We start from the raw sequence: 42,387 nt of genomic DNA, 5'->3' as shown, positions 1-42,387 counted from the left end.
AAACCGGAGAAGGCCAGACCCATGATCCACATGTCGGCGCCGATGCCCGGCGAGCGGACCGCGTCCGACAGCGGGGAGTAGGCGAACCAGCCGAAGTCGGCCGCGCCCTGCGGGGTGAGGAAGCCGCCGACCGCGATGAGCGAGCCGAACAGGTACAGCCAGTAGGCGAACATGTTCAGCCGCGGGAACGCCACGTCGGGCGCGCCGATCTGCAACGGCATGATCCAGTTCGCGAAACCGGCGAACAGCGGCGTCGCGAACATCAGCAGCATGATCGTGCCGTGCATCGTGAACGCCTGGTTGAACTGCTCGTTCGACATGAACTGGAGCCCGGGACGGGCCAGCTCGGCGCGCATGATCAGCGCCATCACGCCGCCGATCAGGAAGAACGCGAACGACGTCGCCAGATAGAGCGTGCCGATCGTCTTGTGGTCGGTGGTCGTCAGCCACTTCACCACGACATTGCCGGGCTGCTTGCGCCGGACCGGCAGCTCGTCGGCGTGCGAGCCTTCAGCTGCCGCGGCACCCTGGGGTTCGTTGAGGATGCTCACAGGTTGTTCGTCCTCTGGTTCTTCTCGTGGCTCGTCTGCGCGATGCCGGCCGGAATGTAACCGGTCTGCCCCTTCTGCGCGAGCTCCTTGAGGTGCTGCGCGTAGCGCTCCGGGGAGACGACCTTCACGTTGAACAGCATCCGGGAGTGGTCCACGCCGCAGAGCTCGGCGCACTTGCCGAGGAAGGTGCCCTCCTTGTTGGGGGTCACCTGGAAGGCGTTGGTGTGGCCGGGGATGACGTCCTGCTTCATCAGGAACGGCACCACCCAGAAGGAGTGGATGACATCACGCGAGGTCAGGACGAAGCGGACCGTCTTGCCCTTGGGCAGCCACAGCGTCGGGCCGGGGTTGTTCGTCTGCGGGTTCCGCGTGCCGGGCGTGCCGACGTCGTAGACACCGCCGGCGTTGGCCGGGAACTGGTTCCGCAGCTGGTCCGGAATGGCGTCCAGGTTCTTGTCGGTCTTGGCGTCGCCGGAGGAACCAGGGACGTTCTCGATGTAGTTGAAGCCCCAGCTCCACTGGAAGCCGACCACGTTGACCGTGACGTCGGGCTTCTTCGAGGTGTCCAGGAGCTTCGACTCGTCCCGGGCCGTGAAGTAGAAGAGCACCGAGATGATGATGATCGGGACCACCGTGTACAGGGCCTCGATCGGCATGTTGTACCGAGTCTGCGGAGGAACCTCGACCTTGGTGCGGCTGCGCCGGTGGAACATGGCGCTCCACAGGATCAGGCCCCACACCAGCACGCCGACGGCGAGCGCGGCAGCCCAGGAGCCCTGCCACAGGGAGAGGATCCGCGGAGCCTCTTCCGTGGTCGGGGTGGGCATGCCAAGGCGGGGGAAGTCCTTGTATGTGCAACCGGTTGCGGTCGCCAGGACCAGGCCCGCGGTCAGTGCCTGCAGCAGCTTCCGCCGCATCGGGCGCCGCGGCGAGCGGTCGGAGCCGTTGGGACTCACGTAGCGCCTTCCCGAGAGTCTCGCCCGCGCGGTCGGCTGCGGCCTTCTCGCTGGTCGGTCGCCGCCCTGCGTCGGGCAGGGGTTTGGATGTTTATGCGGACCAAACCCTAGCCCACCCTCTCCGAGGGTTCGCGGGGAGGGGTGCCTACTAACCCGGGTGGTTCGCTTGATTGGCGGCTGCGGGTGCGTTGTGGCTGGTCGCGCCCCGCGGCGGAGCCGCTGAGGTCACGGCCTCGCGCCCCGGGCCGGCCGCCTCCACCAGGGTCTTAACGTTGCCGTATGGCCTACTTCGATGCTTCCTCCGCCGTTCCTCTCCACCCCGTCGCGCGTCAGGCCCTGTTGGCCTCTTTGGATGAGGGGTGGGCCGATCCCGCCCGGCTCTACCGGGAGGGACGCAAGGCCAGGATGCTGCTGGACGCCTCGCGGGAGGCGGCTGCCGAGGCCGTCGGCTGCCGTGCGGACGAGGTGGTGTTCACGTCGTCCGGCACCCGGGCCCTGCACACGGGGGTCGCGGGGGCGTTGGCCGGGCGGCGGCGGGTGGGACGCCACCTGATCGTGTCGTCCGTCGAACACTCCTCCGTCCTCCATTCGGCGGAGGTGTTCGAGGCGGACGGCGGGACCGTCACCCGGGTGGCCGTCGACCGGGCGGGAGCCGTCGACCCGGCGGGGTACGCGTCCGCGCTCCGGGCGGACACCGCGCTGGCGTGCCTCCAGTCGGCCAACCACGAGGTGGGGACCGTGCAGCCGGTGGCCGAGGTGGCGGAGGTGTGCCGGGCGGCCGGGGTGCCCTTGCTGGTGGACGCGGCGCAGTCGCTGGGCTGGGGGCCGGTCGAGGGCGACTGGTCGCTGCTCGCGGCCAGCGCGCACAAGTGGGGCGGGCCGTCGGGGGTCGGGCTGCTCGTCGTACGCAAGGGCGTGCGGTTCGCCGCCCAAGGGCCGGTGGACGAGCGGGAGTCGGGGCGGGCGCCCGGGTTCGAGAACATCCCGGCGATCGTGGCGGCCGTGGCCTCGCTGCGCGCGGTCCGGGCCGAGGCGGCCCAGGAGGCGGTACGGCTGCGGGGGCTGACGGAGCGGATCCGGGCGCGGGTGCCGGAGCTGGTACCGGACGTGGAGGTGGTCGGCGACGCGGTGCGCCGGCTGCCCGGGATCGTCACGTTCTCCTGCCTCTACGTCGACGGCGAGGCGCTGCTGCACGAGCTGGACCGGGCCGGCTTCTCGGTGTCCTCCGGCTCCTCCTGCACGAGCAGCACGCTGACTCCCAGCCATGTGCTGAAGGCGATGGGGGTGCTGAGCGAGGGGAACGTGCGGGTGTCCCTGCCGCCCGGCACGGCGGAGGCGGACGTGGAGCGGTTCCTGGAGGTGCTGCCGGAGGCGGTGGCGGGCGTCCGGGAGAAGCTGGGGGCGCCCGCCCCGGTCACCGGGGGCAGTGCCGAGGAACTGCTCGTCGACTCCCTCGGCAAGCGCTGCCCGATCCCGGTCATCGAACTGGCGAAGGTGTTCGGCCGGGTGCCGGTGGGCGGGACCGTCCGGGTCCTCTCCGACGACGAGGCGGCCCGCCTGGACATCCCGGCGTGGTGCGAGATGCGGGGGCAGGAGTACGTCGGGGAGGAGCCGGCGGCCAGGGGAACGGCGTACCTGGTACGCCGGGTGAGCTGAGCGGTCCCGGAGGGGTCCGGGGCCGTGTCAGCTGAGGTGGGCCCGCACTTCCTGCCCGGCCTCGTCGCCGTACGCCTTCACGAACCGCTCCATGAAGTGGCCCCGGCGCAGCTGGTACTCCTGCGTCCCCACGGTCTCGATGACCAGCGTGGCCAGCATGCACCCCACCTGGGCGGCGCGCTCCAGGGAGACGCCCCAGGCCAGTCCCGACAGGAACCCCGCGCGGAAGGCGTCGCCGACGCCCGTGGGGTCGGCCTTGCGCTCCTCCTCCGGGCAGCCGACCTCGATCGGGTCCTCGCCGGCCCGCTCGATGCGCACGCCCCGGGAGCCGAGCGTGGTGACCCGGTGGCCTACCTTGCCCAGGATCTCCGCGTCGCTCCAGCCGGTCTTGGACTCGATGAGCCCCTTCTCGTACTCGTTGGAGAAGAGGTAGGTCGCCCCGTCCAGCAGGATCCGGATCTCCTCGCCCTCCATCCGGGCGATCTGCTGGGAGAAGTCGGCGGCGAACGGGATGTTCCGGGAGCGGCACTCCTCGGTGTGGCGGAGCATCGCCTCGGGGTCGTCGGCGCCGATGAGGACCAGGTCGAGACCGCCGACGCGGTCGGCGACCGTCTTCAGCTCGATCAGCCGGGCCTCGCTCATCGCGCCGGTGTAGAAGGAGCCGATCTGGTTGTGGTCGGAGTCGGTGGTGCACACGAAGCGGGCGGTGTGCAGGGTCTCGGAGATGCGGACCGATTCGGTGTCGACGCCGTGCCGGTCGAGCCAGTCCCGGTACTCCTCGAAGTCGAAGCCGGCGGCGCCGACCAGGAGGGGCGCGGTGCCGAGCTGGCCCATGCCGAAGGCGATGTTGGCGCCGACGCCGCCGCGGCGCACGTCGAGGTTGTCGACCAGGAAGGAGAGCGAAACCGTGTGCAGCTGGTCCGCGACGAACTGGTCGGCGAAGCGGCCGGGGAAGGTCATGAGATGGTCGGTGGCGATGGAGCCGGTGACTGCGATACGCACGACGGTGTTCTCCTGCGGGAGGCTGCGTTGACAGTTCACGCTACCCGGTCCGGAGCTGCCACTGAAGCTGACGAAACTACCCGATAGTAGCCCTTTTGCCGCAGGCCGGGCCGTGCCTACGGTGCGGGCATGACGAACCTCAAGGTCACCCCTTCCGCCCCGGCCGATCCCGACGGCGACCTCGCCGCGCTGCGCGGCGACTGCGCCCGGATGGCGCCGCACTGGGCGGTCCCGGAGCACCCCGAGTCCCGGCCGGTGCCGCCGTCCCTCATCCACGGGGTGCGCGTGCCGGCGCGGTCCGCACGGCTGCTGGACGCGATGTCGGACTACGGCGACTGAGCGCGGGGCGCGAGCGGCGGGAACCGCGCGCTCCCCTCCCGCGTCCCATCGCCGTCCCCCGCGCAGGGGACGCGGGACACGACGCAGCGAGGAGCGATGCGGTGAACACCGAGCGGTCTGAGAACTCCGGCGCCCCCGAGGGACGCGACCGGTCCCCCGCGGCCCCGCAGAAGACGACGGAACCGGGGCGGACGGGTGGCCGGCGCCCCACCGCCGTCATCGTCGCCGTCGCCACCGCGGCCGTCCTGCTGGTCGGCGGCGGTGGCGCCTACCTCGCCGCGGGCAACGGCACGGACGGCCGTACGGGTGGTCCGGCCGCCCCCGGCGCAGCCCACGGCACTCCCCCGCCGCTCGCCCTGGACGGCTGGGCGCACTCCGGCACCGGCGGAATCGCGCCCGGGGAGCCGGACCCGTACGGCGCCCGGTACGTGGCGCGGGGCGAGCTGCCCGACGGGCCCGGCTCGGCGCCGGTGTACGAGCCGGGGGCCGAGGTCGGCCGGGAGCGGGTGGTCCGGCTGGCGAAGGCGCTCGGGGTCGACGGGGCGCCGGTGGCCGAGGGGCGGATCTGGCGGGTGGGCGGTCAGGACGGCTCCGGGCCGAGGCTGACGGTGAACCGGGACGCGCCGGGCGGCTGGACCTTCGACCGGTACGCGCCCGGGACCGACAACTGCCGGAAGGTGACCGTCTGCGCGCAGGACCCGGGCGCTCCGGCCGGCGACCCGGTGAGCGCGGCCGAGGCGGAGAAGGCGGCGGCACCGGTGCTGAGGGCGGCGGGGCTGGACGGCGCGAGGACCGACGCGAGCCGGGTCATGGGCGCCAGGCGGGTGGTCGACGCGGAGCCGGTGGTCGGCGGGCTGCCCACGTACGGCTGGACGACCGGCCTGACCGTCGACCGCGACGGCGAACTGGTCGGCGGGCACGGGCTGCTGGCGACGCCGGTGAAGGGTGACACGTACCCCGTGGTGGGCGCGGCGAAGACGCTGGAGCTGATGAACGGGGCGGCGCGGGACGGCCACCGGATGGGGATCGGGGGGTGCGCGAGCCCGGAGCCGCTGAAGGACCGGCTGGAGCAGCCGTGCGGCGCGTCCACGGGGGCGCCGAAGGCGGCCGGGGACACGGTGACGGTCGAGAAGGCGGTGTTCGGGCTGGCCGCGCACTCCGTCGGCGGGCGGCAGACGCTGGTGCCGTCCTGGCTGTTCCGGGTGCGGGGGTCCACGGCGGGCGGCGCGTTCACGGTGACGTATCCGGCGGTCGACCCGGCGTACCTGACCTCGGCGTCCGCGTCCCCGGCGCCGAAGCCGTCCCAGGCGCCCGGCAAGAGCCGGAGCGTGAGGGTGAACGCCTATACGGCCGACGGGCGGAGGCTGAACCTGAGCTTCTACGGCGGGGTGTGCGCCGACTACCGGACGTCGGCGCGCGAGAGCGGCGGCCGGGTGACGGTGACGGTCACCGAGCGGCCCTGGCAGGGCCGGGTGTGCGTCCTGATCGCCAAGGAGTACGTGAAGACGGTGACCCTGGACGCGCCGCTGGACGGGCGGACGGTGGTCGGCGCGGACGGCAAGGCGGTCCCGGAGGCGAAGCCGGGCTCGCTGCGGCCGGACGCGTCGGCGCAGCCGCGCTGACCGGGCGGGAAAGGCGAAGGCGGCGGCCCCCGGAAGGGGACCGCCGCCTTTCCCAGCCGTCAGACCGTGCGGCTCTGCCGGCCGTCGGCTCAGCTGAAGGAGTCGCCGCAGGCGCAGGAGCCGGTCGCGTTCGGGTTGTCGATCGTGAAGCCCTGCTTCTCGATCGTGTCGACGAAGTCGATGGTGGCACCGCCGAGGTACGGAGCGCTCATCCGGTCCGTGACGACCTTGACCCCGCCGAAGTCCTTCACGACGTCGCCGTCGAGCGAGCGCTCGTCGAAGAAGAGCTGGTAGCGCAGGCCGGAGCAGCCGCCGGGCTGGACGGCGACGCGCAGCGCGAGGTCGTCGCGGCCTTCCTGGTCGAGCAGGGCCTTGACCTTGGCCGCGGCGGCGTCGGTCAGGATGATGCCGTCGGTGACGGTGGTGGTCTCGTCCGATACGGACATCTACATCTCTCCCGGGTTGTACGGAGACTGCTTGCCGACGAGTGCAACCGGCGCTTCCGCGGATTCATTCCGGGCCGGGCATTCGCGTTGTCGCTTCCGACTTCATGCTCGCACATGGTCCCGGGCGCGGACAGCGGCCCGCACGGCCCGCGGAGGGACCGGAGCGGGATTCACGTCACATGGACGCTATGGGCATCGTCAAAGTGACGTGAACCGGTTATGATAGATAGCGTCAGTTAGACGAAAAGTAGAAAGGGTGCGTGTCGTGACCACCGCCCAGACCCCGGAGCTCGACGTGCAGCCGACTCCGCTCGCCCTGCTGCTGCTCGGCCGCGAGGCCGACCCGAAGAGCGAACGGGGCGTCGAGTGTCCCGGAGACCTGCCGTCGCCCTCGGACCCCGACCTGGTCGAGCGCGCCCGCGCCGCCAAGGCCCGGCTCGGCGACAAGGTCTTCGTCCTCGGCCACCACTACCAGCGCGACGAGGTCATCCAGTTCGCGGACGTCACGGGCGACTCCTTCAAGCTGGCCCGGGACGCGGCCGCGCGCCCGGAGGCCGAGTACATCGTCTTCTGCGGTGTGCACTTCATGGCCGAGTCGGCGGACATCCTGACCTCCGACGACCAGAAGGTCGTGCTGCCCGACCTCGCCGCCGGCTGCTCCATGGCCGACATGGCGACGGCCGAGCAGGTCGCGGAGTGCTGGGACGTGCTGACCGAGGCGGGCATCGCCGAGCAGGTGGTCCCGGTGTCGTACATGAACTCCTCCGCCGACATCAAGGCGTTCACCGGCAAGCACGGCGGCACGATCTGCACCTCCTCCAACGCCAAGCGGGCCCTGGACTGGGCCTTCGAGCAGGGGGAGAAGGTCCTCTTCCTGCCGGACCAGCACCTGGGCCGCAACACCGCCGTCCGCGACATGGGGATGTCCCTGGACGACTGCGTGGTCTACAACCCGCACAAGCCGAACGGCGGGCTGACGGCCGAGGAGCTGCGGGCCGCGAAGATGATCCTGTGGCGGGGGCACTGCTCGGTCCACGGCCGCTTCAGCCTGGACTCGGTCAACGACGTGCGCGCGCGCATCCCCGACGTGAACGTGCTGGTCCACCCCGAGTGCAAGCACGAGGTCGTGGCGGCGGCGGACTACGTCGGCTCGACCGAGTACATCATCAAGGCCCTGGAGGCGGCCCCGGCCGGTTCCAAGTGGGCGATCGGTACGGAGCTGAACCTGGTGCGCCGGCTGGCGAACCGTTTCGCCCCGGAGGGCAAGGAGATCGTCTTCCTCGACAAGACGGTCTGCTTCTGCTCGACGATGAACCGCATCGACCTCCCCCACCTGGTCTGGGCGCTGGAGTCCCTGGCCGACGGCAACCTGGTCAACCGCATCGAGGTCGACAAGGAGACGGAGGCGTTCGCCAAGCTGGCGCTGGAGCGGATGCTCGCGCTTCCCTAGTAGGGCTCGCGCTTGCCCAGTACGGCAGGAAGGGCCGGGTCTCCGCCGGGACCCGGCCCTTCGTCATGCCGTCACACTCCGGCCGGCTCCGGCGCGTTCTCCGGTGCCGGCTGCTTCTTCGCCGCCCGCTTCCTCGCCCGGCGCTCCTTGCGGAGCTCCAGCATCGCGTAGAGCGTCGGGACCAGCAGGAGCGTCAGCAGGGTCGACGTGATCAGGCCGCCGATGACGACCACGGCGAGGGGCTGGGCGATGAAGCCGCCCTCGCCGGTGACGCCCAGCGCCATGGGGAGCAGGGCGAAGATCGTCGCCAGCGCCGTCATGAGGATGGGGCGGAGCCGGTGCCGGCCGCCCTCGATCACGGCTTCCACCACGCCGTGACCCTGCGCCCGGTACTGGTTGATCAGGTCGATCAGCACGATCGCGTTGGTCACCACGATGCCGATGAGCATCAGCATGCCGATCATCGCGGGCACGCCCATCGGGGTGCCGGTGACGAGCAGCAGACCGATCGCGCCCGTCGCCGCGAACGGGATGGAGACCAGCAGGATCAGCGGCTGGGCGAGCGAGCGGAACGTCGCGACCAGGACCATGAAGACGATCGCGATGGCGGCCAGCATGGCCAGCCCCAGGTTCTTGAACGCGTCGTCCTGGTCGGAGGAGACCCCGCCGATCTCGGCCGTGGCACCCGCCGGCAGCTTCAGGTCCTTGATCTTCGACTGGAGCTTGGTGCTGATCGCACCCGTGTTGTCACCCGTCGGCCTGGCCGTGATCGTGGCGGCGCGCTGCCCGTCGATGCGGGTCATGGACACCGGCCCGTCCACCAGCTTCACCGTGGCGATGTCACCGAGCTTCACCGGGCCGAGGCGCAGCGCCTTGAGCTGGGCGAGCGTGGTCGCGGGCTTCGCCGACCTCACCACGACGTCCCGCTCGGTGTCGTCGAGGACCGCCTTGGCCACCGTCGTACCGCGCACGGCCTGCGCCACCGCGGCGCCCAGCTTCTGGTCGTCGAACCCGGCCGCCGCCGCCCCGGCCTTCGCCTTGACCGAGATCCGCGGCACGCTCTGCGCGAGGTCGCTGGTGACGTCCGTGACGTGGTCGAGGCCGGCGACCGTGGAGCGGACCTGCTCCGCCGCCGTCCGCAGCGCCCCGGCGTCGGACGCCTTGACGACCACGCTGAGGTCCTGGGCGCCGAAGCCGTCGCCGGCCGACACGGTGGTCGTACCGATGCCCTTGAGCTTCTTCAGGCCGTCCTCAAGGTGCTTCTGCACGTCGTCGTAGGACGCGGAGTCCTTCAGCATCACCTGGTACGACGCCTGGTTGGTGTCGGTGCCGCCGCCGAAGGCCGCCATGAAGCCGGACGAGCCGACGGTGACCTGGTAGTCCTTCACGCCCTCGGTGGCGGCGAGCAGCTTCTCCACCCGCTTGGCCTGCGCGTTCGTGGCGGCGAGGCTGGTGCCGGGCTTCAGCTCCTGCTTGACGGTGAGGACTTCCTGGTCGCCCTGGTCGAAGAAGTTCGTCTTCAGCAGGCCGGACATGCCGAACGTGACGACCAGGACGACGAGCGCGATGAGCACGCTGGTGAGCCGGCGGCGCGTCGCGAACCGCAGGACGGGCACGTACGCCCGCTGGAGGCGGCTGCCGGCCTCCTTCTCCTCGGCCACGCGGCGGGCCTGCGCCGCGTCCTCGGGGGTGCCCTTGGGGGCGCGCAGGAACCAGTACGACAGGACCGGCACGACCGTCAGCGACACGAGCAGGGAGGCCAGCAGGGCCGCCGTCACCGTGAGGCTGAACGAGCCGAACAGGGCGCCCACCATGCCGCCGACCAGGCCGATCGGCAGGAACACGGCGACCGTGGTGAGGGTGGAGGAGGTGACCGCGCCGGCCACCTCGCGCACCGCCGCGAGGATCGCCTCCTTGCGCTCCTCGCCGTAGCCGAGGTGCCGCTTGATGTTCTCCAGGACCACGATCGAGTCGTCGACGACCCGGCCGATGGCGATGGTCAGCGCGCCGAGCGTGAGCATGTTCAGGGACAGCCCGCGCGTCCACAGCACGATCAGGGCCAGCACCACCGACAGCGGGATGGAGACCGCCGTCACCAGCGTCGAGCGGACCGACGCGAGGAAGACCAGGATCACCAGGACCGCGAAGAGCAGGCCGAGCGCGCCCTCCGTGGTCAGGCCCTTGATGGACTTGGACACGGCCGGGCCCTGGTCGCTGACGACCGTGAGCCGCGCGCCCGCGCCGAGGTCCGCGCGCAGGCCGGGCAGCTTGTCCTCGACCGCGTTCGAGATGGAGACCGCGCTGCCGTCGTGGTCCATCGTGACGTTGACGGCAAGGCTGGGCCGGCCGTCGGTGCGGGTGAGGGAGTCGGCCGGGGCGGGCCGCTCCTCGACGGTGGCCACGGCGCCGAGGCGCACCGGCCGCTTCACGCCCTCGCCGGTGACCATCAGGTCCTTGATCTGCTTCAGCGAGGTGAAGCCGCCGCCGACCTGGACGGTGCGGTTGGCGCCGTCCTCGTCGAAGGAGCCGGCCGGTACGGTCGCGCCGCCCGCCTGGAGGGCCTGGCCGAGCGCGGCCGGGGTGAGGCCGGCCCGCGCCAGCTTCGCGTCGTCGGGGGTGACGGCGACCTGGAGGTCGCGCACGCCGGTGACCTGGACGCGGCCGACGCCGTCGATGTCCTTCAGGGCCGGCACGACCGTCGTGTCGAGCTGGTCGGCGAGTGCCTGCTGGTCCTTGTCGGAGGTGACGGCGAGGACCACGGTCGGCATGTCGTCCGTGGAACCGGAGACGACCTGCGGGTCGACGTCGTCCGGGAGCTGGTTGCGGGCCCGGTTCACGGCCTGCTGGACGTCGGAGACGATCCGCTTGGTGTCGTTGCCGTAGTCGAAGGACGCCATGATCACGGCGTTGCCCTCGCTGGCGGTGGAGGTGACACCGGTGACGCCGTCGACGCCTTGCAGGTTGTCCTCGATGGGTTCGACGACCTGCTTCTCGACCACGTCGGGCGAGGCGCCCTGGTACGGCGCGATCACCGACACCATGGGCAGTTCGATGGTGGGCAGCAGCTGCTGTTTGATCTGGGGTATCGCGATCAGCCCGAAGGCGAGCGCGATGAGGGACACGAGCCCGACGAGGGCGCGCTGGGCGAGGCTGAATCTGGACAGCCAGGACATGGGTCAGGGTCTCTCTTCTGTGAGCGGCAGAAGTCTCCACCACCCTGAGCCATCCGCAAGGGCCCTTCCGTAGGCCCCAGGTCCCGTTCCTCCGCCGCCCCCTACTCCGCGCGCAGTAGACGCGGGTGGAGATCAGTCCATCCTCGGACGTACCAGCCCCGACTCGTACGCGATGACGACGAGCTGCGCCCGGTCCCGCGCGCCCAGCTTGGCCATGGCCCGGTTGACGTGCGTCTTCACCGTCAGCGGGCTGACCGCCAGCCGCTCGGCGATCTCGTCGTTGGAGTGGCCGCCGGCGACCAGGACGAGGACCTCCCGCTCCCGGCCGGTGAGGGTGCCGAGCCGCTCGGAGCGGGCGGGGTCGGGGCCGTCGCCGTCGTCGCCCCCGGCGAGGAAACGGGCGATCAGGCCCTTGGTGGCGGCGGGGGACAGCAGGGCCTCGCCACCGGCCGCGACCCGGATGGCGTTCAGCAGTTCGTCCGGCTCGCTGCCCTTGCCGAGGAAGCCGGAGGCGCCGGCGCGCAGCGCCCGCACGACGTAGTCGTCGACCTCGAAGGTGGTCAGGATGACCACGCGGACCTGCGCGAGGGACGGGTCGGCGCCGATCTGCCGGGTGGCGGCCAGGCCGTCGGTGCCGGGCATCCGGATGTCCATGAGGACGACGTCGGGGCCGTGCTCCTTCGCCAGCCGGACCGCTTCCGCACCGTCCGAGGCCTCCCCGACCACCTCCATGTCGGGCTCGGAGTCGACCAGCACCCGGAACGCGCTGCGCAGCAGTGCCTGGTCGTCGGCGAGCAGGACGCGGATGGTCATACGGGCTCCCCCTGGGCCGTCGTCGTCTTGACGGGCAGGATCGCATGGACGCGGAACCCGCCGCCGTAGCGGGGTCCGGTGGTCAGGGTGCCGCCCAGCGCGGTGACCCGCTCGCGCATGCCGAGCAGCCCGTGCCCGCCGCCGTCCCCAAAGGCGCGGCCGGCCTCGGGGCCGTCGGGCGTGCCCGGGCCGTCGTCCAGGACGGTGACCTCGACGTTCGGCCCGACGCGTACGACGCTCACCTCTGCCCCGGCCTCGGGGCCCGCGTGCTTGCGCACGTTGGTCAGGGCCTCCTGGACGATCCGGTAGGCGGCCAGGTCGACGGCGGCGGGCAGTTCGGTGCCCTGGTCGGCGCGGGCCACGGACACCGGCAGGCCGGCGCTGCGGAAGGTGTCGGCCAGCTCCTCCAGGCGGCTCAGGCCCGGAGCGGGTTCGGTGGGGGCCTCGGGGTCACCGCTCTGGCGGAGCAGGCCGACGGTGGCGCGCAGTTCGTCGAGCGCGCTGCGGCTGGCCTCACGGACGTGCGCGAGGGCCTCCTTGGCCTGGTCGGGCCGCTTGTCCATGACGTGCGCGGCGACCCCGGCCTGCACGTTCACCAGGGCGATGTGATGGGCGACGACGTCGTGCAGATCGCGGGCGATGCGCAGCCGCTCCTCGGCGACCCGGCGGCGGGCCTCCTCCTCCCGGGTGCGTTCGGCGCGCTCGGCGCGGTCCCGGATGGCCTGGACGACCGCGCGGCGGCTGCGTACGGCGTCGCCGGCGGTGGCGCCGATGCCCGTCCAGGCGAGGACGCCGAGGTTCTCCTGGGCGTACCAGGGCAGCGGGCCGGCCAGCATGGCGGCGGCCGTCAGCACGGTCATGGTGAGCAGGCCGAGGCGCCAGGTGGTGGAGCGGTCGGTGGTCGCGGCGACGGTGAACAGGGCGATGACGGCGGACATCGCGACCGGGGCGCGGGGGTCGCCGGTGACGCACTCGACCAGGGAGACGGTGCCGGTGACGGCGAGGACCGTCCTGGGCGCCCGGCGCCGGAAGACGAGCGCCGCCGCGCCGGCCAGCATGAGGACGAGGCTGAGGACGGCCGGGGTGCGGATGCTCCAGGTCAGACCGTGGTGGCCCTGGGGCGCGGCGAAGGAACCGGCGGCCATGCAGGCCAGCACGCCGGCGGCGAGCGCCGCGTCCGCCGCCAGGGGGTGCGCCCTGAGGCCGCACCGGGCGCGTTCGAGAGTGCTCACGGTGTGCACAGTACGGTCCCGGCACCGGCCGACGGCAGGGCGCCTGGTGCGGGGGGGCCGACCGGGGCGGGGCCGGGCAGGCGGGCCGACGGCAGGGCGCCCGGTGCGGGGGGCGGCCGGGGCGGGGCCGGACAGGCGGGCCGACGGCAGGGCGCCCAGTACGGAGGGCCGACCGGAGCGGAGCCGGACAGACCGGCCGACGGCAGGGCGCCCAGTACGGGGGACCGGCCGGAGCGGAGCCGGACAGACCGGCCGACGGCAGGGCGCCCGGTACGGGGGGCCGGCCGGGGCGGGGCCGGGCAGGCGTCCCGTCCCGCGCGTTCCGCCCGAACCGGCCGGGGCCTCAGCCCGGGATCAGCCCGTCGTCGCTGAGCATCTCCCGGACCTCGTCCAGCGTCGCGTCCGGCGCCGGGAGGATCAGCTCGGAGGGTTCCAGCGCGTCGTCCGGCAACGGGGTGCCGAGCCGGCGGACGGAGTCGAGGAGGGCGCCGAGCGTGCGGCGGAAGCCCTCCTCGTCGCCGCTCTCCATCTCCTCCAGCAGCTCGTCGTCCAGCTTGTTCAGCTCGACGACGTGGGAGTCGTCCAGCGTCACCTGGCCCTCCCCCATGATCCGTACGATCACGTCGGCCTCCTCGGCTCGGGCCCCGGCGCCGGGCTACTGCTTGTCGAAGCGCGGGGTGTCCTGCGGCTGCTGCTGGGACTGCCCCTGACCGGTGCCGCCCTCGATGGCCTGCTGCGGGGAGCCCCCGGCCAGCTCGGCCTTCATGCGCTGCAGTTCCAGCTCTACATCCGTACCACCGGAGAGCCGGTCCAGCTCGGCCTGGATGTCGTCCTTGTGCATGCCGGACTGGTCGTCGAGGGCGCCGGAGGCGAGCAGTTCGTCGATGGCGCCGGCCCGGGCCTGGAGCTGGGCGGTCTTGTCCTCGGCGCGCTGGATGGCGAGGCCGACGTCGCCCATCTCCTCGGAGATGCCGGAGAAGGCCTCGCCGATGCGGGTCTGGGCCTGGGCGGCGGTGTAGGTGGCCTTGATGGTCTCCTTCTTCGTACGGAAGGCGTCCACCTTGGCCTGGAGGCGCTGGGCCGCGAGGGTGAGCTTCTCCTCCTCGCCCTGGAGGGTCGCGTGCTGGGTTTCGAGGTCGGTGACCTGCTGCTGGAGGGCGGCGCGGCGGGACAGCGCCTCGCGGGCCAGGTCCTCACGGCCGAGCGCGAGCGCCTTGCGGCCCTGGTCCTCCAGCTTGGAGGACTGCTGCTGCAACTGGTTGAGCTGGAGTTCCAGGCGCTTGCGGGACGTGGCCACGTCGGCGACGCCGCGGCGGACCTTCTGGAGCAGCTCCAGCTGCTTCTGGTACGAGTAATCGAGGGTCTCGCGCGGGTCCTCGGCCCGGTCAAGGGCCTTGTTCGCCTTCGCGCGGAAGATCATCCCCATACGCTTCATGACACCGCTCATGGGCTTCGCGCGCCCCCTTCTGACGGACTCCAGCTCACAGATCCTGCGACAGGACCCACAGTACGGGCCCTGCTTCCATTACCGCACTGTTCGCGGGGTGATGCGCTCATCCCCGAGGACGACTGCGGACCGTTCCGCTCCGGCGCAGGGAGTAGGTGATCCACCCTGATGCCGCCGGAAGCCCTCTGTGCGTCCCCTCTGTCCCCCTGAAGACGTCCGGTGTTGCCGGATCGTTCCCCACCGGGCTGGGGTCCATGCCGGTGCAGCCCTTACCCTTGGGTTTTGTGTTCCGTAGCCGTGCCAAGGAAGAGAAGGCCCCGACCGCCGACAAGGCGCCGGTGACCCTCTCCAAGCAGCCCCGCGACCCGCAGGCCCCGAAGGGCAGGCCCACTCCCAAGCGCAGTGAGGCCCAGTCCCAGCGCCGCAGCGTCGCCCGTACTCCGACGAACCGCAAGGAGGCCGCGAAGCGCCAGCGCGAGGAGCGGCGCCAGGCCCTGGAGCGGCAGCGCCAGGCGCTGGCCAGCGGCGACGAGCGCTACCTGCCGGCCCGGGACAAGGGCCCGGTGCGCAAGTTCGCCCGGAACTGGGTGGACTCGCGGTTCAACGTGGCGGAGTTCTTCCTGCCGCTCGCGGTGGTCATCCTGGTGCTGAGCGTGGTGCGGGTGCCCGCGATCCAGAGCATCGCGCTGCTGCTGTGGCTGATCGTGATCGTGCTGATCGTGCTGGACGGGGCGGTCAGCGGCTTCCGGCTCAGGAAGCGGCTCCAGGAGCGCTTCCCTGAGGAGAACACGCGTGGCGCGGTCGCCTACGCCCTGATGCGGTCCTTGCAGATCCGTCGGCTCCGGCTGCCGAAGCCGCAGGTCAAGCGCGGAGAGCGGCCCTGAGCGCTGACGCTTTCACCGGGGGCGCGGCCGATGCCCGGCTGGACGGGCCGGGCGGCCTGCGGGATGTCGTGTGCCAGGAGCTGGTGACCCGGCAGCTCGACGAGCAGATGGCCGGGCGGTTCCCGGTCGGGCAGCGGCTGCGGGTGCTCGACGTGGGGATGGGCCGGGGCACGCAGGCGCTGCGGCTGGCCCGGCTCGGCCACCATGTGACCGGGGTCGAGCAGGACGCGGCGATGGTCGCCGCCGCGCGGGACGCCGTGGCCCGGGAGCCGGAGGGCATCCGGGCGCGGGTGCGGCTGGTGCAGGGCGACGGGCGGGACACCGGGGTGCACTTCCTGCCGGGCAGCTTCGACGTGGTGCTGTGCCACGGCGTGCTGATGTACGTGGAGGAGCCGGACCCGCTGGTGGCGGGGCTGGCCCGGGTGCTGGCGCCCGGCGGTCTCCTCTCCCTCCTGGTGCGCAACGGCGACGCGCTCGCCATGCGTCCGGGCCTGTCCGGGGACTGGTCCTCGGCCCTGGCCGCCTTCGACACCACCTCCTACCTCCCCCATCCTCGAACGGACTCGGACGGGGCGACCCCCCTCCGCCCCGGCCCGGACGTGCGGGCCGACCGGCTGGCGGCTCTCACCGCCACGCTCGACGGCATCGCCGCTCCGCTGCACGCCTGGTACGGCGTCCGGGTCTTCACGGACACGGCGGCGGACGGCGCGGCGCTCCCGGACGACCTGGAGACCCTGCTCGCGGTCGAGGAGCGGGCCGGGCGCACGGACCCCTACCGCGGGGTGGCGGCGCTGCTGCACCTGTGCGGGGTACGGGGCTGAGCACGTTCGGGGGAACAGCGCGGGACGGGTGATCACCACGCGGTGAGACTCGGGACATGGACGCTTCCCGTACCCGCGCGCGGGTCCTCGCAAGAGCCGTCCCGGCCGCCGTGCTGGTGTGCTGCGCGGCCCTCGCCGCCGGCTGCACCGCCCCCGCCGCCCAGGCCGGGCGGGACACCGCGGCGGCCACCCGGGCGGCCGTGCCGATGGCCGCGAACGACTTGCAGAGCCAGTACCAGAAGGTGATCCGGGAGGTCCTGCCGTCGGTCGTGCAGATCCAGGCGAGCCGGGACCTGGGCTCCGGGGTGGTGTACGACGACAAGGGGCACATCGTCACCAACGCGCACGTGGTCGGGTCGGAGAAGACCTTCCAGGTGACCACGGCCAACAGCGAGGAACCGCTCACCGCGAGCCTGGTCTACTCCTACCCCGAGCAGGATCTCGCCGTGGTCCGGCTGGACAGGGTGCCGGACGGGCTGAAGCCGGCGGTGTTCGGGGACTCCGAGAAGGTGCAGGTCGGCCAGATCGTGCTGGCCATGGGGTCGCCGCTCGGGCTGTCGTCCAGCGTGACCGAGGGCATCGTCTCGGCGACCGGACGGACCGTCAGCGAGGGTGACTCGGGCGGCGGCACGGGCGCGACGATCGCGAACATGGTGCAGACCTCGGCGGCGATCAATCCCGGCAACAGCGGCGGCGCCCTGGTCGGTCTCCAGGGGCAGGTGATCGGCATTCCGACGCTCGCGGCGGCCGACCCGACCTTCGGGAACAGCGCGGCGCCCGGCATCGGGTTCGCGATCCCGTCGTCGATGGTGCGGACGGTCGCCGACCAGATCGTCCGGACGGGCAAGGTCGTCGAGTCCGGGCGGGCGGCCCTCGACATCACCGCGCGGACGGTCGTGGACGACCGCTACCAGCCGAGCGGGGTCGCGGTGGTCACCGTCCGCCCCGGCGGCGCGGCCGACCGGGCGGGCCTGCGCGCCGGCGACATCATCACCGCGGTGGGCGACCGGCCCGTCACCACGATCACCTCACTCGCCGAGGCGCTGGCGGGCGACAAGCCGGGCCGGCGCACCACGGTCACCTACCAGCGGGACGGCACCGAGAACACGGTCGAGGTGACTCTGGGCGAGCAGTGAGGAGGGTGGCCCCTCCTCACCCCGTTCACGGCCGGGTCACGCCTCGGCGTGCAGGCTCATCGGCCCGTAGATCTCGGCCGTCTCCTCGAACAGCCGCACCTGGTCGGCCCCGCCCTCCAGCAGCGCCTTCCAGTGCTCCCCGATCCAGGACTCGGCATCCCCCTGCGTGGTGAACTCCTCGGGCTGCACCGCCGGCTGGACCTCCGTCCCGTCGGCCTTCTCGAACCGCCACGTCCATGCCGTCATCTGGGCCTCCTTTGATCCAACACCTGCCCCCGCAGCGTAAGCGCTCCGCCGGGTCGGCCGTTAGAGGCGGTGGATCATCCGGGTGGCCGGTCGCGCGGGACGTCGGGGGGCAGGCGAAAATCGGTCCGTGGAAGTAACTCTGCTCGGTACCGGCGCCCCGGCGGGACTGCCCCGCCCCGACTGTTCCTGTGCCGTGTGCGCGACCGCGCTCGGGCCGGACGCGCGGGCCGCGACCGCGGCGCTCGTGGACGGGACGCTGCTGCTGGACCTGACGCCGGGCGCGGCGTTCGCGGCGGCCCGCGCCGGGCAGTCACTGGGCGGGGTACGGCAGGTGCTGCTGTCGCATCCGCACGACGGCCCGGCGGTGGAGGTCCCGGCCGGGCTGCCGCAGCCCGGCCGGGTGCCGGACGGGCGGGAGTTGGCGCTGCTGACGGGGCACCGGGTGCGGGCCGTGGCGATGGACGCGGGCGGCACCGGGTACGCGGTGACCGGGCCGGACGGGCAGCGGCTGCTGTACCTGCCGCCGGGCGGGGCGCCGGCGGGGCTGGAGGGGGCGACGGCGGAGTCGTACGACATGCTCCTCGCGGACGTCGTGGGCCGTCCCGACGCGCTCGCCCGGCTCCGCGCGGTCGGCTCGGTCGGCCCCACGACGGATGTGCTCGCCGTCCACCTGGACCACGATGTGCCGCCCGGCCCGGAGTTGCGGCGCCGGCTCGCGGCGGCGGGGGCGCGGGCGGTGCCGGACGGTACGACGCTGGTGGTGGGGGCGTACGAGGAGGTGCCGGACGTGCCGCGGCGGACGCTGGTGCTGGGCGGGGCGCGCTCGGGCAAGTCGGTGGAGGCGGAGCGGCGGCTGGAGGCGTTCCCGGAGGTGCTGTACGTGGCGACGGGCGGCACGCGGGGCGGGGACACCGAGTGGGCGGCCCGGGTGGCCGCGCACCGGGAGCGGCGGCCGGGGTCGTGGCGTACGGCGGAGACGACGGACCTGGTGCCGGTGCTCGCGCAGGACGGGCCGCCGGTGCTGGTCGACTGTCTGTCGCTGTGGCTGACGGACGTGATGGATTCCGTGGGGGCGTGGGACGACGCGGAGTGGGCGGGCGGGGGTGAGAAGGCGTTGCGGGAGCGGGTGCGGGAGCTGACGGCCGCGGTGCGGGGCACTCGGCGGACCGTGGTGGCGGTCTCCAACGAGGTCGGCTCCGGCATCGTCCCCGCGACGGCTTCCGGCCGCCGCTACCGGGACGAACTGGGCCGCCTGAACGCGGCGTTCGCGAACGAGTGCGAACAGGTCCTGCTGGTCGTGGCGGGCCAGGCACTGGTGCTCCGGGGCTGACGGGGCGCCCGGTGGCCCGGAGGTGCGCGGGGTGTCCGCGGTCACCCCCCGTCCTTGCGCGCCACCACCCGGTACGCGTTGGAGAAGCGCGTGCGCCGCAGCAGCGGAGCGCACCCGTGGTCCAGGGCCGAGGCCAGGGCCTGGACGGGGATCGCGGCGAGTTGGACGACCGGGTGGGCCTGGGCCACGGCGAGGGCGACGGCCGCCGAGAGGTCGTACGGCACATGCGGGCTCGTGCGGTCCGTGACCAGGATGGTGCAGCCCAGGGAGCGCAGTTCGGCACGGAGGTTGGCGAGCGGCACCAGGTGCAGATGGCGCGGCTGGCCGTAGGGCAGCCACCACCTGCCCAGCAGCGCGGCGAACAGGCAGCGGGGGTCGGGGACTTCGACGACCAGGTGGCCGCCGCGCCGCAGCACGGTCAGCGCGGCGCGCAGTTCGGCGCGCGGGTCGGGCGCGTGCTGAAGGTGGTGGAACATGGTGACGACGTCGTAGCGGGCGCGCAGGCGGGCCGCCGTGCCGGGGGTCGTGAGGTAACCGCGGTGCGCCTCCTCCACGCGGCCCTCCAGCAGCGCCTGCTCCACCCGGGCCGTCGGGTCCAGCCCGTCGAAGCTGGTGTAGGGGAAGAACTCCTTCGCCGCCTCGGGGAAGCGGGCGTGGCCGGTGCCGACGTCCAGCCAGCTCTCCGGTTCCCGCAGCGCGGACAGCCGCCAGGCGGTGGCGCGGTGCCGGCGGCGCACGGCCCGGGCGGGCAGGATCCGCGCGGCGAACTCCTCCAGGTGTCTTTCGTAGAAGTCGCGGTGGAAGAAGGCGAGCCCCTCCGCGCTGAGCCGGGGGTTCTGGAAGGCGTGGCCGCAGTCCCGGCACGCGTCGAGGACGAACCTGCCCGACCGGTGCCGCAGCGGGTCGGGCGCGCGCAGCCGGGTGCGCAGGCGGGGGGAGCCACACCAGGGGCAGTCCTCGCGGCGGGGCTCCTGGAAGGGGTCGTGGGGGGTGGTGATCTGCGGGGTGAGGGGCGAGGTCGGCATGGGCGTGCTCCCTGTGCGACATTCCGCGGCAAACCGGAACGTATGGGATCACGCCCTGAGGTGCAAAGACGTCGTGGGGGTGTGGTGGCGATGTGGCGCGGGCGTGTTCGTCCGCTGGCGGTACTGTTCGGCGAATGAGCAGCCTTAATCTGGACGACTTCACCGATCTGATCGAGCGCCCGGACGGGGGCGTACGCCGTGACGCCGAGGCCCGGCGGGAGCGCCAGATCGTGCCGCCGGGAGCGCTGGGCCGCCTGGACGAGCTGGGCGAGTGGCTGGCCGCCGCGCGCGGCACCGTGCCGGTGCGGCCGGTCGAGCGCCCCCGGGTGGTGCTGTTCGCCGGCGACCACGGCGTCGCGGAGCTGGGCGTGTCGGCGCGGCCCGCGGGCGGTGCGGAGCACCTGGTGCGGGCGGTGCTGGAGGGCGCGAGCCCGGTGGCCGTGCTCGCGCGCCGGCTGGAGGTGCCCGTACGGGTCGTGGACATGGCCCTGGACTGCGACCCGGACGCCTTCCCCAAGGACGTGGTGCGGCACCGGGTGCGGCGGGGCAGCGGCCGTATCGACGTGGAGGACGCGCTCACCCCGGAGGAGACCGAGGCCGCGCTGCGGGCGGGTGTCGCGGTCGCCGACGAGGAGGCCGACTCCGGGACCGATCTGGTGGTGCTCGGCGATGTCAGCGTGGGCGGGACCACGGCGGCGGCGGTGCTGGTCGCGGCGCTGTGCGGGACCGACGCGTCCGTGGTGACCGGGCGCGGCGGGGAGGCGATCGACGACCTGGCGTGGATGCGCAAGTGCGCGGCGATCCGGGACGCGCTGCGGCGGGCCCGGCCGGTGCTCGGGGACCAGTTGCAGCTGCTGGCGACCGTGGGCGGGGCGGACCTGGCGGCGATGACCGGGTTCCTGTTGCAGTGCGCGGTGCGGAAGCTGCCGGTGATCCTCGACGGGGTCGTGGCCGCCGCGTGCGCCCTGGTCGCGCAGCGGGTCGCGTTCCGGGCGCCGGACTGGTGGCTGGCCGGGCACGACAGCGGGGAGCCGGGCCAGGCGAAGGCGCTGGACCGGATGGCCCTGGAGCCGCTGCTGGAGCAGGGGGTGAGGGTCGGCGAGGGCGTCGGCGCGCTGCTGGCGCTGCCGCTGGTGCTGAGCGCCGCCGCGCTGGCGGCGGAGCTTCCCGAGCGCCCGGCGGCCGAGGAGGAGTCGGAGGAAGAGCAGGGCGTGTGAGGCCGAGGCCGCCGACGGGCTGAAAAGTGCGGTTCGCCGGAGCCGCGCCCATATGATCCTGCACCATGGGAGATGTCCGAATTGCCGTGGAGCAGCGAGCCGAGGCGGCGCGGACGGGTGGCCGGGCGCGGCGGTCCACCGGGGCTTCCCGGCGGGCCGCCGCGTTCGCCGTCTGGTACCTGCGGACCGTCGCCTTCGTCAACTTCCTCAGCGCGGTGTGGGTCTCGCTCGGCCAGGACGTGCGCCGGCACAACCAGGACGACTTCTTCACGCCGTACCTGCTGACGGCCGGCTTCGCCTCCGGTGTGTTCACCGCCTTCCTCGCGATCACCATGCGGCGCCGCAAGCGGGCCGCGTGGATCCTCAACCTCGTGATGAGCGGGCTGTTCCTGGCGCTGTTCGCGTTCGCCATGGCGTTCCCGGAGATCCGGCGGTACCCGCAGAACTGGATCTCCCTCGCCCTGACCGCCGCCTTCGTCGGGGCGCTGCTCGCCGGCCGCCGGGAGTTCTACGCCAAGGGCGACCGGTCCAACCCCCGGCTCGCGGCCACCGTGGCCGTCGGCGGCGGGCTGGTGGCGAGCCTGCTGGCCGGGCTGCTGGTGACGGTGACGAACCAGGCACCGGACGCGGCCCGGTCCACGTTCCCGGAGCGCTGGCACTACGGCGCCCTGCGCCTGGTGTCGGTGGCGGCCGAGGAGTCCCACTTCCCCGGGATCGACCCGCCCAACTGGGCCAACGTGGCGATCAATGTGCTCAGTACGGCCCTCGTGCTCGCCGTGTTCTACGCCGCCTTCCGGTCCCGGCGGGCCGTCGACCCGCTCACCGGGGACGACGAGAAGCGGCTGCGCGAACTGCTGGAGCGGCACGGCGACCGCGACTCGCTCGGCTACTTCGCGCTGCGCCGGGAGAAGAGCGTGGTGTGGTCGCCGACCGGGAAGGCCGCCGTCGCCTACCGGGTGGTCGGCGGGGTGAGCCTCGCGTCCGGGGACCCGATCGGGGACCCCGAGGCCTGGCCGGGGGCGATCGCCCCGTGGCTCGCCCAGGCGCGGGCGCACGGCTGGATCCCGGCGGTCATGGGGGCGGGCGAGGAGGCCGGGACGGTCTACTCCCGGCACGGTCTGGACGCCCTGGAGCTCGGGGACGAGGCGGTCGTGGAGGTCGCCGACTTCACGCTGGAGGGCCGGGCGATGCGCACCGTCCGGCAGGCCTACAACCGGGTGAAGCGGGCCGGGTACCGGGTGCGCGTCCGGCGGCACGAGGACATCCCGGCCCAGGAGATGGCGCGTCTGGTCGAGCGTGCCGACGACTGGCGCGACGGCGCCACCGAGCGCGGCTTCAGCATGGCGCTCGGCCGGCTCGGGGACCCCGGGGACGGCCGGTGCGTGATGCTGGAGTGCACGGACGCCGAGGGGCGGCTGCGGGCGCTGCTGTCCTTCGTGCCGTGGGGGCCGCACGGGCTGTCCCTGGACCTGATGCGGCGGGACCGGGACTCCGACAACGGGCTGATGGAGTTCATGGTCATCGAGCTGCTGCGGCGGGCCGACGAGATCGGGATCACGCAGGTCTCACTCAACTTCGCGATGTTCAGATCGGTCTTCGAACGTGGCGCGCGCCTCGGCGCCGGACCGGTGCTGAGGCTGTGGCGGTCGCTGCTCAGCTTCTTCTCGCGCTGGTGGCAGATCGAGTCGCTGTACCGCGCCAACGCCAAGTACCGGCCCATCTGGGAGCCGCGGTTCCTGCTCTTCGAGAAGAGCGCGGACCTCCCGCGCATCGGCCTCGCGTCGGCGCGGGCGGAGGGGTTCCTGGAGGCGCCGGGGCTGCCCAGGTGGCTGTATCGCAGGCACCTGGGCACGCACCGATGAGACACGCACGACGGGGGAACGCTCGATGGCCACGACGCTCGGCGGGGGAACGTTCGAGGAGGGGCGTCCGATGAGGACGCCGGCCCGCTGGGCCCGTGCCGAGTGGGGGCCGCTGTACGCCGCCGTGCGCGGGCCCCTGCGCCGACAGGGCCCGGCGGCGGCCCCGTTGACGGCCGCGGCGGTGGGCCTGACGGCGTTCCTCCAGTACGTGCAGAACCAGCCGTGGGGGTACCGACTGGTGCAGGACCTGGGTGCCGTACGGGCCGACGACCCGCTGTGGCTCGCCCTGCTGCGCACCCCCCTGTCGCTGTTCGTGCCCGCGCTGGACCTGCCGGTGTGGGGGGCGCTGGCGCAGGTCCTGCTGGTGTTCGGGATCGCCGAGCTGTGCCTGGGCTGGTGGCGGACGCTGACCATCGCCTACGTCGCCACGCTCGCCGGAACCCTGTACGCGCGCCTCGGCATCACCCTGGGCGCGCACGCCCCGTTCGGGCTGCCGTGGACCGACGGGCAGGTGGTGGACACCGGCCCCTCGGCGGCCGTGGTGGGGCTCGCGGTGTTCGTGAGCTGGCGGTACGGCGCCTACGCGACGGCGGGCGCGGTGACGCTGGCGATGGTCGTCGAGGTGCTGCTCAAGGAGAACCTGGCGGGCAAGGAGCATCTGGCCGCGCTGATGGCCGTGGGGCTGCTGTGCCTGCTGGCGGCGGCGCGGCACCGCGGGACGCCCCTGGCGAGTGGCGCCCGTGGTCAGCGGTGGCCGGGCAGGCGCACCGGGCGGGGGTCGGGCTTGCCGCCGATCCAGTCCTGAACGGCGCGGCTCGGCCGCGCCCAGCGGCGGTCGTGCCGGTAGACGCGCAGGGCGGCCCTGGCACGGGCGCGGGGACGGCGGCCGTAGAAGCGGCGGGCCCACGGGGAGCCGGGGCGGGCGAGCCGGACCGCGCCGACGAGCGCGACCAGCGGCACGATCACCCCGAAGAGCGCGGTGCGGGCCTTGCCCTTGTGCAGGGCGACGAGGGAGAGGAGGAAGTTCGCGACGATGTTGGAGATGACCGTGCCGCGGTCGGCCAGCTCCTGCCGGGAGAGGTCGTTGACGCCGAACGGGACGAAGCCGGCGAGCAGCAGGCCGACCAGCGCGGCGGTGAGCACGACGACCTCGACGCTCTTGCGGCCCTCCTCGGTCCAGTAGACGTCGTCCAGGTGCAGGATCAGCGCGAACTCGTCCAGGACCAGGCCCGCGCCCATGCCGAACAGCACGGCCGAGACGACCCCGCCGGCACCGTGGCGGTCACTGGCCACCGCGCCGAAGCCGCCGACGACGGTGAGGACGACCCCGGGGACGACGTGGTGGATGTGCAGCCCGCCCGCCCTGACGTTGCCGAACGGGCCCCTGCCCGCCCGGATCAGCCGGGTGATGACCCGGGTCACGACGAAGGTCAGCACGAAGGAGGCGAGGGCCAGCAACAGCGGGAGCTTCCCCGGCTCGACGATGTTCCGCACCCACCAGTGCCCCATGTGCGCACTTTATCCCCCCGGGGCCCGGGGAAGGGGCGCGCGGGGGGCCGGGGGCCGGCGGCCGGGTGGAGCTCGGGAGGCCGCTGGTGGCCGGGGTGAGGCCAGGGAGGTCCGGCCGCCGGACACAACCCGGGGCGGCCGGGGTGGGGCCCCGGGAAGCGGTTGGCAGCCGGGGTGAGGTCCGGCCGCTGGACGGGCCTGCCAGGGCCGGGCGCCGGACGCGACCCCAGGGTCCGGGCGCCGGGTGGGCGGGCGCGCGGTGGGAAGCGGGGCAGGCGGCGGATACCCTGCGCCGGTGGTCACGTCCTCGCCCTCCTCCCCGTCCCCCGCGTCCGCTCCGTCCTCCCTCCGGGACGGACTCCGGTTCGCCTTCGGCACGCTCACCGTGCTGCCCGTCCGGGTGCACCGCTGGGACCGGGGGGCCGCGCGCGGGGGCATGGTGTGCGCGCCGGTGGCCGGGCTGGTCGTCGGCGGGTGCGCGGCCGGGCTCGGCCTGCTGCTGCTCCTCCTCGGCGCCGGCCCGCTGCTCGCCGCCGTCGCCTCGGCCGCCGTACCGGCCGCACTGACCCGCGGGCTGCACCTCGACGGGCTCGCCGACACCGCCGACGGGCTGGGCAGCGGCAAGCCGGCCGAGGACGCGCTGCGGATCATGAAGCAGTCGGACATCGGGCCGTTCGGGGTGCTCACCCTCGTCCTGGTGCTGCTCGCCCAGGTCGCCGTACTGGCACAGCTCTACGGCGACTCCTGGGCCCGGGGCGCCGTGGCGGCCGTGGTGTCGGCGGTCGCGGCCCGGCTGGCGCTCACCCTGGCCGCCCGCGCCGGAGTGCCGGCGGCCCGCCCGGAGGGGCTGGGGGCGGCGGTGGCCGGGGTGGTCCCGAAGGGCACGGCACTGGCCGTGGCGTTCGCCGTCGTGGCGGCGGCCGGGGCGGCGGGCGCCGGCCTCGGCGGGTACGACGGCTTGCGCACCGCCCTCGCCGTGGCCGCCGCCGTCGCCGTCGCCGACCTGCTGCTGCGCAGGTGCGTCCGCAGGTTCGGCGGGGTCACCGGCGATGTGTTCGGCGCGGTCGCGGAGACGGCCGCGGTCACGGCACTGGTGGTGCTGGCCCTCGGCCGTTAGCGCCCTCCGGTCCGGGACCGTACGTCCCGCGGCGGCCCCGGGTCCGTCGTGGCAGGTCGTGCCCGCGGCGGTGGCGCGCACCGGCCACGGCCCGCGCCCCTTCGGGGCGGGTCGGCAACGGGCGTAGTCTCGTCACGGGTGTTCGCCGACAGGGTGAAGGCCCCGGTGGTCACCAGTGCCCAGCCCTGGGCCTAGGGTCGGCTCCCGGGCCCGGTCGACCCACCCCACATCGGCCACAGCGAACTTCACATCGGAAGCGAGATTTCACCACCGTGACTGCTCTGACTCTCAGCACCGCCGCGGCGCCCGGCCTGCGGGCCGACGCGATCGTGATCGGTGTCGCCAAGGGCGCCCAGGGGCCCGTCGTCGCGCCGGGCGCCGAGGCCGTGGACAAGGCGTACGACGGCAAGCTGGCCGGCGTCCTGGAGACCCTCGGCGCCTCGGGTGCCGAGGGCGAGCTGACGAAGCTGCCCGCGCCGGCCGGCTTCAAGGCCCCGCTCGTGGTGGCGGTGGGCCTCGGCGCGCAGCCCGCCGACAAGGACGGCGAGGACGGCGAGGACGGCGAGGACGGCGGCCCCGGCTACGACGCCGAGGCACTGCGCAAGGCCGCCGGCGTGGCCGCCCGCGCGCTCACCGGATCGAAGAAGGCCGCGTTCGCGCTGCCCGTCGACAGCCCCGGCGCGATCGGCGCGATCAGCGAGGGCATCCTGCTCGGCGCCTACTCCTTCGACACGTACAAGGGCGACGCCCAGAACGCCGGCAACGGCAAGGCCAGGAACGGCAAGGCGCCGCTGGCCGAGGCCGCGCTGCTCGGCGGCAAGCCGCGCGACGCCGCCCACAAGGGCGCGGTCGCCCGCGCGGTCGCGGTCTGCGAGGAGCTGAACCGCGCCCGCGACCTGATCAACACCCCGCCGAACGACCTCACCCCCGCCTCCTTCGCCGCCATCGCGCAGGCCGCGGCCAAGGAGCACGGCATCAAGGTGCAGGTGCTCGACGACAAGGCCCTCGTCAAGGGCGGCTACGGCGGCATCCTCGGCGTCGGCGGCGGCTCCGCGGCCACCCCCCGTCTGGTGAAGCTGTCGTACACGCACCCGAAGGCGGAGAAGCACCTGGCCTTCGTCGGCAAGGGCATCACCTACGACTCGGGCGGCATCTCGCTGAAGCCGGCCGGGCACAACGAGACGATGAAGTGCGACATGAGCGGTGCCGCCGCCGTGTTCGCCGCGGTCGTCGCCGCCGCGCGCCTCGGCCTCCAGGTCAATGTCACCGGCTGGCTGGCGCTGGCCGAGAACATGCCGTCCGGCTCCGCCGTGCGCCCGGGTGACGTGCTGCGCATGTACAGCGGCAAGACGGTCGAGGTGCTCAACACCGACGCCGAGGGCCGGCTGGTGCTCGGCGACGCGCTGTGGGCGGCCTCCCAGGAGAACCCGGACGCGATCGTGGACGTGGCCACGCTGACCGGCGCGATGATGCTGGCGCTGGGCAGCCGGACGTTCGGTGTGATGGCCAACGACGACGCGTTCCGCTCCGCGGTGCACGAGGCGGCGGAGGAGGTCGGCGAGCCGGCCTGGCCGATGCCGCTGCCGGAGCACCTGCGCAAGGGCATGGAGTCGTCCGTGGCCGACATCGCGAACATGGGCGAGCGGATGGGCGGCGGCCTCGTCGCCGGGCTCTTCCTGCGCGAGTTCGTCGGCGAGGGGATCACGTGGGCGCACCTCGACATCGCCGGCCCGGCGTTCAACGAGGGCGGCCCCTTCGGGTACACGCCGAAGGGCGGCACCGGGTCGGCGGTGCGCACGCTGGTCCGTCTCGCGGAGCTGACCGCCGCGGGTGACCTGGGCTAGGGTCTTTCGTTCGGATCAGGCCGGATCAGGGAGCGGGGTCCGGTGCCGTGCATCGCAAGGCGGAGGAGGGCGCCATGGCGGAGCCATGGCAACCGACGACAACGCGGCGAGGCGCGGTGCCAGACCCCGCGAGCCCGGCATGATCCGAACGAGAGGCCCTGGCGGTCGCCCACCGGCCGGTCCCGTCCGTAGGACGGCGGGGGCGGGGCGTGGGGGCTGGTCGCGCCCGCGGCGGAGCCGCACATCGGCACAGCCCCGCGCCCCTCGGGCCGGCCGCCGCGCGCCCCCCTGCCCCGGCGCGCCCTCGTTCCCCGGTGAACGTGGGACGTCTCACACACCGGCCCCGCGTCTCGATCGCCTCCGACAAGTGCGAAGATGGAGCCCGGCAGGACAGGGCCCCCACCGAAGGGCCGAAGCATCAAGCGGCCGGACACCAGCCGCCAGCCGGTCATCGGAGACCGGCGTACGGCGCACATGCATGGAGGACGTGACGTGGCGAACGACGCCAGCACCGTTTTCGACCTAGTGATCCTCGGCGGTGGTAGCGGTGGTTACGCCGCGGCCCTGCGCGGGGCGCAGCTGGGCCTGGACGTCGCCCTGATCGAGAAGGACAAGGTCGGCGGCACCTGCCTGCACCGGGGCTGCATCCCCACCAAGGCCCTGCTGCACGCGGGCGAGGTCGCCGACCAGGCCCGCGAGAGCGAGCAGTTCGGCGTGAAGGCCACCTTCGAGGGCATCGACGTCCCGGCCGTCCACAAGTACAAGGACGACGTCGTCTCGGGTCTGTACAAGGGTCTCCAGGGGCTCATCGCCTCCCGCAAGGTGACCTACATCGAGGGTGAGGGCTACCTGTCCTCCCCGACCTCCGTCGATGTCAACGGCCAGCGCATCCAGGGCCGTCACGTCCTGCTGGCGACCGGCTCCGTGCCGAAGTCGCTGCCGGGCCTGGAGATCGACGGCAACCGCATCATCTCCTCCGACCACGCCCTCGTCCTGGACCGCGTGCCGAAGTCCGCGATCATCCTGGGCGGCGGTGTCATCGGCGTCGAGTTCGCCTCGGCGTGGAAGTCCTTCGGTGCCGACGTCACGATCATCGAGGGCCTGAAGCACCTCGTCCCGGTCGAGGACGAGAACAGCTCGAAGCTTCTTGAGCGCGCGTTCCGCAAGCGCGGCATCAAGTTCAACCTGGGCACCTTCTTCCAGAAGGCCGAGTACACCCAGGACGGTGTGAAGGTCACCCTGGCCGACGGCAAGGAGTTCGAGGCCGAGGTCCTGCTGGTGGCCGTCGGCCGCGGCCCGGTCTCGCAGGGCCTGGGCTACGAGGAGGCCGGGGTCGCCATGGACCGCGGCTACGTCCTCGTCGACGAGTACATGCGCACCAACGTCCCGACCATCTCCGCCGTCGGTGACCTCGTCCCGACGCTCCAGCTCGCGCACGTCGGTTTCGCCGAGGGCATCCTGGTGGCGGAGCGCCTGGCCGGTCTGAAGGTCGTCCCGGTCGACTACGACGGTGTTCCCCGGGTGACCTACTGCCAGCCGGAGGTCGCCTCCGTCGGTATCACCGAGGCCAAGGCCAAGGAGATCTACGGCGCGGACAAGGTCGTCGCTCTGAAGTACAACCTGGCGGGCAACGGAAAGAGCAAGATCCTGAAGACCGCGGGCGAGATCAAGCTCGTCCAGGTCAAGGACGGTGCCGTCGTCGGCGTCCACATGGTCGGCGACCGCATGGGCGAGCAGGTCGGCGAGGCCCAGCTGATCTACAACTGGGAGGCGCTGCCGGCCGAGGTCGCCCAGCTCATCCACGCCCACCCGACGCAGAACGAGGCGCTCGGCGAGGCCCACCTGGCCCTGGCCGGCAAGCCGCTGCACTCCCACGACTGAGCCTTCGGTCAACGGGCGCGACGACACAGACTTCCGCAATTCGTTAGGAGCAACCGAAACCATGGCGGTTTCCGTAACCCTTCCGGCGCTCGGTGAGAGCGTCACCGAGGGCACTGTCACCCGCTGGCTGAAGGCCGAGGGCGAACGCGTCGAGGCCGACGAGCCGCTGCTCGAAGTCTCGACCGACAAGGTCGACACCGAGATCCCGGCCCCGGCCTCCGGCGTGCTGGCCTCCATCAAGGTCGCCGAGGACGAGACGGTCGAGGTCGGCGCCGAGCTGGCCCTGATCGACGACGGCACGGGTGCCCCGGCCGCCGCCCCGGCCCCCGCCGCCGCCGAGGCCCCCGCCCCGGCTCCGGCCGCCGAGCCGGCCCCGGCCCCGGTCGCCGAGCCGGCCCCGGTCGCCGAGGCCCCGGCCGCCCCGGCTCCCGCCCCCGCCGCCGAGGCCGCCCCCGCCGGTGGCGCCGAGGGCACGGACGTGGTCCTGCCCGCGCTCGGCGAGTCCGTCACCGAGGGCACCGTCACCCGCTGGCTGAAGTCGGTCGGCGACAGCGTCGAGGCCGACGAGCCGCTGCTCGAAGTCTCCACGGACAAGGTCGACACCGAGATCCCGGCGCCCACCTCGGGCGTGCTGCTGGAGATCGTGGTCGGCGAGGACGAGACCGCCGAGGTCGGCGCCAAGCTCGCCGTCATCGGCGCTCCGGGTGCCGCCCCGGCCGCCGCTCCGGCGCCTGCCGCCCCGGCCCCGGCCGCCGCCCCGGCCCCGGCCCCGGCTGCCGCCCCGGCGCCCGCGCCCGCCCCGGCTGCCGCCCCGGCTCCGGCCCCCGCCGCTCCGGCCCCGGCCCCCGCCGCTCCGGCCCCGGCGCCCGTCGCCGCTGCCCCGGCCCCCGCACCGGCGCCCGCCCCGGCTCCGGTCACCCCGGCCACCGCCCCGACCTCCCCGACCGCCACCCAGGCGACGGACGAGGGCGCGTACGTCACCCCGCTGGTGCGCAAGCTCGCCGCCGAGAACGGCGTCGACCTGGCCACCGTCAAGGGCACCGGCGTCGGCGGCCGTATCCGCAAGCAGGACGTCATCGCCGCCGCCGAGGCCGCGAAGGCCGCCGCCGCTGCCCCGGCTCCGGCTCCGGCCGCTGCCGCCGCCCCGGCCGCCGCCAGGAAGGCCCCGGCGCTGGAGGTCTCCCCGCTGCGCGGCCAGACCGTCAAGATGCCGCGCATCCGCAAGGTCATCGGCGACAACATGGTCAAGGCGCTGCACGAGCAGGCCCAGCTGTCGTCGGTCGTCGAGGTCGACGTCACCCGCCTGATGAAGCTGCGTGCCAAGGCGAAGGACTCCTTCGCGGCCCGCGAGGGCGTCAAGCTCTCCCCGATGCCGTTCTTCGTCAAGGCCGCCGCCCAGGCGCTGAAGGCCCACCCGGTCATCAACGCCAAGATCAACGAGGCCGAGGGGACCATCACCTACTTCGACACCGAGAACATCGGTATCGCGGTGGACTCCGAGAAGGGCCTGATGACCCCGGTCATCAAGCACGCCGGCGACCTCAACATCGCGGGCATCGCCAAGGCCACGGCCGAGCTGGCGGGCAAGGTCCGGGCCAGCAAGATCACCCCGGACGAGCTGTCCGGCGCGACCTTCACCATCTCCAACACCGGTTCGCGCGGCGCGCTGTTCGACACGATCATCGTGCCGCCGGGCCAGGTCGCGATCCTCGGCATCGGTGCCACGGTCAAGCGTCCGGCCGTCATCGAGACCGAGGAGGGCACGGTCATCGGCGTCCGCGACATGACCTACCTGACCCTCTCCTACGACCACCGCCTGGTCGACGGCGCCGACGCGGCCCGTTACCTGACGGCGGTCAAGGCGATCCTGGAGGCGGGCGAGTTCGAGGTCGAGCTCGGCCTGTAAGGCTTGTCCTGCTCGAACACCCCGTCCGGAACCTCTCCGGGCGGGGTGTTCGTGTTTGTCGTCATACGCAGCGTGTAAGCCTCGTCTCACCTGCACCACAGCACCCCGACGCGACTACCCGCGGAGCGAACCGGCCGTATTGTCTAAACGTCAGCCCTCCCTAAGGAGCCCTCATGACCGCGCCCGTCGTCCACTCGCTGCGCGAGCAGATCCGCGAGCACATCGTGGAGGGGATCGTCAGCGGGCGCTGGCAGCCGGGCGAGCGCATCGTGGAGCGCCGGATCGCCACCGAGCTGGAAGTCAGCCAGACCCCGGTCCGCGAGGCCCTGCGCGAGCTGGAGTCCCTGCGCCTGATCGAGTCGGCCCCCAACAAGGGCGTCCGGGTGCGGAACCTGACGGCGGCGGACCTGGAAGAGAGCTACCCGGTCCGGGCCGGTCTGGAGGCCATCGCGGCCGAGCTGGCGGCCGACCGCCTCGCGGAGGACTGCTCGGCGCTGGAGCCGCACGTCCTGGCGCTGTACGAGGCCGACCGGGAGGCGGACGGCACGGCGCAGGTACGGCACACGGTCGGCTTCCACCGGGAGCTGGTCCGCGCGGCCTGCAACTCGGTGCTGCTGCACACCTGGGAGGGCCTCGGCATCGAGGTGTTCACGGCACTGTCCATCCGCTGGCTGGGCACCGTGCAGCAGTCGTACGCGGAGGAGCACGAGGAGCTGGTCCAAGCGTTCAAGCGCCGGGACCCCCGGATCGCCGAGCTGGTGAAGGCCCATGTGCTGGGGTGCGCCCCGCGCGCGTGACCCAGTCGAGCACCCCCACGCTCACCTGCGAAAACTCGGCATTTCCACGTCACCGGGTGCCATCGCCCAAGGCACCGCGTGCCGACTTTCTCCAAATCAAGAGGTTTTGGCCCTCAACCCTTTGATCGATCATCGATCAGGGAGTTACAGTCACCGACGGACGCGCGACGGAGTCGCACAACGACGCCGCCACCGAGGTCCGCCCGCCCTGTCCTGCCAAAGACCAAGGGCACCCCCGAACCCTTACCTGTGAGGGAACCCCCTTCGACTGAGGAAGGCGGCGACATGACCGACCCCAACGCCATCCAGCCGAGCGCGCTCGACCAGCTCCCGGACCGCGACCCGGAGGAGACCGCCGAGTGGCAGGCCTCCCTCGACGCCGTCGCCAGGGAGGCCGGACCGCACCGCGCCGCGTACCTGATGCGCCGCACGCTGGAGCGCGCCGAGGCGGGCGGCATCGCGCTGCCGAAGCTCCTCGAAACGGACTACGTCAACACCATCCCCACCTCCGCGGAGCCGGCGCTGCCCGGCGACCCGGAGATGGAGGCCCGGATCACCGCGTGGAACCGCTGGAACGCCGCGGCCATGGTGACCCGCGGCTCGAAGCACGGCGTCGGCGGCCACATCGCCACCTTCGCCTCCGCGGCCTGGCTGTACGAGACCGGCTTCAACCACTTCTTCAAGGGCAAGGAGGGTGACGGCTCCGGCGACCAGCTCTACATCCAGGGCCACGCCTCCCCCGGCATCTACGCCCGCGCCTTCCTCGACGGCCGGCTCAACGAGCACCACCTGGACAACTTCCGCCAGGAGGCCGGCGGCAACGGCCTGCCGTCGTACCCGCACCCGCGCCGGCTGCCCTGGCTGTGGGAGTTCCCGACGGTGTCGATGGGCCTCGGCCCGCTCTCCGCCATCTACCAGGCGCGCTTCAACCGCTACCTCACCAACCGCGGCATCAAGGACGTCTCCGCCTCCCACGTCTGGGCCTTCCTCGGCGACGGCGAGATGGACGAGCCCGAGTCGACGGCGGCCCTCGCGCTGGCCGCGCGTGAGGAGCTGGACAACCTCACCTTCGTCATCAACTGCAACCTCCAGCGCCTGGACGGCCCGGTCCGCGCCAACTTCAAGATCGTGCAGGAGCTGGAGGCCCAGTTCCGCGGCGCCGGCTGGAACGTGATCAAGACGCTGTGGGGCTCGGCCTGGGACGAGCTGTTCCAGCTCGACACCACGGGCGCGCTGGTACGCCGGCTGCGCGAGGTACCGGACGCGCAGGTCCAGACGTACCAGACCCGCGGCGCCGCCTACATCCGCGAGGACTTCTTCGGCAAGGACCCGGCGCTCGCCGAGATGGCGAAGCTGCTGAGCGACGACAAGATCCTCGACTGCTTCCACTTCTCCCGCGGCGGTCACGAGCCGCGCAAGGTCTACGCCGCGTACAAGGCCGCCGTCGAGCACAAGGGCGCGCCGACCGTGATCCTGGCCCAGACGGTCAAGGGCCACACCCTCGGCGAGGGCTTCGCGTCGAAGAACGCCAACCACCAGATGAAGAAGCTGACGGTGGACGAGTTCAAGGCGATGCGCGACCTGCTCGGCCTGCCGATCAAGGACAGCGACTTCACCGACGGCGTGGTGCCCTACGGCCACCCGGGCGCCGACTCCCCCGAGGTCCGCTACCTCCAGGAGCGCCGCGCGGCCCTCGGCGGCCCGGCCCCGGCCCGCCGCACGCACGCGCTGGCCCCGCTGCCGGCCCCCGCCGAGAAGGCGTTCGCCTCCTTCGACAAGGGCTCCGGCTCCCAGAACGTGGCCACCACCATGGCCTTCGTCCGCCTGGTCAAGGACCTGGTCCGCGACAAGGAGACGGGCAAGCGCTGGGTGCCGATCGTCCCCGACGAGGCGCGCACCTTCGGCATGGAGAGCCTGTTCCCGTCCCTGGGCATCTACTCCCCCAAGGGCCAGACGTACGAGCCGGTCGACCGCGACCAGCTGATGTACTACAAGGAGGCCAAGAACGGCCAGATCCTCAACGAGGGGATCACCGAGGCCGGTTCTATGGCCGACTTCATCGCCGCGTCCACCGCGTACGCGACGCACGGCGAGGCGATGATCCCGTTCTACATCTTCTACTCGATGTTCGGCTGGCAGCGCACCGCCGACCAGATGTGGCAGCTCGGCGACCAGCTCGGCCGCGGCTTCCTCGTCGGCGCGACGGCCGGCCGTACGACCCTCACCGGTGAGGGCCTCCAGCACGCCGACGGCCACTCCCCGGTCATCGCCGCGACCAACCCGGCCGCGCTGACGTACGACCCCGCGTTCGCCTACGAGATCGCGGTGATCGTCCGTGAGGGTCTGCGCCGGATGTACGGCGAGGCCAAGCCGGGCGAGGACCAGAACGTCTTCTACTACCTGACGGTCTACAACGAGCCGCTGCCGCAGCCGGCCAAGCCGCAGGGCCTCGGCATCGACGAGGGCATCGTCAAGGGCCTGTACCGCTTCAACACGGCCGAGTCCGCGGGCGTGTCCGTGCCCGCCAACGCCCCGCGCATCCAGCTGCTGGGCTCGGGCACGGCGATCCACTGGACCCTCCAGGCGCAGAAGCTGCTGGCCGAGGAGTGGGGTGTGGCCGCGGACGTGTGGTCGGCGACCTCCTGGTCGGAGCTGCGCCGGGACGCCATGGAGGCCGACGCGGCGCTGCTGCGGGGCGAGGAGCGGGTGCCGTACGTCCGCCAGGCGCTCCAGGGCGCCGAGGGTCCGGTGCTGGCGGTCTCCGACTACATGCGCCAGGTCCCGGACCAGATCGCGCAGTGGGTCGAGCAGGACTGGTCCTCGCTGGGCGCCGACGGCTTCGGTCTGTCGGACACCCGTGAGGCCGCCCGCCGCCACTTCGGTGTCGACGCCCAGTCGATCGTCGTCGCGGCCCTGGCCCAGCTCGCCCGGCGCGGCGAGGTGAAGGCCACGGCGGTCAAGGAGGCCCGGGAGAAGTACGGGCTGTAAGGGAACGCGCACCAGATGAGGAGGCCCCCGCTGCGGCGGGGGCCTCCTGCATGATGTGGGGATGCGCGCCGCACGTCTGATCAAGATGGTCCTCCTCCTCCAGTCCCGGCCCGCCATGACCGCCGCCGAGCTCGCGCGCGAGCTGGAGGTGTCGGAGCGGACCGTGACGCGGGACGCACAGGCGCTGTCGGAGGCGGGGGTGCCGGTGTACGCCGACCGGGGCCGGGCCGGCGGGTACCGGCTGGTCGGCGGGTACCGGACGCGGCTGACCGGGCTGGCCCGCAGCGAGGCGGAGGCGCTGTTCCTGAGCGGGGTGCCGGGGGCGCTGCGCGAGATGGGGCTTCAGGACGCGGCCTCGGCGGCCCGGCTGAAGGTGTCGGCGGCGCTGCTCCCCTCGCTGCGGGACGCGCCGGACACCGCCGCGCAGCGGTTCCACCTGGACGCCCCGGCCTGGTTCCGCGAGCCCGAGGCGCCCGCGTGGCTGCCGCTGATCGCCGAGGCGGTGTGGGAGGACCGGCGGATCGACACCGGCTACCGGCGCGGGGACGGGACCGTCGAGCGGCGGCTGGAGCCGTACGGGCTCGTGCTGAAGGCGGGCGTCTGGTACCTGTGCGCGCGGGTGGCCGGGACCGGTGCCTTCCGGACGTACCGGATCGACCGGTTCGCCGCGGTGGCCGCGCTCGACGAGCGGTTCGACCGCGATCCCGGGTTCGACCTGCCCGGCTTCTGGGCGGAGCAGGCCGAGCGGTTCGCCCGGTCGCTCCTGCGCGCGGAGGTGGTCGTGCGGCTGTCTCCGGAGGGCGTGCGCCGGCTCCCGCACGCCGTCGATCCGCTGGGCGCGCGGGAGGCGCTGGCGGGCGCGGGCGACCCGGACGCCGAGGGCTGGGTGACGGTGACGCTGCCGGTGGAGTCGGAGGAGGTCGCGCACGGCCAGCTGACCGCGCTGGGGCCGGAGGCGGAGGTGCTGGCACCGGGGAGCCTGCGGGAGCGCTGCGCGGCGGACGCGGCCCGGCTCGCCGCGCTGTACCGCCGTGACGACGGCTGACGACGGCTGACGACGACCCGCCGTGCTCCGCGTGCGCCCCACCGGCCGAGGCCCGATGCTGGTGGCGTGATGGACGAGACGGAGTTCTGGGAGCTGATCGACGCCACCCGCGAGGCCGCCGGGGGCGATCCCGAGGAGCAGGCCGACGCGCTCGTGGAGCGGCTGCTCGGGCTGGAGCCCGATCTCGTCCTGGACTTCGCCCGTCACTTCGAGGCCCGGTACAACCGCGCCTACCGCTGGGACCTGTGGGGCGCCGCCTGGCTGCTGCTGGACGGGTGCAGCGACGACGCGTTCGACTTCTTCCGGTGCTGGCTGATCGGCCAGGGCCGGGAGGTCTTCGAGGGCGCCGTGCACGAGCCGGACGCGCTGGCCGAGCTGCTGGGCGACTTCGACGAGGAGATCGACGGCGACGGCGAGGAGCTGGGGTACGCGGCGGACGAGGCGTACGAGCAGCTGACCGGAACCGTCGCGCCGGACCTGGGCATCGCCCCGGCGCCGGCCGAGCCGGAGGGCACGCCCCTGGACCTGGAGGACGACCGGGTGCTCGCGCAGCGGTTTCCCCGCCTGTGGCAGCGGTTCAGGGGGTGAGGGCGGTGCCGGGGCCCGTCGTCACCCTCCCGTCCGTCCCGCGGTCCCGGGGGCCCGTGGCCGGCCGCCCTCGGCCGCGTGGTGCGGCGGGGCCGCGTCGGCCTGGTCGAGGGCGGACGCGGTGACGGCGGCCGGGCCGAGGACGACGGTCACGACCGCGCAGACCACCGCCCAGGGCCGGCGGGCGGACCGGGCCCGTCCCATCCGTCCCCGCGCGGACTCGCCACGGCCGTCGGTACGGACGCTCCTCATGGGCCTCACCTGTTCCCGCCTGCGATCGACGACCCCGGCTCCCGGGACACGCTGGTGGCGGGGCTCGCGGCCTGCGGCACGGCGGCCGGGGAGGTCCACGGCGTCGTCATCACCCACCGCCACCCCGACCACCACGGTCTGTCGGCGCGGGTCCGCGAGGCCTCCGGCGCCTGGGTGGCGCTGCACGCGGCCGACGCGGCGATCGTGCGCCGGACGCGGGAGACCCGGCCGGAGCGGTGGTTCTCGTACATGGCGGCCAAGCTCACGGCGGCCGGGGCGCCCGAGGAGCACGTGGCGCCGCTGCGGACGCCCCGCGCCCGCGCCCTGCCCGGCCTCTCCCCCGCCCTGCCGGACCGGGAGATCGTCCCCGGTTTCCGTCGTGCACGACCGTGGGGCGGGCGGCTCGGTGCGGGCTGTGTGCCGCCTGTGGCCTGCCCGTGCCCCGGCGGGGCGGCGCTCCCGGACCGCCGGGCGTGCCCGCGATGTGCCCTGTGCCACCTGGTGGAACCATCGTCCAGGTCCGGGACGTTTCCGGAGGTACAGGCGTACGTGGCAGGTTCCGCCGCCCGGTGGCGGCCCCGCGTGCGCGGGGCCGGGCGGCGGACCGGTCCCGTCCGTGGTGAGAGGTTGAGAGAGAGGCGGCTCGGTGGACCTGCTCGACCTGGTGCTCGTACTGGTGATCGTCGTCTACGCGGTGTCCGGATATCGCCGCGGACTGGTGGCCGGATGTGTCTCGCTGACCGGGTTCGTGGGCGGCGCGGCCGTCGGTGTGTGGGTGCTGCCGTGGGTGACGGGCCAGGTGGAGCGGGGCACGGCGACGGCGACGGTGCTCGCGGTGCTGACGGTGCTGGTGCCGGCGGTGGTGGGGCACGAGCTCGCCGGCCGGCTGGCGCTGCGGCTGCGCGGGGAGCTGGACCGGGGGCCGCTGCGGGTGGCGGACGGGTTGGGGGGCGCGGCGGCGAACTCGGTCGCGGTGCTGATCGTGGCCTGGGTGGCGGCGAGCGTGCTGAGCGCGGCCCCGTCGCAGACCCTGACGACGGCGATACGGAACTCGACGGTGCTGGGCGCGGTGCAGGAGGCGATGCCGCAGACCACGCCCGCCTGGTTCTCGCGGGCCACGTCCGCGCTGACCGAGGCGGGCTTCCCGCAGGTGTTCAACCCGTTCGAGAACGAGTCGACGGCCCGGGTGGCCCGGCCGACCGGTGACAGCGTGACGCCTGCCGCGACGAGCGCCGCCCGGCTGAGCACGGTGAAGATCGAGGGCGCCGTGGGCACCGAGGGCCGCGAGGGCAGCGGGTTCGTGTACGCGCCCCGGCGGGTGATGACCAACGCGCACGTGGTGGCCGGCATCGAGCGGCCGAGCGTGCGGATCGGCGGGGTCGGGCCGTCGTACGCGGCGCGGGTGGTGCTGTTCGACCCGGACCGGGACGTGGCGGTGCTGTACGTGCCGGATCTCAGCGCCCCGGTGCTGCGGTTCGACGGGGGTGCCGTGCGCGGGGACTCGGCGGTGGTGGCGGGCTATCCGCAGGACGGGAGCCTGAACCTCCAGGCGGCGACGGTCGGGAACCGGGTGCGGGCGACCGGCCAGAACATCTACAGCGACCGCACGGTCACCCGGGAGATCTACGCGATCCGCTCCACGGTCCGGCCGGGCAACTCCGGCGGTCCGCTGCTGACCACGGACGGCCGGGTGTTCGGGGTGGTCTTCGCCCGTTCCACCTCGGACGCCGAGACGGGGTACGCGCTGACGGCGGACGAGGTGGCGGACGACGCCCGGCGCGCGGCCACGGCGACGGCGCCGGTGGACACGGGCGAGCTGGTCAGTTCCTAGGCCCTGTCGTCAAACTCCCGTCTGCCGCGCGACGCCATGCACGCACTCTCGCCGCACCGGGCCCCGACCCAAGTACATCCAGTACGAGGGCCAGGGCCCGGCACGCCGAGAGCACGCACCTGACGCCGCGCGGCCCGCCCTCCGGGCGGACGACAGGAGTTTGACGACAGGACCTAGGCACCGCGCGGCTCACAGGGCCAGGCCCATGCAGACGTCGTCGACGTACGCGCCGTCGATGAGGAACTCCCCGGGCAGCACGCCCTCGACGGTGAAGCCCTCGGACTCGTACAGCCTCCGGGCCGGGGTGTTGTGTCCGAGCACGCGCAGGGTGAGGCGCCGTGCGCCGCGCCGCCGCGCCTCCTCGACGGCGGCCCGGACCAGCGCGCGTCCGACGCCCCGCCCGCGCGCCTCGTCGGCGACGGCGAAGCCCTGGATGGCCAGGACGTGCGCGTTGGAGGCGAGCGGGGTCGGGTGGGTGAGCCGGATGTAGCCCAGGACGCGCCCGCCGGCCTCGGCGACGAGGTACTGCTGCGGCGGGTGCCGCTCGTCGAAGAAGGGCGGGTACGGCGGCTGCGGCGCGGGCATCACCGCGTGCAGCGGGGACCAGGTGGCCCGGTCCAGGACGGCCAGCGGCTCCTCGTCGGCGGCACGGGCGTTGCGTATGTACGGCTCGGGCATGGTGATCACCCTACGGCGGGCGTCCGGGCGGCCCCAACGGGTTTCCGGGCGGCGGTGCGGTCATGCTGGGGCCATGGAACGTTCACGTATCGCGGTGGCCGGCGCGTCCGGTCTCATCGGCAGCGCTCTGGTGCGGTCCCTGACCGCGGACGGGCATGAGGTGGTCCGGCTGGTGCGCCGGGAGCCCCGGGGCGCGGACGAGGTCCGCTGGGACCCCGAGCGAGGTCGCGTCGACGCGGCCGGGCTGACCGGGTGTGACGTGGTGGTCAACCTGGCGGGGGCCGGGGTGGGCGAGCGGCGCTGGACGCCGGAGTACAAGCGGCTGCTGCGGGACAGCAGGGTGCTGGGCACGGCCGCGCTGGCAAAGGCGGCGGCCTCGCTGCCGCGACCGCTGCGGGTGTTCGTGAACGGCAGCGCGATCGGCTTCTACGGCGACACCGGCGACCGGGTGGTGGACGAGGACGCGCCGCCGGGCGACGGTTTCCTGTCCGCGCTGTGCGTGGAGTGGGAGGAGGCGGCGGCGCCCGTGACGGAGGCGGGGGTGCGGACGGTGTTCCTGCGCACGGGTCTCGTGGTGGCCCGGGGCGGCGGGGCCTGGGGGCGGCTGTTCCCGCTGTTCCGGGCGGGGCTCGGGGGGCGGCTGGGCGACGGGCGGCAGTACTGGTCGTACATCGCGCTGCACGACGAGGTCGCCGCGATCCGGCATCTCATCGACGGCGAGGGCCTGTCCGGGCCGTTCAACCTGACGGCGCCCCAGCCGCTGACGAACGGTGAGATCACGGAGGCGATGGCGCGGGTGCTGCACCGGCCGACGGTGTTCGCGGTGCCGGCCCCGGTGCTGCGGGCGGCGCTCGGGGAGATGGCCGGGGATGTGCTGGGCAGTCAGCGGGTGGTGCCGAGGCGGTTGCTGGAGTCGGGGTTCCGGTTCGCGTTCCCGGGCATCGACGAGGCGATCCGCGCGGCGGAGTGAGCGGAGGGCGTGAGCGGGTGGGACGGTCGCGGCGGGATGAGCCGGCTGGCAACACCGGCGAACGAAAGTGACCATATGCGACCTCTATGCGACCGTGCCCTGTTGATGCGCGACTGTCTCTGACCGATCACGCCCCTACCCTCGACCCGAACTCGGGTATCCCTTGCGCCTGTTGGGGGCATGACGTCTCCACCGGTCGCGCAACCACAGGAGGGGCCTCGTGCTTGAGCCCGCGTACCAGGTGGACGTCGTCATCGTGGGAGCCGGAATCGCCGGTCTCTCGGCGGCTCATCGGCTGACCAGCGCAGGAATCACGACCGCGGTCCTGGAGGCCGCCCCGTACGTCGGCGGTCGCATGTCGACCGAGAAGGTCGACGGCTTCCGGCTCGACCGCATCGGACAGCTGCTGTCCACGTCCTACCCCGAACTCCGCCTGAGTCCGGGCCTGGACGCCCTGACCGTGCGCTGTTTCGCACCGGGCGTGCTGCTGCACCGGGACGGCCGCACCCAGCGCGCGGGCGCGCCGGCGGGCGGTGGGAGCGCGCGGGGCGCACGGGGCGCACTCCATGTGGTGCGCGCCCTCGCCAACGCCCCCCGGGGTACGGCGGCCACGCCCGGCGCGCCGGTGGGCGGCGCGGTGGACCAGGCCCGGCTGGGCGCGGCGCTCGGCCGGATCGCCACGACCCCCGTCGACCGCGTCCTGGCCCGCCCCGAGATGCCGGCCGCCCTCGCCCTGGCCCAGCGCGGGGTCCCGGCGCGCACCATCGACGGCTTCCTGCGCCCGCTGCTGGCCACGCTGCTGTGCGACCCGGAGCTGACCACCTCCAGCCGGTGCGCCGACCTGGCGCTGCGCGCCTTCGCGAGCGGACGGCTGTGCGTGCCGGAGGGCGGCGCCGAGGTGCTGCCGGAGCTGCTGGCCGGGGGGCTGCCGCCGGGCACCGTGCACACCGGGGTGCGGGTCACCTCGGTGTCCACCACCTCGGTGGCGACCGCCGAGCACGGGGAGATCCGCTGCCGGGCGGTGCTGCTGGCGACGGACGCGCGCGCCGCGGCCGGACTGCTGCCGGGGCTCAGGGTGCCGGACTTTCACCCGGTGACGGTCGTCCACCACACCACGGACGAGCCGGCGGCGGCGTTCGCGACGGGCACCTCGCTGCTGCTGGACGCCGACCGGGGCGGGCCGGTGGCGCACACGGCGGTCCTCAGCAACGTGGACCCGAGCCGGGCACCGGCCGGCCGCGTCCTGATCTCCTCGACGGTGCTGGGCACGCCACCGGAAGGGGTGGACACCGCCGTCCGCATGCACCTCTCCCGCCTCTACGGCACCTCCACGCGCCGCTGGGAGACGCTGGCCGTGCACCACACCCCGGAGGCGGTCCCCGCGATGCGCCCGCCCCACGACCTGCGCCGCCCGGTACGCCTCCTGGCGGGCCTCTACGTCTGCGGCGACCACCGGGACACCAGCACGGTCCAGGGCGCCCTGCACTCGGCCCACCGCGCCGCGGCAGCCGTCCTGGCGGACCTGGGCGCGCGGGGCTCGATGCACAACGCCGACCCGGTCCCCACCCTGCCGAGGGCGGCGTAGGCGCCCCGAAAGGGGCGCGGGGCTGTATCGATGTGCGGCTCCGCCGCGCGGGCGCGCTCCATCTGCGCGGCACCCGGCGAACCACCGGAACTACCCCAGCGCCGCCACCTTCTCCCGGTACACCCGCACCGGCGCCGCGTCCCGGTAGGGCTCCAGCCGCCGCTCGAACTCCTTCACGTACTCCACGG

General features: G+C 73.4%; 37 protein-coding genes and 1 pseudogene (1 of these 38 running past the window's edge). 23 read left to right on the top strand and 15 right to left on the bottom strand.

Going from position 1 to position 42,387, the window contains the following annotated elements; genetic code table 11:
* Both AQJ11_RS51115 and ctaC read right to left on the bottom strand, forming a co-directional pair.
* On the bottom strand, nucleotides 1-551 hold a 551-nt coding region (locus AQJ11_RS51115), incomplete at its 3' end, for a cbb3-type cytochrome c oxidase subunit I (protein ID WP_425265010.1).
* Nucleotides 548-1,507, bottom strand: a complete 960-nt coding sequence (gene ctaC, locus AQJ11_RS19190; protein WP_041665120.1) for an aa3-type cytochrome oxidase subunit II — start codon at nucleotides 1,505-1,507, stop codon at nucleotides 548-550. The genes AQJ11_RS51115 and ctaC, both read right to left, overlap by 4 nt.
* A 279-nt stretch (nucleotides 1,508-1,786) precedes the next feature.
* Here ctaC and AQJ11_RS19185 point away from each other — a divergent pair, with 279 nt between their 5' ends.
* Nucleotides 1,787-3,163 (top strand): cysteine desulfurase/sulfurtransferase TusA family protein, encoded by a 1,377-nt coding sequence (locus AQJ11_RS19185; RefSeq protein ID WP_078611730.1) that lies wholly within the window; start codon nucleotides 1,787-1,789, stop codon nucleotides 3,161-3,163.
* 27 nt (nucleotides 3,164-3,190) lie between these two features.
* Here AQJ11_RS19185 and AQJ11_RS19180 read toward each other — a convergent pair whose 3' ends face one another.
* Nucleotides 3,191-4,165, bottom strand: coding sequence for a carbohydrate kinase family protein (locus tag AQJ11_RS19180; RefSeq protein ID WP_058080253.1), 975 nt, complete (start codon nucleotides 4,163-4,165; stop codon nucleotides 3,191-3,193).
* A gap of 129 nt (nucleotides 4,166-4,294) precedes the next feature.
* On the opposite strand from AQJ11_RS19180, the gene AQJ11_RS19175 reads away from it, so the two are divergent.
* Nucleotides 4,295-4,504: a hypothetical protein gene (locus AQJ11_RS19175; protein WP_014672243.1), complete on the top strand. Its 210-nt coding sequence runs from the start codon at nucleotides 4,295-4,297 to the stop codon at nucleotides 4,502-4,504.
* A gap of 101 nt (nucleotides 4,505-4,605) precedes the next feature.
* Complete coding sequence (locus AQJ11_RS19170; protein WP_059263847.1) at nucleotides 4,606-6,126, top strand: hypothetical protein; 1,521 nt, start codon at nucleotides 4,606-4,608, stop codon at nucleotides 6,124-6,126.
* An 89-nt stretch (nucleotides 6,127-6,215) separates the two neighbouring features.
* Here AQJ11_RS19170 and AQJ11_RS19165 read toward each other — a convergent pair whose 3' ends face one another.
* Nucleotides 6,216-6,572, bottom strand: coding sequence for a HesB/IscA family protein (locus tag AQJ11_RS19165; protein ID WP_014672245.1), 357 nt, complete (start codon nucleotides 6,570-6,572; stop codon nucleotides 6,216-6,218).
* A gap of 265 nt (nucleotides 6,573-6,837) precedes the next feature.
* Between AQJ11_RS19165 and nadA the strand changes: the two genes are divergently transcribed.
* Nucleotides 6,838-8,022: a quinolinate synthase NadA gene (nadA, locus tag AQJ11_RS19160; protein WP_014672246.1), complete on the top strand. Its 1,185-nt coding sequence runs from the start codon at nucleotides 6,838-6,840 to the stop codon at nucleotides 8,020-8,022.
* A gap of 71 nt (nucleotides 8,023-8,093) precedes the next feature.
* Here the strand turns inward: nadA and AQJ11_RS19155 are convergent, their stop codons facing one another.
* The 5 genes from AQJ11_RS19155 to AQJ11_RS19135 form a co-directional block, all read right to left on the bottom strand.
* Nucleotides 8,094-11,195: an efflux RND transporter permease subunit gene (locus tag AQJ11_RS19155; RefSeq protein WP_059263846.1), complete on the bottom strand. Its 3,102-nt coding sequence runs from the start codon at nucleotides 11,193-11,195 to the stop codon at nucleotides 8,094-8,096.
* A gap of 132 nt (nucleotides 11,196-11,327) precedes the next feature.
* Complete coding sequence (locus tag AQJ11_RS19150) at nucleotides 11,328-12,008, bottom strand: response regulator (protein ID WP_014672248.1); 681 nt, start codon at nucleotides 12,006-12,008, stop codon at nucleotides 11,328-11,330.
* Complete coding sequence (locus AQJ11_RS19145; protein ID WP_175252125.1) at nucleotides 12,005-13,240, bottom strand: sensor histidine kinase; 1,236 nt, start codon at nucleotides 13,238-13,240, stop codon at nucleotides 12,005-12,007. The genes AQJ11_RS19150 and AQJ11_RS19145 overlap by 4 nt, the downstream gene beginning before the upstream one ends.
* 343 nt (nucleotides 13,241-13,583) lie before the next feature.
* Nucleotides 13,584-13,862 (bottom strand): PspA-associated protein PspAA, encoded by a 279-nt coding sequence (gene pspAA / locus AQJ11_RS19140; RefSeq protein ID WP_014672250.1) that lies wholly within the window; start codon nucleotides 13,860-13,862, stop codon nucleotides 13,584-13,586.
* Between the two features lie 33 nt (nucleotides 13,863-13,895).
* Entirely contained in the window at nucleotides 13,896-14,675 is a 780-nt protein-coding gene (locus AQJ11_RS19135) for a PspA/IM30 family protein (protein ID WP_078611732.1), read from the bottom strand.
* A 266-nt stretch (nucleotides 14,676-14,941) separates the two neighbouring features.
* On the opposite strand from AQJ11_RS19135, the gene AQJ11_RS19130 reads away from it, so the two are divergent.
* The 3 genes from AQJ11_RS19130 to AQJ11_RS19120 all read left to right on the top strand — a co-directional run bounded on the left by AQJ11_RS19130 (nucleotide 14,942) and on the right by AQJ11_RS19120 (nucleotide 17,528).
* A complete protein-coding gene (locus AQJ11_RS19130) occupies nucleotides 14,942-15,571 on the top strand; it encodes a DUF3043 domain-containing protein (RefSeq protein WP_175252126.1) in 630 nt (209 codons plus the stop codon).
* An 83-nt stretch (nucleotides 15,572-15,654) separates the two neighbouring features.
* Entirely contained in the window at nucleotides 15,655-16,392 is a 738-nt protein-coding gene (locus AQJ11_RS19125) for a class I SAM-dependent methyltransferase (protein ID WP_059263845.1), read from the top strand.
* 56 nt (nucleotides 16,393-16,448) lie between these two features.
* Nucleotides 16,449-17,528 carry a S1C family serine protease gene (locus AQJ11_RS19120; protein WP_059263844.1) on the top strand — a complete coding sequence of 360 codons (1,080 nt, stop codon included), beginning with the start codon at nucleotides 16,449-16,451 and terminating at the stop codon, nucleotides 17,526-17,528.
* Between the two features lie 36 nt (nucleotides 17,529-17,564).
* On the opposite strand, the gene AQJ11_RS19115 is transcribed toward AQJ11_RS19120, so the two are convergent.
* Complete coding sequence (locus AQJ11_RS19115; protein ID WP_014672255.1) at nucleotides 17,565-17,774, bottom strand: hypothetical protein; 210 nt, start codon at nucleotides 17,772-17,774, stop codon at nucleotides 17,565-17,567.
* A 127-nt stretch (nucleotides 17,775-17,901) separates the two neighbouring features.
* On the opposite strand from AQJ11_RS19115, the gene AQJ11_RS19110 reads away from it, so the two are divergent.
* Nucleotides 17,902-19,104, top strand: coding sequence for a bifunctional adenosylcobinamide kinase/adenosylcobinamide-phosphate guanylyltransferase (locus AQJ11_RS19110; protein ID WP_014672256.1), 1,203 nt, complete (start codon nucleotides 17,902-17,904; stop codon nucleotides 19,102-19,104).
* 41 nt (nucleotides 19,105-19,145) lie between these two features.
* On the opposite strand, the gene AQJ11_RS19105 is transcribed toward AQJ11_RS19110, so the two are convergent.
* A complete protein-coding gene (locus AQJ11_RS19105) occupies nucleotides 19,146-20,129 on the bottom strand; it encodes a class I SAM-dependent methyltransferase (protein WP_058080258.1) in 984 nt (327 codons plus the stop codon).
* Nucleotides 20,130-20,263: 134 nt separating this feature from the next.
* Here AQJ11_RS19105 and cobT point away from each other — a divergent pair, with 134 nt between their 5' ends.
* The 3 genes from cobT to AQJ11_RS50395 all read left to right on the top strand — a co-directional run bounded on the left by cobT (nucleotide 20,264) and on the right by AQJ11_RS50395 (nucleotide 24,013).
* Nucleotides 20,264-21,346 carry a nicotinate-nucleotide--dimethylbenzimidazole phosphoribosyltransferase gene (cobT, locus tag AQJ11_RS19100; RefSeq protein WP_059263843.1) on the top strand — a complete coding sequence of 361 codons (1,083 nt, stop codon included), beginning with the start codon at nucleotides 20,264-20,266 and terminating at the stop codon, nucleotides 21,344-21,346.
* Between the two features lie 65 nt (nucleotides 21,347-21,411).
* Complete coding sequence (locus AQJ11_RS19095) at nucleotides 21,412-23,208, top strand: phosphatidylglycerol lysyltransferase domain-containing protein (protein WP_059263842.1); 1,797 nt, start codon at nucleotides 21,412-21,414, stop codon at nucleotides 23,206-23,208.
* Nucleotides 23,209-23,278: 70 nt separating this feature from the next.
* The gene (locus AQJ11_RS50395; protein WP_059264029.1) at nucleotides 23,279-24,013 is read left to right on the top strand and encodes a hypothetical protein; all 735 of its coding nucleotides are present in this window, start codon (nucleotides 23,279-23,281) and stop codon (nucleotides 24,011-24,013) included.
* On the opposite strand, the gene AQJ11_RS19085 is transcribed toward AQJ11_RS50395, so the two are convergent.
* A complete protein-coding gene (locus AQJ11_RS19085) occupies nucleotides 23,953-24,717 on the bottom strand; it encodes a hypothetical protein (protein ID WP_059263841.1) in 765 nt (254 codons plus the stop codon). The two genes, AQJ11_RS50395 and AQJ11_RS19085, sit on opposite strands and share 61 nt — an antisense overlap.
* 295 nt (nucleotides 24,718-25,012) lie before the next feature.
* On the opposite strand from AQJ11_RS19085, the gene AQJ11_RS19080 reads away from it, so the two are divergent.
* From AQJ11_RS19080 to AQJ11_RS19045, 8 genes are all read left to right on the top strand, one after another.
* Nucleotides 25,013-25,834, top strand: coding sequence for an adenosylcobinamide-GDP ribazoletransferase (locus tag AQJ11_RS19080; RefSeq protein WP_059263840.1), 822 nt, complete (start codon nucleotides 25,013-25,015; stop codon nucleotides 25,832-25,834).
* A 272-nt stretch (nucleotides 25,835-26,106) separates the two neighbouring features.
* Nucleotides 26,107-27,678 (top strand): leucyl aminopeptidase, encoded by a 1,572-nt coding sequence (locus AQJ11_RS19075; RefSeq protein WP_059263839.1) that lies wholly within the window; start codon nucleotides 26,107-26,109, stop codon nucleotides 27,676-27,678.
* A 492-nt stretch (nucleotides 27,679-28,170) separates the two neighbouring features.
* Nucleotides 28,171-29,559, top strand: a complete 1,389-nt coding sequence (gene lpdA, locus AQJ11_RS19070; protein WP_014672263.1) for a dihydrolipoyl dehydrogenase — start codon at nucleotides 28,171-28,173, stop codon at nucleotides 29,557-29,559.
* Nucleotides 29,560-29,620: 61 nt separating this feature from the next.
* Nucleotides 29,621-31,465: a 2-oxoglutarate dehydrogenase, E2 component, dihydrolipoamide succinyltransferase gene (sucB, locus tag AQJ11_RS19065; RefSeq protein ID WP_059263838.1), complete on the top strand. Its 1,845-nt coding sequence runs from the start codon at nucleotides 29,621-29,623 to the stop codon at nucleotides 31,463-31,465.
* Nucleotides 31,466-31,638: 173 nt separating this feature from the next.
* A complete protein-coding gene (locus tag AQJ11_RS19060; RefSeq protein ID WP_014672265.1) occupies nucleotides 31,639-32,262 on the top strand; it encodes a GntR family transcriptional regulator in 624 nt (207 codons plus the stop codon).
* 285 nt (nucleotides 32,263-32,547) lie between these two features.
* A complete protein-coding gene (gene aceE / locus AQJ11_RS19055; protein ID WP_014672266.1) occupies nucleotides 32,548-35,250 on the top strand; it encodes a pyruvate dehydrogenase (acetyl-transferring), homodimeric type in 2,703 nt (900 codons plus the stop codon).
* Nucleotides 35,251-35,311: 61 nt separating this feature from the next.
* Nucleotides 35,312-36,295, top strand: coding sequence for a helix-turn-helix transcriptional regulator (locus AQJ11_RS19050; RefSeq protein WP_059263837.1), 984 nt, complete (start codon nucleotides 35,312-35,314; stop codon nucleotides 36,293-36,295).
* Between the two features lie 69 nt (nucleotides 36,296-36,364).
* Nucleotides 36,365-36,883, top strand: coding sequence for a DUF4240 domain-containing protein (locus tag AQJ11_RS19045; protein WP_058080266.1), 519 nt, complete (start codon nucleotides 36,365-36,367; stop codon nucleotides 36,881-36,883).
* Between the two features lie 21 nt (nucleotides 36,884-36,904).
* On the opposite strand, the gene AQJ11_RS49850 is transcribed toward AQJ11_RS19045, so the two are convergent.
* Entirely contained in the window at nucleotides 36,905-37,135 is a 231-nt protein-coding gene (locus AQJ11_RS49850) for a hypothetical protein (protein WP_244218296.1), read from the bottom strand.
* On the opposite strand from AQJ11_RS49850, the pseudogene AQJ11_RS51110 reads away from it, so the two are divergent.
* Together AQJ11_RS51110 and AQJ11_RS19035 are read left to right on the top strand one after the other, a co-directional pair.
* Nucleotides 37,112-37,507 (top strand): annotated as a pseudogene (locus AQJ11_RS51110) (MBL fold metallo-hydrolase); the annotation flags it as partial. The gene AQJ11_RS49850 and the pseudogene AQJ11_RS51110 overlap by 24 nt on opposite strands.
* A gap of 274 nt (nucleotides 37,508-37,781) precedes the next feature.
* Nucleotides 37,782-38,966 (top strand): MarP family serine protease, encoded by a 1,185-nt coding sequence (locus tag AQJ11_RS19035; RefSeq protein ID WP_059263835.1) that lies wholly within the window; start codon nucleotides 37,782-37,784, stop codon nucleotides 38,964-38,966.
* Nucleotides 38,967-39,155: 189 nt separating this feature from the next.
* On the opposite strand, the gene AQJ11_RS19030 is transcribed toward AQJ11_RS19035, so the two are convergent.
* Nucleotides 39,156-39,644: a GNAT family N-acetyltransferase gene (locus AQJ11_RS19030; RefSeq protein ID WP_208616563.1), complete on the bottom strand. Its 489-nt coding sequence runs from the start codon at nucleotides 39,642-39,644 to the stop codon at nucleotides 39,156-39,158.
* A gap of 73 nt (nucleotides 39,645-39,717) precedes the next feature.
* On the opposite strand from AQJ11_RS19030, the gene AQJ11_RS19025 reads away from it, so the two are divergent.
* Both AQJ11_RS19025 and AQJ11_RS19020 read left to right on the top strand, forming a co-directional pair.
* A complete protein-coding gene (locus AQJ11_RS19025; protein ID WP_059263833.1) occupies nucleotides 39,718-40,614 on the top strand; it encodes a TIGR01777 family oxidoreductase in 897 nt (298 codons plus the stop codon).
* Between the two features lie 220 nt (nucleotides 40,615-40,834).
* Nucleotides 40,835-42,199 carry an NAD(P)/FAD-dependent oxidoreductase gene (locus tag AQJ11_RS19020; RefSeq protein ID WP_059263832.1) on the top strand — a complete coding sequence of 455 codons (1,365 nt, stop codon included), beginning with the start codon at nucleotides 40,835-40,837 and terminating at the stop codon, nucleotides 42,197-42,199.
* A gap of 90 nt (nucleotides 42,200-42,289) precedes the next feature.
* Here the strand turns inward: AQJ11_RS19020 and AQJ11_RS19015 are convergent, their stop codons facing one another.
* Nucleotides 42,290-42,387, bottom strand: the 3' end of a protein-coding gene (locus AQJ11_RS19015; protein WP_059263831.1) for an NsdA family TPR-like regulatory protein. Its footprint extends 1,369 nt past the window's final position; 98 of the gene's 1,467 nt are visible here — the last part of the coding sequence; its start codon lies beyond the right edge, outside the window; it ends in the stop codon at nucleotides 42,290-42,292.

Origin of the sequence: Streptomyces corchorusii, assembly GCF_001514055.1 — a bacterium.
Taxonomy (GTDB): Bacteria; Actinomycetota; Actinomycetes; order Streptomycetales; family Streptomycetaceae; genus Streptomyces; species Streptomyces olivaceoviridis.
Note: the sequence above shows the minus strand (reverse complement) of the source record. Positions and strands in the feature narration are given on the sequence as shown.

Bases quoted from the DNA above. Each gene is read 5' to 3' on its own strand.
- aceE (WP_014672266.1), top strand. From the start codon at position 32,548: ATGACCGACCCCAACGCCATCCAGCCGAGCGCGCTCGACCAGCTCCCG.
- AQJ11_RS19120 (WP_059263844.1), top strand. From the start codon at position 16,449: ATGGACGCTTCCCGTACCCGCGCGCGGGTCCTCGCAAGAGCCGTCCCG.
- AQJ11_RS19165 (WP_014672245.1), bottom strand. From the start codon at position 6,572: ATGTCCGTATCGGACGAGACCACCACCGTCACCGACGGCATCATCCTG.
- cobT (WP_059263843.1), top strand. From the start codon at position 20,264: ATGAGCAGCCTTAATCTGGACGACTTCACCGATCTGATCGAGCGCCCG.
- AQJ11_RS19060 (WP_014672265.1), top strand. From the start codon at position 31,639: ATGACCGCGCCCGTCGTCCACTCGCTGCGCGAGCAGATCCGCGAGCAC.
- sucB (WP_059263838.1), top strand. From the start codon at position 29,621: ATGGCGGTTTCCGTAACCCTTCCGGCGCTCGGTGAGAGCGTCACCGAG.
- AQJ11_RS19085 (WP_059263841.1), bottom strand. From the start codon at position 24,717: ATGGGGCACTGGTGGGTGCGGAACATCGTCGAGCCGGGGAAGCTCCCG.
- AQJ11_RS19025 (WP_059263833.1), top strand. From the start codon at position 39,718: ATGGAACGTTCACGTATCGCGGTGGCCGGCGCGTCCGGTCTCATCGGC.
- AQJ11_RS19155 (WP_059263846.1), bottom strand. From the start codon at position 11,195: ATGTCCTGGCTGTCCAGATTCAGCCTCGCCCAGCGCGCCCTCGTCGGG.
- AQJ11_RS19115 (WP_014672255.1), bottom strand. From the start codon at position 17,774: ATGACGGCATGGACGTGGCGGTTCGAGAAGGCCGACGGGACGGAGGTC.
- AQJ11_RS19030 (WP_208616563.1), bottom strand. From the start codon at position 39,644: ATGCCCGAGCCGTACATACGCAACGCCCGTGCCGCCGACGAGGAGCCG.
- AQJ11_RS19095 (WP_059263842.1), top strand. From the start codon at position 21,412: ATGGGAGATGTCCGAATTGCCGTGGAGCAGCGAGCCGAGGCGGCGCGG.
- AQJ11_RS50395 (WP_059264029.1), top strand. From the start codon at position 23,279: ATGAGGACGCCGGCCCGCTGGGCCCGTGCCGAGTGGGGGCCGCTGTAC.
- AQJ11_RS19045 (WP_058080266.1), top strand. From the start codon at position 36,365: ATGGACGAGACGGAGTTCTGGGAGCTGATCGACGCCACCCGCGAGGCC.
- AQJ11_RS19185 (WP_078611730.1), top strand. From the start codon at position 1,787: ATGGCCTACTTCGATGCTTCCTCCGCCGTTCCTCTCCACCCCGTCGCG.
- AQJ11_RS19175 (WP_014672243.1), top strand. From the start codon at position 4,295: ATGACGAACCTCAAGGTCACCCCTTCCGCCCCGGCCGATCCCGACGGC.
- AQJ11_RS49850 (WP_244218296.1), bottom strand. From the start codon at position 37,135: ATGAGGAGCGTCCGTACCGACGGCCGTGGCGAGTCCGCGCGGGGACGG.
- AQJ11_RS19050 (WP_059263837.1), top strand. From the start codon at position 35,312: ATGCGCGCCGCACGTCTGATCAAGATGGTCCTCCTCCTCCAGTCCCGG.
- AQJ11_RS19135 (WP_078611732.1), bottom strand. From the start codon at position 14,675: ATGAAGCGTATGGGGATGATCTTCCGCGCGAAGGCGAACAAGGCCCTT.
- AQJ11_RS19105 (WP_058080258.1), bottom strand. From the start codon at position 20,129: ATGCCGACCTCGCCCCTCACCCCGCAGATCACCACCCCCCACGACCCC.
- AQJ11_RS19150 (WP_014672248.1), bottom strand. From the start codon at position 12,008: ATGACCATCCGCGTCCTGCTCGCCGACGACCAGGCACTGCTGCGCAGC.
- AQJ11_RS19130 (WP_175252126.1), top strand. From the start codon at position 14,942: ATGCCGGTGCAGCCCTTACCCTTGGGTTTTGTGTTCCGTAGCCGTGCC.